Here is a 57671-nt window from a genome sequence, read left to right as displayed (position 1 = left end):
TACGCCAGCCTCATTGAATACGTCCTGTATGTTTTGATGCAGGTCGGAATAGATATCCCCGAGTTTATCGGCGTCCTTTATATAAGCGTTGATTTGATAACAGGGATAGTAATCGCTTAGTTCGGTCTCCAATACGAAAGGCTTCGGCTCTGGCAATACCCCGGTGGTTTGGCGGGCGGCATTGATCAATAATTGATGAACTTGCCGCCAAGGTACGTCGTAGCCGATCGTAACCGTGCTGTGGATGATTAATCCGTATTGCCGTGCGGATACGCTATAATTTGTTGTATGGGAGGACATGATAAAGGAGTTCGGGATGGTCACTACCTCATTCTTAGGGGTACGTAAACGGGTGACAAACGGAGTCTTCTCGATAACGTTGCCAGTCGTCTCGTTTAGTTGGATACGGTCACCCAATTTAAAGGGCCTCATATAAGTAATGACCAGCCCGGCGATGATATTTCCGATCACCGTACTGGAACCCAACGATATGATCAAACCGACAAATACGGATATGCCTTGAAATACCCCCGAGTCCGATCCCGGCAGATAAGGATAGATCATGGCGATCATAAAGGCGTATAGCAGGAAACGGATGATATTAAACGTCGGTTGCGCCCAATCCGGGTAAAAACCTGATATTTTCAGGTTCTCGCTCTCTATCTCGTTGGCTATGTATTGGATTCCTTTTACGATGTATTTGATACAGTAATAGATCACCAAGATGATAAACAAGTTCGGAATATAGGAGGCTACCGATTTAAAGATCATCTTTACCGGCTCCAACAAATAGGAGAATATCTTCAAGGCTAGATCTTCTGTTTGCGGGAAGATAGCGAAAAGGATCGGTACACTGATGGTTAACTGGATTAGTAACACGATCCATCGTATTACGTTGGTGAAAAACATCAATACACGTCCTTGGCGATGTGTGTTGAGAAATTCATAATCCCGGATGGTAATAGATCTGAGTCGGTTCTGCTTTAACCAGATAATTTTCCTGCGTAGTTTCTTAAACAGATAGTTGGTCAGCTTAAACAGGAAATATTGGATGATAATTACGAGGATGAACAATAATACCCGTTTCGCTATCTGCAAGATACTATGTTGCTCCCTTAACTCTTGTATCTTGTTTTGGATAATCGGTTGATATTGTTCTGCGAGGGCTATACGACTGAGATTTTGCCATAGGGCATCTTGGTCGGTGATACTTAGGATAACCTTATCTCCGTACATGATATCCGTTACGTATTCGCTGTCATAGATATAGATGGAATCCTTCTTCAAGGAATGCGAGGTCCCGATCTTTACCATGATATTGAGGATGTCCTCAGCCCGGTCAACCGGGGTGCGGCCTCCGCGCTTGGCGTATAGGTGAAATAAGGTATCCCCCTCCACGACTACAGGTACGCCGGGAGTCAGTGCCCGAAGGGAATCGATACGGTTTCGTTGCTCGGCCATTTTTAGGGAGTCGGCGGTAGCATTGCTGTTCTTCGTGCTTTCCAGCTCGTCTTTGAGCAAAATCTCGTTTAGTTTCATCTCTTGCAGCTGGAGGGCTAGCTCCTGCATTTTGATGGAATCCTTCCGGTGCTGCTCGTCGAGCGAAAACGTATCGGTCGAGGTAACTGGCTCCTTCGGCTCATTGCCTAATGTCGTAGACAATAGTTCTTCGGCCTTTTCCCTTAATTGGGCGTTGGATACCGTTGGCAGGAAACTGATTCCTGCCAAGATCACTAATCGCAATAAAAATTGTTTCATCGAATCGTGGATTAACTATTTACCACCGGCCGGAAGATGCTCCAGCCAGTATTTAGCCATTGTCTTACGTAGGTGAAGAGTCGTTCCTTCCCTTTCGTTGATGCTATGGCTACGCATCGGGTAACTGATTTGCGTAAACATCTTTCCGTTCTTGATCAACTTGTTCACCAGCATCTCGCAATTCTGGTAATGCACGTTGTCATCTCCCGTACCGTGGATAAGCAGCAGATTACCTTCCAGTCCCTCGGCATAGGTAATCGGGGAACCTTTGCGGTAGCCTTCCGGATTGTTCTGCGGAGTATTCATGTAACGTTCTTGGTAGATCGTGTCGTATAGGCGCTGGTCAGCGACAAAAGCGATCGCTATACCGGTATGGAATACTTTCGGATAACGGAACATGCAGTTCAAGGTTTGACTGCCGCCGCCGCTCCATCCGGTAATGCCGATCCGGCTGGCATCGATAAACGGATATTGACGGGCCATATCTAAAATACCTCTGCTTTGATCCTCGGAGGAGAAAGTGCCCACTTCCCCGTAAATACATTTACGCCATTCACGCCCACGAGGAGTATTCGCGCCCCGGTTCTCTATACTCACCACGATATAGCCTTGGTTCGCCATATATTGTTGCCATAAATCTCCGTTACCCCATACATCTTGTACGGTGGCGCTCGCCGGCTCGCCGTATACCTCTATGATAACCGGGTATTTCTTGGATGCGTCGAAATCGACAGGTTTTATCATCCATGCGTCCAAGGTTAGATTGCCGGACTTGACCTTGATAAATTCTTTCGGGTTTAATCCTAAGGCAGCGTATTGGTCCTTGGCTTGAGCATTATCCTCAAGCATGCGTGCGGATTGATGTTTCGGGAAAGAAACCATGTCGATAACGGATGGGGTAGAGGCGTTACTATACGTATGTATGGCCCATTTGCCGGTGGGTGACATGTTGTAGCGGTGCTGTCCGGATTGTTCCATGGGGCTTACACGCTCCACTTCTCCATTGCCGAATGCTTTAGCCCGGTACAAGTAGCGTTGGGTGAAATTGTCCGGGGAGGCGATGAAATAGACCCAGCCCTTTTGTAGATCGGTCCCGACCGGTGAGATATAATCAAAATCACCTTTGGTGATGGGTTGTATCTCTTTTCCGTCACGGCTTATCCGGTATAAATGCCGCCAGCCACTACGCTCGCTTTCCCATGTGAAATAGCGGTTGTCCTTTAACCATTGTATGTTATCATTCGAGTCCAACCATGCGGCATCCGTATCGGTGAAGATATTATTCAGCGAGTTATCGGATATCTTGGCAATCCATACCTTATTTGTATTCTGCGGGCGGTTTAGTTGCTGTATGAACAACTCGTCGCTTTCGGGGATGAATTCCATACGGGGCAGGTAGTTGTTCCGGGGATCTCCGGGTATGGCGATCCAAGTGGTGTTTCCGCCGGTAGAGGAAACGTAGCCTACTTTTACGGCTGAATTGGTGGTTCCTGCCTTGGGGTATGGGAAATGGATTACCTTTGCGTAGATGGAGTCTACATTATTAATAATGTCAAACACTCCCGTTCCTTTCGTATCGCTTTGCCAATAGGCGATATGCTTTCCGTCCGGGCTCCAGCGGAAACCATCCCGGCAACTGAACTCCTCCTCATATACCCAATCGAAGGTTCCGTTGACAATCGTATCGCTTCCGTCTTTTGTTAGCTGCGTGATTTTCCCGGAGTCTATATCTTCTACATATATATTATTGTTGGAAACGTAGGCTACACGTGTGCCATCCGGAGAGAATTTAGCGAACATCATGGAGGATTCCGGCATTCCTTTTCCCAATTGACGTAAAGTGCCGTCCTTTAGGCTTAATACCCAATAGTCACCCCGCGTATCATAACGCCATACCCGTTGGGTATTGTTATAAATCAAGACTTTCTCATTATCCGCACTCCAAAAGATACTACGTACGGGAATAGGCTTTCCGGTAGATTTGTCCGTCAATAGGGATGAGGGGATAATGACTTCACGGGAGTTATCTTTCGCTCGATAGGCGACGATATCCGTGCCTCCGGTTTGCTTATTATTTTCCAAGCAGCTATAACGTTCACCGTCTTTTAGCCAAGTCATGCTTCCGATGCCTTTCGTTTGTATGACGTTACCGGCAACGATATCCTTAAGATTCAACGCTTTTTGTGCCATGCTTATACCTCCCGACAGAAGGCTGATCGTGGCGATCGCTATTAATTTATTTAGTTTCATGTTGTATTAGTTGGTTACTACTATAATTTATGCAAAGAACGGAAAGTTAGTTGATATAACAAAATGGATTTGTATATTCGCGCCTCGGAAATCAAGAATAATCATAATTTAATTTTATATAGAAATCGGAATGAAAGCACTTTCAATGTATGTATGGTCACTTTTAGTGATCATGATGATGGGATTTACTTCTTGTGGGGATGATGAGCTTCAATTCTCGGAAGAGCAATTGGCTTATATCAACAAAAACAAGGAATACATCTGGGAAAAGAAAGCGGAGAAAGACGAGAATGGTGAGTTGAAATATAAGCAAGTTGTTCTAGGGGGTGATACCGCCTTATATCGGATCATTCAGAAAGAAAATGAGTGGACAACGACACCTACGATGACTTCCGTGGTCTATTTGCTAGGTCTGGAAGGGAAGTTTATAGATGGACAGGTCTTTCAAAACAAGTTGGAGGAATCTTATTATCCTATGAACAATATTATCCCGGGCTTAAGTGGTATCTTATTGAATATCCATCTGGATGAGACTGTGGAGGCTATTATCCCGGCTTCGCTAGGTTATGGATATAGAGATGATCGAGGTATCCCCGGAGGTTCTACTTTAATCTTTACTTTTACCTTGGATAAGGTCGAATGAATATTATCAGACTAAAGGCACATTCGGTTTGATCTGATTTTTATCTTTATAAGATTTAGCACGGTTACTTAATTCCGCCAACGGGTTAATAGTATAAGCAGGTGTGGTGCAATTACTTTATTTTTAGTGTACATACGATTTATTCGTAAATATTCGATAGTTTCGTTGCTTATCTCCTTTTTTCTTTTTAATTTGGCGGATTATAAACATAATCTTGATATTATGAAGACTGCCATTGTTCCTTTCTTGTTGCTTCTGAATGTTCTTGTCGCTGTAAATGCACAGACTAAGGATTCTGTTATCTTGGTGAAAGATAGTATTACGGTAAAATTGCCGGATGTCTACGTTACTTCCGAGCGTCCTTTGGTTACGGTTACGGACGATGCCTTATCTTTCGACGTGCCTAACTTGATCATGGCCAAACCGGTGAATACTGCATTTGATATTTTAGGAGAGATTCCCGGATTGGTGAAAGAAGGGGACAACGTTAGTATCATCGGCGTCCCTACTACGAACATTATTATTAACGGACGTAGAAGCTCAATGTCATTGTCCCAGATTGTAGAGCTTCTGAAATCTACCTCGGCCAGCAAAGTAAAGAGTATAGAGCTTTTGTATAGCTCTCCTCCAAAATATGGCGTAAAAGGAGGTAGTATAAATATCATTATGGAGAAGAAAGTGAATGAGGATTTAAGTGCCGATATCTCTTTGACCGGAAAGCAAGCTTTCTACTTCTCGCCAACCGGGTTAGTGAATTTATCTTACTCCAAAAAGAAATATAGTCTGGATCTATCTTATTCCGCTAATTATAACCATTCCCGTTCAACCGAGGATATGAACGCCTATCCCATCGTGAAGGATCGTCCTTATGAGATCCTGCAAGAAAATATGGCGGTAGGTCGTTCCATGAACCATACGATTGGGGCAAGTGCCAGTTGGTTTATGGATAAGGGGCGTGAGGTGGATATTTCTTATTATGCCAAGATAACGGATTCTAATTCTAAACGATATTCGAACACTCTATTTGTGGGTATTGAGAATGCGGAAAGTAATAATAAGTTATCGGGCCCGAAGAATCTTCAAAATGTACGGTTGAATTATGCACATTCCAAGAACTTGAACGCAGGGGTGGATTATACCTATTATAAGGATCGCAGGGATCAATATATGATCTCGGATTATCCCGATACGAAACAAGAGGTGGAGGCTACCTCCCGGCAAAATATCCATTTGGCGAATGTATTCGTTAACTACGAACGGGTATTTGGAAAAGGATGGAAAATTAACGCGGGCACGAATGTGCAGTTATCCTTTACGGATAATAGCTCCTTTACCTACCAAGATAAACAGGAGGATCTGTCAGCTACGTTTGCCCAAAAAGAAAAAGAGTATACGGCGGGATTGTATGCCGGTTTCTCTAAGCGTTTTGGCAAGAAACTGGTGTTGAGCGCTTCTCTTTCGGCGGAGTATAATAAGGCGGTGATTGATTCGGCGGGCCGGAAATGGACCTTATGGTCTGGGGTAAATCTCTATCCACAATTGAACTTGAGTTATACGATCGATCCATCGAATATGCTTCAAGTCAATTTCTCCAGCGATAAGAAGTATCCGGCGTATTGGGCCATGAGCTCGAATGTTTCTTATTTGAATGTGTATAGTCAGGTACGGGGAAATCCTTATTTGGAACCGGAACGTATTTATATGGCTAGGGCTAATTATATCTTGAAAAAGAAATATGTTTTTGGACTATTCGCCAATCATCATGTGAATTATATTCGCCAATTGTATTATCAAGATACGAAAGCGTTGAGAGCCTATTACCAATCGGTTAATTTCGATAAGCATAATACTTTCGGGGCGATGGCAGTTATCCCGTTTCGGATCGGTGGGGTGGTTAGCTCACGGTTCGTGGCATCGGGCTTCTTGATTCAAGATGAGGGAGTGTTTATCGATATTTCGTTTGATCGGAAAAAGTTGTTCGGGCAGTTGATGTTGTTCAATACGTTTACTTTATCAAGGAAAAAGAACTTATCGTTAGAAGTTAACGCTCGCTATAGTGCGCCTTCGATACAAGGTATCTATGATGTGGATGGTATTTATAATGTATCGGCAGGGCTTGTCTGGAACCCGATACCGAAAAAATTAAGCGTAATGCTACGAGGTGAGGACTTATTAAAGGGCTTACGTGCGAAAACGCATATTGATTATCCCAGCCAGAAGAGTGATATGACGATCTATTCGGATACTCGTTCTGTATCGCTCACCTTAAAGTATACATTGGGCAAGATGAACCGGAAGAATAAGAAAGAGATCGATTCTTCACGGTTTGGTCAATAAAGTTCTTATGGAATCCATTCGATAACGCCTGTGACTGGATGTTGTTTTTTCCAGTCCTCTAATTCCGCATACGTACGCACGCCGTCTTGAATGACTGCTTGGTAATATTCCACGCCCATGATTTTCGCTGTATCCGGTGTCTCATATTTCAGTTTTAAGATGGCCTGCCGGGTCTCGTCAGTCAGTACGGCGGTTATACGTTCGGCCATTTTCTCGAAATAACCGTCATAACGGGAACCTTTTACGATATGGATCATATCAATTTGCCAGAGTTCGTTATCCGGGTCTTGGAACCATGCGTGCCACTCTACGCATTGTTCTTCCGTATCGAGCGAATTTCCGTATTCGATCCGTTTAATGAGCGGGTTCTCCGCTAGTCGGGCCATCGCTAGGAAGCTGTCGGATATACGGAAAGGAGAAGTGTAAATATGAAAGTCGATATCCTTATGTTTCATGAGTAGTCCCATATTCAAGGAGCCTACTAGGTTTATTTCCGCCCCGACGGATTTCCATATATTTATAATGTCGGTTTGCCGGATCACTTCCCAAGCTCTATCTTGGTTTCTTTTCGCTAATTCTAATAGATGTTTCATGATTTAAATAATTTGAGGTGTGAAGTTAAGACACGAAGCGGGATAAGGAAATAGCTATTTATAGCTAGGTTGGTTTTAATATATCATACGGGTACACTATTTCCGGTTGTAGGGACGGGGCACGCCCCGTCCCTATAAGTTGGACAATATATATTTATCTTTTGAATAACCGGAATAACTCACCGATCCATAAAACCAGAGAGGAAGATCCGATAATGATCGCCCAATCTTCCAAGGGCAAAGGTATTACGCTGAACATCTCGCCTCCAAAAGTGACGATTAAGTATTGACCAATCAAAATCAGTAAAGCGACCAGCAAGAAGCTTTTACTATCCTTTAAATTGGCAAAAGCGGAACGTCCTTCCATAAATGCCTTTGCGTTAAACATATTCCAGAACTGTAGCATCACGAAGAAGCTGAAGAACCACGATAAATCGTGCGGCGTTAAACCGTCTTGCGCATGGAAATAGAACAACAAGCCCATCAAGATTACGACAAAAGCGAATCCGACGCCGAAAATATTATAGGCCATCGGGCGGGTGATAATGAAATCTCCATCCTTACCGCTCCGGCGAGGTTTATCTTTCATCACTCGCTCATTCGGTGGGAGAGAGGCCAACGCCCCGGCAGCGAATGTATCCATGATCAAGTTTACCCATAACATCTGCGTGATAGTCAAAGGAGATTCCGTACCTAATAAAGAACCCAATAGCACGATCAAACAAGCGGCTACATTGATGGTCAATTGGAATAACAAGAATTTCTGGATATTCCGGTACAAGGAACGTCCCCACATCACCGCACGGGTAATGCTACTGAACGAGTTGTCGATAATCGTAATGTCGCTGGCTTCCTTGGCAACGGAAGTACCGTCTCCCATAGAGAGGCCTACTTGTGCCGCTTTCAAGGCGGGGGCATCGTTTGTTCCGTCGCCGGTAACCGCTACCACGGCGCCTTTCTGCTGTAATAATTGTACCAAACGCTGTTTGTCCGTAGGACGGGCACGGCACATGATCTTCAAGTCTAAGACACGATCCAAGGCCTCTTGATCGCTAAGCGCCTCGAATGCGGGACCCGTGATAATGTTCCGGTCGGTATCATTCGCTTTCCACGTACCGATCTGTCGTCCGATTTCTTTAGCAGTACCCGGTGTATCTCCGGTGACGATCTTCACGTCGATACCTGCGTCCAAGCAACTTTGAACAGCGGGGGGCACATCCGCACGTACCGGATCGGAGATAGCGACGATACCTAGGTACGTTAAATCCGTATCATGTAAACGACCCTCAACGAAGAAGGTCTCATCCATTCCATCCTCAATTATCTGGTAAGCGAAGCCAAGCGTACGCATCGCTTGGTTCTGGTAATCCAATAATTGTTTTTCGATGCCGGCTTTACATTCCGCCACCGGTTTGTAAGTTCCGTCTATCGCCACCCGGTTACTGTTGGCCAGTACGATTTCGGGAGCACCTTTCACGTAAAGTACCTTCTTGCCGAGTAACGGTGATTGTACGATTGTAGCCATATATTTCCGTTCCGTAGAGAAGGTCAATTGATCTAGGATCGTAGCGTTCTCTCTTAATTCCAGATAATTTTGGTGTTGTCCGTTCAACCAGAGTAAAAGGGCGGCCTCCGTCGGGTTTCCAAGGGTTTTTACCTTTTCTTCCGAGAAATCGAGGAATGCCGTGGAGTTCGTGGAGATACCTTCTTTGATCAGGTTACTTAATTCATCCTCCCCAAGCTTTTGGTCTTTCAGGTTGTAGAAATTCGTTTGGTAGACTTGCATTTGGTTCTGCGTCAACGTTCCGGTCTTGTCCGTACAAATTACGGTAGTCGCTCCCATGGTCTCACAGGCGTGCATTTTGCGGACAAGATTATTCGTCTTCAACATACGGTTCATGCTGAGGGCCAAACTTAACGTGACACTCATCGGTAATCCTTCCGGAACGGATACCACGATCAACGTAACCGCTACCATAAAGTAGTTGAGGATATGGGCGATGATGTCCATCGCCGGCATCCCGGGGAAACTATCTGATAAAAGGAATTTTACGGTCAAGGCGATGAACGTCACTCCGGCGATCGTGTATCCGGCTTTACTGATCACGCTAGCCAAGCCTTTCAACTGTATTTGTAAAGGAGTCTCTACATCGCTCTCGATTTGCGAGCCTTCGTAGACCTTACCGTATCCGGTAGCGTCACCCACCTTTTCTACTTGCATTACGCCATGTCCGTCCACGACCGTCGTTCCTCGCATGACTACATTGGACGGATAAGTCGCTTCCGTATCGAAATCCGCCTCGTTTGTTGTCTTGCTGATAATCGGTTCACCGGTTAGTGTGGATTCGTTGATCTGTAGGGAGATGGCTTCAAGCAAATGTCCATCCGCAGGAATTTCCTCACCTGTCTCCAAAACAACGATATCGCCTACGACGACCTCTTTTTTCGGTATTTGGCAGATATTCCCGTCACGGATTACCTTCACTAAAATATCATCATTGACTGTATTCAAGATATCGAATGCCTTGTTCGCTTTCACCTCGAAGAAAAAGCCCACGCAACTGGCAAGCATGATCGCGAAGAAAATGCCGATCGGCTCCAAGAAGGCCGTAAAACCTTTCGCCTCAGGCCCCCAGCAATGTACACCGGCAATAATCATGGACAAGAGCCATGCCACTAATAATATACGAATAATAGGATCTTCGAATTTCTCCAAGAATTGGCTCCATAACGAAGCTTTCTCGGGCGGGGTAAGTACATTCTCGCCGTGAAGGCGTCTGCTCTCTTCTACTTCTTGTTTGGTTAATCCTCGGTACTGATGTTTTTTCTCCATAAATTTATTAATCTGATTAAGAAAATAGGATAGCAAATTACGTAAAGTTATACGACATATACAAGGGTTTAACCTTTTTGCATATATTTGTGTTGTATAACGAATTAATTTTTAATTAAAAGATGAAGAAAGTACTATTCATGTTATTGGTTATGTTCGCTTTGAGCGCCTGCCAATCAAAGGATTCATATGTGAAGGAGTTTAGTGATTTTGTAGATAAGGTGGAAATGGAGGCCGCTGATTATACCGATAAGGACTGGAAGAAGGCGGATCTGAAATTCTCGGATCTATCCACGGATCTTTACGCCAAGTTCGAGGAAGAGTTAAACGCTGATGAGAAAGCGGAGATCATTAAATTGCAAGCGACATACGCCGGATTGAAAATGAAAGCGGGCGTGAAAGACGCTGCCAAAAAAGTGGATAAGTTCTTGGATGGTTTGAAGGAAGGAACAAAATAACCTCTAATACGAAAATAAGATGAACAGAAATTGGGTGTATTCGCTATTTGCTTTATGGATCGTCTGTTCGTTCGCCTGTACGCAGCCTAAACCTGTGGCGAATGTGGATGTTCAAAAAGAGAATTTCGTATTCTCTATAAAAGGGACAGATACATTGTCCTTGGACAAGTATGAGTTGCCTTCTATATCGCCCGCCTCAAAAAAGCCTGTGATGATTTTTGCTTTTGGCGGTGGGTTTAAAGGGGGAGATAAGGCGGATAAAGGATATATTCCCTATTTCGAGTTCCTCGCCCGAAACGGATTTGTGGTCGTTTCTACGGATTATCGTACCACCTTGAAGAATCTGGATCCTTCTAAAGTCTCTTCTCCGATGGACTTTATCGCAGCCTTGCAGCATGCGATCGATACGGCGGTAGAGGATTTTTATGATGCTACCGGTTTCGTGATCAACCAAAGCTCGGATTGGAACATCGATGTGGAGCGGATCGTAGCGAGCGGTTCGAGTGCCGGGGCGATTACGGTATTGCAGGCAGAGTATGATTTATGTAACGGACATGAGTTGGCGAAAAGGCTACCGGCTGGTTTCAACTATGCCGGTGTGATCTCATATGCCGGCGCGGTCTCTGGTGTGCTTCCTCCACATTGGGAAAAGATGCCTTGTCCGATTATGCTATTCCATGGCGATGCGGATAAAACCGTTCCTTTTGAACAAGCCGCTATGGAGAACCTCGGCGGTTTATGGGGATCATCCGCTGTAGCGAAAAGTCTGGAAAATCTTCAAGCTTCCTATTATTTTTATAAGGTAGAGAATGCGGGGCATGAGATCTCTGGGCTTCCTATGTCCCGGAACCAATACGATATCATGAGCTTCTTGAGCCGTCAAGTCTTAGGCGATGAGAATTTAGCGATCACGACAGACGAACGTGTTCCCGGTGATACGATCGTACGGAAAGATTTTACCGTACAGGATTATATCTTGGATAATTTGCGTTAATATGATAATGAAATATAAACAGCCTTAATTTGACCTTTTTAGATTAAACTATTCACCCGAAGGATTGTCTTTACTATATAGAGTGATTAATAGTGTGTTTAGTTTATTAAGGTTATGAGATTAACAAGGTTAGTTGGATTTTTAGGGATTGTCCTTTTTTGTGCGGGGCAATCCCTTTTTGCTCAAAGTAAGCAAGAGCGGAAGGAGCAAAAAGAGAGAGTAGTGAGGGAGATCGTGGATAGCGGTCGTATTAAGATCGATGTGGATCGTGCCGTACCGATGGCCGGGAAATCCGTCAATCTTACTTCCCCCTACTCATTGGAAATACATGGTGACTCTATCCTGTCTTATCTTCCTTACTTTGGACGTGCTTACTCTGCTCCTTATGGTGGTGGAGAGGGCTTGACGTTTAAAGAAGTGGCGACAGAGAAGGAGCAAACCTCTAAAAAGAAAGGCAGTTACGAAATCAAGTTCCGTGTAAAGACCAAAGAGGATGTATACATGTTTCGGGTGGAAGTCTATCCGAATGGCTCGGTAACAATCAATGTGACACCCGTGAATAAACAGGCTATTACCTTTTATGGTGATGTCGCCTTAGACTTGAAATAGTCGTCCTTGCCGTGTATCTCTTTCCTCGATCCGCTTATTTACCTTAGCGGTAAATTCGAAATTCTTTAAACCCCAATCCGGTGCGATCAGTAGCTCTTTGGGGGATTGTGATACGAACCTCTCTACTACGATAGAGGGGTTCAGTCGTTCTATGAAGTCAATCACTAATTCGATATATTCATCAGCCGTATATAAATGGAAATCAGAAGGATCTTCCTTGAACTCTTTCGCCATGCGGGTATTCTTGATTAGCTGCAATTGGTGCAGTTTAAGTGTCGTGATCGGGAGGCGTGATAAGACATCCGCATGGTGTAATATTTCATCCCTACTTTCTCCCGGTAGTCCGAGTATCAGGTGTGCCCCGGTGTAAATACCTTTTGCCGCCGTACGACGGATAGCGGATTCCGATTCTTCATGGGTATGCCCTCTGTTTATGCGGACTAAGGTCTTATCAAGCGTACTTTCCAATCCATATTCAATCATGACGAATTTTCGCTGGGAAAGCTCCGCGAAATAATCCAATAAACCTTCCGGCATACAGTCCGGACGAGTGCCGACAATCAATCCTTCCACTCCGGGATAGGCAAGCGCTTCCTCATATTTGCGAATAAGAGAGTCTAATCGGTCGTATGTATTCGTGTAGGCTTGGAAGTAGGCCAGATACCGCATATCTGGATATTTGCGGGAAAAAAAACGTACGCCTTCCTCTAATTGCTCGGTAACGCTTTTCTCCGTATGACAGTATTCCGGACTGAATGTTTGGTTATTACAATAGGTGCAACCGCCCCATCCTTTAGACCCGTCTCGGTTCGGGCAGGTGAAGCCTGCGTTTATGGAAATCTTCTGAACCTTGAATTTGAATAGATCCCGTAGAAAATCCCCAAATTCATAATATCGTTTAGTTTTTTTCATAAGACAAAGATACGATTTCTCGCAATTTGAATCACTTTTTTATGCTAACTTCGCGTTTCAATCTGAAATAAAGAGTATAAATGAAACGATTAGGTTTTAGTTTATTGCTTTCGTTGGCCGTATTCGGAAGTGTGGCCGCACAAACCGGAAGCAAGCATGTTGACTTAAAAGAAATAACCGATGGGAAATTTCGTCAAGTGACGGCTATCGGAGAGATGCGATCCCTGCCGGATGGAGAACACTACACAGCCATGAACGCCGATAAGAGTATGATCATTAAATATTCCTATCGTACGGGAAATCCTGTGGATACATTGTTTAATGCCCGTAAAGCTCGTGAATGTACCTTTACGGATTTTGATGGATATACAATCAGCAGTACCGGGCATCATATCTTGGTTTGGAGGGATACGGAGTCTATTTATCGTCGCTCTACTAAGGCGGTGGTTTATGATTATGACGTGCGTCGTAATTATGTGAAGCCTATTTCCGATGCCAAGGGTAAGCAAATGATCCCGACTTTCTCGCCGGATGGTCGTATGTGCGCTTATGTACGGGATAATAATATTTGGATACGTAAGTTTGATTTCGACACGGAGGTACAAGTCACCAAGGACGGTGAGTTGAATAAGATATTGAATGGCATCACGGATTGGGTGTATGAGGAAGAATTTGCGGTGACAAATCTAATGGCGTGGTCTCCCGATAGCGAGTATCTGGCCTTTGTCCGTTTTGACGAGTCCGAGGTGCCCGAATATTCTATGCAGATGTATGGTGAGGGACTTTATCCGGGGTATTACGAATATAAATATCCGAAGGCCGGGCAGAAGAATTCAAAGGTTTCCGTACATTCTTATAGCGTAGTCACCAAAGACACGAAAGAGATGAAGGTCCCGGTAGAAGGCGACTTCTATATTCCCCGCATTACTTTCACGCAGAATCCGGATCAGTTGGCTATCATGACATTGAACCGCCAGCAGAATGTATTCAATATGTATTATGCAAATCCGAAGAGCGGTGTGTTCCGTTTGATCTTGCGTGAGGAAAATAAATGCTACGTGGATTCTGATTGGTTGACTTCCATCCAGTTCTTGAACAATGGGTTTACCTATGTGAGTGAACAAGATGGCTATTCCCATATTTATTTGTATTCCCCGACAGGTGTTATGCAACGTCAGGTAACTCAAGGGAACTGGGATGTCACGAAGTTCTTGGGCGTGGATGAGAATACGAAGACTTTCTATTACGAGTCTGCCGAAGAAAGCCCGATCCGCCGTTCTATCTATAAGATCGACGCTAAAGGCGTGAAGACAAAACTCTCTACGGAAGAGGGTATGAATAAGGCGGTCTTTAGTGACAATTTCGCTTATTTCGTGAATACCTATTCCAATGCGAATACCCCGGCGAAGATTACGGTGAATGAGACGAAGACCAAAAAGGAACTACGTGTTCTGCAAGATAACGCCGCGTTGAAGAGTAAGCTGAAGGAATATGTTTTTGCTAAGAAGGAATTTATGAAGGTACATACGGCTTCGGATTATGAGTTCAACGCTTGGATCGTAAAACCCGCTGATTTTGACCCGTCGAAGAAATATCCGGTGATGATGACGCAATATAGTGGTCCTAACTCCCAGCAAGTATTGGATCAATACGGTTTCGATTGGGAGCAATATCTGGCCTCAAATGGTATTATCGTGGTATGTGTGGATGGTCGTGGAACCGGTGCCCGTGGTGAGGCATTCCGTAAATGTACTTATTTGAGAATGGGCGAGCTGGAATCCAGAGACCAAGTGGAGGCTGCGCAAGCGTTGGGCAAGTTACCTTATATCGATAAGGATCGTATCGCGATCTGGGGTTGGAGTTTCGGAGGTTATAACACGTTGATGGCCTTGAGTACCGGAAACGGAACGTTTAAGGTGGGTATCGCCGTGGCTCCTCCGACGGACTGGAAATATTATGACTCCGTTTATACGGAGCGTTTCATGCGTACCCCGCAAGAGAATTTCGAGGGCTATGCGGCTACCTCCCCGTTACGCCGGGTGAAAGACTTACAAGGCAAGTTATTGCTGGTTCATGGAACCGCCGATGATAATGTTCATTTTATGCAAACAATGGAATATGCCGAGGCTTTGGTTCAAGCGGGTAAGCAGTTCGATATGCATGTTTATAAAGATCGGAATCATAGCATATACGGTGGTAATACCCGTTACCATTTGTATACGAAGATGGCTAATTATTTATTCAATAATTTGTAAGACATGGCGCAGCATTTAAGAAAGCCGGATTGGTTGAAGATCCGGCTTGGCGGAAATGAGCAATTCACGAAGACAAAAAGCATTGTTGAATCTCATTGCCTTCACACAATATGCACAAGTGGTAAATGCCCGAATATGGGTGAATGTTGGAGCCGGGGAACAGCTACATTCATGATCGGTGGTGAGATATGTACTCGCTCTTGTCGTTTTTGTAATACGCTAACGGGTAAACCTCTTCCGTTGGACCCGAAAGAGCCTGCGAATGTAGCGGAAAGCATCCGTTTAATGAATCTCAAGCATGCGGTGATCACGTCCGTTGATCGTGATGACTTACCAGACTTAGGCGCTTCTCATTGGGTAAATACGATCCGTACGATCAAAGAGGTGAATCCTCAAACGACCGTGGAAGTCTTAATCCCGGATTTTCAAGGACGATTGGATCTGGTTGATCAGGTCGTGGATGCGGCGCCTGAGATTATCTCCCATAATATGGAGACTGTACGCCGTATCAGTCCGCAAGTGCGTAGCGCCGCAAAGTATGACGTGAGCTTATCCGTTTTACGACGAATCGCTGAGCGGGGTGTGGTAGCCAAGACTGGTATCATGGTCGGACTGGGCGAGACCGAGGATGAGGTGCTTGAATTAATGGATGATGTTTTGCTGGCGGGTGTTTCTGTTTTAACAATCGGGCAGTATTTACAGCCCTCTCGCAAGAATATTCCCGTCTCTGAATATGTGACTCCTGAATGTTTTGAATATTATAGACAGCAAGCCGTTGGCAAAGGTTTTAAGAAAGTAGAGAGCGCTCCGCTGGTACGCTCGTCGTACCATGCGGAAAAGCATATATGATTCATGAACTTTTGACAATCTTTGTTGTTATTAATATAAAAGTGGACTAAAGGGGGGGAAGGAATGAACAGAGTAAAGAAAGGTCTAGATAATCAGGCGATAGGTTTATTGCCATTGTTGTTATTCATGTTTTTGGATAACTATTTTTCTTATTTATTATCTTTTATAATTGGGGTTACTTTCTGTTTTGTTTGTATTTTTTTGTTTCAGGTGTTGAGCAAGGATAAGGTATACCAATTTATGCTTCTGCCATCGGCGGGCACATTGGTCTTATATTCCGTATTTCTTTGTCTCAAGCTTGAACCTGTGTTGTTTATATACTCTCCTCTTATCACGGAAGTATTACTGGTCGTGGCGTTAGCGATCGTGGGGTTCACGAGGAGAACGATCATACAACGTATACGCGATTCGAAACGTCCCTCTTTTAAACGTACTTTGCTTCGTACTACCTTGAACGAATTTTATTTCCTCGCTCAGTTGGTACAGAACCTGTACACGTTGCATCTTTTCATCATCTTGTTATATAGTATCTTGCCGGAAACGATGCAGAATATGCGTACCGAACGTTTCTTATATCGGGAGTTGGGATTGGTAATCGGTGTTTTGGTCATTGTTTATGAGCAAATACGTTTGTCCTTGATGCAAGGTAGCTTGAAAAAGGAAATGTGGCTTCCCGTATTGAATGACAATGGGAAGGTGATCGGTTGTATCGCACGTTCGGTCAGCCGTTCTTTACCGAAGAAATATTATCATCCGATCGTGCGTATCGCCGTTGTTTATAATGGTATGTTATATCTGGTGAGACGAAGTAAGGATGAGTTTGTCTCTCCGGATACGATGGATTATCCGTTCCATAATTACGTGCTCTTCCGACATAGTATAGATAGTACGGTCAAAGAGACTCTCGGAAGTTTGGCGCAAGATAAATCAATTGCTCCACGCTTCCTGATCCGTTATACATTTGAGAACGAGAAGGTGAAACATTTGGTATCTCTCTATGTTATTTGTTTACGTACGGAAGAGCAATTAAATCAATGTAAGCGCCGTAGCGGAAAGCTTTGGACAGCGAAACAAATCGAGGAGAACTTGAACTCCGGGGTGTTTAGCGAATATTTTGAGAAAGAGTTCGCTTATTTGCAAAATACGATTCTTTTCGCCGAGAGTTTCTGTTGCGGTAACTAATCATTTATAATGCCCGGTTCCCTAGCTCTATAACTTCCAAATCTTTGATATCCTTTCCCTCAATAACGAAACGTAATAAGGTACGTACTTGATGAAAGCCACTTTTCCCAGCCGCTCCCGGATTCATATGCAGACACTTCAAGCTTCGATCGAATACTACTTTCAGGATATGCGAATGTCCGGAGATGAATAGATTTGGCCGTGTATCGTATAATTCTTTGCGGATCTCGGGATTGTAGCGGCCCGGATAACCTCCGATATGAGTCATCATAACGTTCACGTCTTCTACCTTGAAATGAGCTACTTTAGGATATTGCAGGCGAATGGCTTGTCCGTCTATATTTCCGTATACGGCCCTGAAAGGTTTCAATGCCTCGAATTTCGCGGCCAAAAGGTCGGAGCCTATATCGCCCGCATGCCAGATTTCATCGCAATCTTTAAAATATTCGGCGTACTTATCATCCCAGTACGCATGGGTGTCTGAAAGCAATCCAACTTTAATCATAACAATTTCTTTTATTGCTCGAAAGTATCTATATTTACACGCCTAAGATAAGAATATTATGGAGAATTCATATCAATATTTTAAACGGGACTTAAGCTGGTTGTCGTTTAACTACCGTGTCTTGCTGGAAGCGGAAGATGATACGCTGCCTATTTATGAGCGTATTAAGTTCCTTTCTATCTATTCCTCGAATCTGGAAGAATTTTATGAGATCCGGGTTGCGGAACACCGGGGGGTAATCATGAAAAAGAATTATTCGGAGGAGAGCGCAGCTGAGGCGGAAGAGACCTTGGCGGCTATCACCCGGGAGGTTAACCGCCAGCAACGGGACTATTACCGTATTTTCTCGGAGAAGATATTGCCGGAATTGAATCGCCAGAATGTTTACTTATACCAGAATGAGAAGCCGGAACCTTTCCATGAAGAGTTTGTCCATAATTTCTTTAATGAGGAGGTTTTCCCATTCCTGTCGCCGGTCATGATTCAAGCCGGTGATATACGTACGTTCATCCGGGATCGTCGGCTTTACCTTGTGATCCGTATGATTAAGCGGAGCAAGCGGATGAATGAGCCGGGCTTCGTACCCGAGTATCATTATGCGTTGATGAAGATTCCTTATGCGAAAGTTCCCCGTTTTATAGAGTTGCCTCCGCATGACGGGAAATATTATATCATGTTTATCGACGACATTATCCGTGCGAATTTACAGAATGTTTTTCCCGGTTATATTATTGATGGCTGTTACAGCATCAAGATTTCCCGGGATGCGGATATTTTTTTGGATGATGAGAGCCGGGCGAATATCGTGGAGAATATCCGTAAGAAGGTGAAGAAGCGCAAGATCGGAGCCTTGAGCCGTTTTATGTATGATCAAGCGATGCCGGATGATTTTCTGGCTTTTGTTTGCGATGCCTTTGGTATTACGTCGGAGGACTTGGTGTTAGGTGGACGATATAATAATTTGCAGGACTTGATGAAATTGCCGAATCCGGCGGGAAAACATTTGGAGCAGCAGCCACCGGTGCCTATGCGTGTGCCTTTCCTCGATGAGATGGGGTCGGTATTCAAGGCCGTGAAGAAGCGGGATATCTTATTGCATTTCCCTTATGAGTCGTTCGATTATTTGATCCGCTTCTTGATGGAGGCGGCCTTTGATCCGAAGGTGGATGAGATCAAGATTACCCAGTATCGAGTGGCAGAGAATTCGGCCGTGATTAATACGCTGGTCAGCGCTGCCCAGAATGGTAAGAAAGTGACGGTATTCGTGGAATTGAAAGCCCGTTTCGACGAGGAGAATAATATGAGTACGGCAGAGCGTATGGAGCAGGCCGGTATTCGTATCATTTATAGTATTCCGGGCTTGAAAGTACATGCGAAGGTTGCGGTCATTCTTCGGAAGGATACGTCCGAGGGACTTAAACGGCGTGATTTCGCCTATTTGAGTACCGGTAATTTCAATGAGAAGACGGCCAAGATCTATTCGGATATGGCGTTATTGACTTCGAATACGGAGATTATTACGGATATCAATAAAGTATTTGCTGTTTTGGAAGGGCGTATGAAAGAACCTACTTTCCGCCATTTGTTGGTGGCCCGTTTCAATATGGTCTCGGAATTGACTGGTAGGATTCGGAGGGAGATCGAGCATGTGTGGGAAGGCCGAAAAGGACGGATCATATTAAAGATGAACGGACTGCATGACCAACATATGATCGAGGAACTCTATCATGCGAGTGAGGCGGGGGTAGAGATCGATCTGATTGTCCGGGGGATTTGTTGCTTGGTACCGAACCAACCTTATAGCGCTAACATCCGGGTTACTCGTATCGTGGATATGTTTTTGGAGCATTCCCGGGTTTGGTATTTTCTGAATGATGGTCAGGAGGATCTTTTCCTTACCTCGGCTGATTGGATGCGTCGGAATTTGAACCGACGGATCGAGACGGCTTTCCCGATCCTTGATCCGGATCTGAAGAGGGAGATAATCGATATCTTGAATATCCAGCTAAGTGACAACGTGAAAGCTTGTTATTTGGATGGCGAGTTACGTAATAATTTTAAGTGTGATGATAATCCGGTAAAAGTGCGTTCGCAATTGGCTATCTATGATTATCTGAGAAATAAATCCATGCGGTAACCGGGATGGGGGAGTTTTGGGGATTTGTTGATTGGGGGGCTGGTTGCTTAGCCTTGATCGTGGCGGTGGTATTTAGCTTTTTGTTGGGAGTACGTACGGGACGTATCCGGGAGAGAAATGAATCTGTCCGTTCTCGCATTCGGCAGAATAAAGCGAATATGTATCGCTATAAACAACAATTAGCCTCCTATCAAGAGCAAGTCGTACGCTTGGAGCGGGAACGGGATTCTCTGGTCATCCGCTCGGAGGCTTATGACCGGATCGAGACGGAGCTGACGGCCTATCGCCAGAAGATGGAGCAGTTGGAAAGAGAGATCCTTGTTCTTTCCGGCGATAATAACTTATTGGACAATGCTACCGGAAAAGTAGATGTGGATGTACCTAAGCTTTTATGTGCCCTTAAAGATGATCCTCTCCATGTGAATCCAAGTAAAGAGGAATGGGCTGAGATTATTGGTATGACCGATCTTCTGTTTAATAACTTCTTAACCGATCTGAGAAATAAATACAGTATTACCCGCCATGAGCAGGAAATATGTTGCTTGATCAAATGGAATTTCTCCCGAAAGGAGCAACTAGCCGTGTTTAATAATACTCCGGATGCGTTAACCAAATCGAAAGGCCGTTTAAAAAAACGTCTAGGCTTGGATGAAAAGACGGATTTGGATGCCTATGTCCGTTTATTATAAAGCTTAAAGTTATTTTGATTGTCGTGATTGTCCGGCAATATTATCCGTTTATCTCCCATTGTGTGGTTTATATGTGTGATTATTAGTTGTTTGATGTTCGCTTGTTTTGTCCGGTACCATTTCTTTCCTCTTTACGATCCTTCCTGTACTTTTGCGGTGTGTGATTTAATTTTTAAGAACGAATAATCAGGAATGCTATGAGAACACAAACTGTACTACTATGGATCTGCCTTAGCCTAATGGTGGGGCTTTCCGCTTGTGATTGGACTTCGTCCTCTCCGGTGGCCTCGCTACGGCGGGCTACCGGATGGCCTTTCGAGGTGGTGGTTGTAATGGATCGAGACGCATGGAATGGTGAGGTGGGGGAGTTGCTGCAAGAACAATTGCGAGCGCCGATTCCTGCTTTGCCTCAAGCGGAAGCATCTATGCGTGTCACCTATTCGGAGCCATCGGGCTTTTCCGGTTTATTACGATACGTACGAAATATCTTGATCGTATCTGTAGATCCTAACCGGTATACGAAAGCTGGAACAAGAGAGAGTCCCGATGAATGGGCCAGCGGTCAGAATGTTGTGACTCTGTATGCTCCGACTACCGCTGCTTTAACCGAGTTCCTTTTATTAAATGAAGGACGGTTGGTCAACCATTTCAATCGAGTGGAAAGGGAACGTTGGATAGTTGGACTTTCTAAGAGCCATAGCAGTTGGATCAATGAGAAGTTGAAGTCCCGTTTCGGTATCTCGCTGTTCGTGCCGGAAGATATGTCGGCCTATAAGGAAGAGACCGATTTCTTTTGGGGTTCGAATAACGCAAATCGGGGACGGACTGATATCTTGGTATATAGTTTTCCCTATACGGCTCAAGAGGCATTTACCGAAGATTATCTGGTCGCTATGCGTGATTCTGTAGTGAGGCGGAACGTACCGGGCTCTTTCCCGAATTCTTATATGAAGACTGAGAGGCGCTTCGAGCTTTCTTACGAGCCGATCACCTACCGTGGCGAATACCGCGGCGTATTGCGTGGTCTTTGGCGTATGGAAGGAGATAAGATGGGCGGCCCGTTCGTCAGCCATGCCCTGCTCGACAAGAAAAAAGGGCGGGTTATCGTAGCGGAAAGCTTTGTCTATGCCCCGGAATCAAAAAAGGCGAACTTGATCCGCCGGATGGAGGCCGCCTTGTTTACGTTGCGATTCGTGGATTAGGATTGATTCTCTCACGTATATAGGCGTAACCTCATGCGTATATACGCATCGGCCTACACGTACGTAAGTGTGGTCTTATACGTATATACGTGTGGCTTTATGCCTATATAGTGGTCTTATCGTCCTAAAAATAGTTTGATTTCCTCCGGAATATATCCCGTCCGTATACGCCACTCTTGCGGATACAGGTTATTGGCCCGGTTGCCAAGGTTCTTTACAAAACCTAGCGGAAGTCTTTGGTAGCGTACCAACACATATCCTTTATCTATGCCGGAGGGTAAGACGAGCGCCTCTTTCTTTAAGAATTTAATAGCGTCTTCCCATTCCAGTTCCACGGATGGAAATGCGTTGGGAGTTAAGGCAGTACTTAAAGCCAGCTCTTGAGATGGGATAAAGTCTTTCCCTTTCGCTTCTCCTAGGCAAATACCGGCGGAAAGTACCCGTAAAGGCTTGGCATTGATGAGTGAAAATAGATCCGAATGGGCTTTGGGATACGCTCGAAGGAAACTGCCGTTCCATTCGAGAGAAAACGAAGTTTCATCCGAAAGGAACAGACGGGCCTCCTGTGGGATGGACGGAGCGGCTTTTCCTCGCTCTTTTTTCCCTTTGGACTTGACACGAATCTCCTCAATCTCGCCTTCCGCTTTCCGGAGGGCGGCGAGGAAAAAGCCTTCGCCCCGTGTCTTATGCGGGAAGAAGCGGTAAACCGGATGTTCAAACCGGAGGGCGCCGGTGATCTGCCATTCCTCTTGGGTAGGGATAGGCAATGCCTCGGCTCCCAGCTCCTCTATTATATAATGTATGTTCTCCTCATCCTCTTCCGTATTATAGGTACATGTACTGTAGATCAAGATACCTCCGGGTTTCAAGGCGTTCCAGATATCATGGATGATGCGCCGCCCACGGGAGGCGCAAAGCCGTACGTTATCTACGCTCCATTCGCCTGTGCTATCCGTATCTTTCCGGAACATGCCTTCACCGGAACAAGGTACGTCGGTGACGATCACATCGAACAGATGAGGCAATGCCTCGCCGATCTCCTCCGGGTCATTATTGATAACGATCGTGTCCGGGCGGCCCCATTTAGCGATATTCTCGGCCAATACATAACTCCGGCTGCGGATCACCTCGTTACTGACTAACAGACTACCTTTCGGCAATAAGCTCGCCAGATGCGTGGACTTGCCACCCGGGGCAGCGCATAAATCCAAGCAACGTACCGGCTCTTTCACATATGCCTTGATCGCTTGTTCCAGAAACATGGAAGACGCTTCCTGCACGTAATAGGCCCCCGCATGGAATAGAGGATCGAAGGTGAAAGACAACCGTTCCGGCAAATAAAAACCGCTCTCGCACCAAGCGACCGGAGCACCTGCTTTGGGAGCGGGAGTCCCTTTCATCGGGTTGATACGGATACTTACGGGAACATCAGCGCTTAACGCTGCCTCTAAACGATCGAACTCCTCGCCAAGTAAAGCCCGTGTACGGGTAATAAAATCAATAGGAAGTGCCATGATTATTCTGTTAGTTTGCGGCAAAAGTACTACTTTCGCGGAAAACAAACAGTATGCGAGCATCTCTTTTCCTTATACCAGTTACCTTGGGCGATACGGAACATCGCCGTGTTTTACCAGAGTACAACCGTGACGTGATCTTATCTATCCGGCATTTTATCGTGGAAAACGTGCGTACGGCACGCCGTTTCTTGAAAAAGGTGGAGCCGGGGATCGTGATCGATGACTTGACATTTTATGAGCTGAATAAACATACCTCACCGGAACAAGTAGCTGGTTATCTGGCTCCTTTGGCGAAAGGCGAGAGCGTTGGCGTGATCTCGGAGGCGGGTTGTCCGGCGATCGCTGATCCGGGTGCTGACGTAGTAGCTATCGCCCAACGGAAGGATTATCCGGTGGTACCGTTGGTGGGGCCTTCGTCTATCTTGATGTCGGTGATGGGATCGGGCTTTAACGGACAGAGTTTCGCTTTTCACGGTTATCTGCCGATCGATGCTTCCGAGCGAACGAACACGATCAAGAAATTGGAGGGAAGGATCTATTCCGAGCATCAGACGCAATTGTTTATCGAGACTCCTTACCGGAATAATAAACTGGCCGAGGAGTTGATCCGTACGTGCCGTCCGTCTACGAAACTGTGTATCGCCTCGAATATAACGTGTGAGGATGAGTATATCCACACTCGCCCGGTCAAGGAATGGGCGGGTAAAGTTCCCGATCTGAGTAAGAAGCCTACTATTTTCCTAATCTATAAATAAGAGGATTGATATGAGTTATCAAGCGCACGAGACAGCGGTAATCGATGCCGGTTGTGAGATCGGGGAAGGAACCCATATCTGGCATTTTTCCCATATCATGACGGGATGCGTGATTGGCAGGGCGTGTAATATCGGCCAGAATGTAGTCGTATCGCCGGGCGTGGTCTTAGGGAATAACGTGAAGGTACAGAACAATGTGTCTATTTATACGGGGGTGATTTGCGAGGATGATGTGTTCTTGGGGCCTAGTTGCGTGTTTACAAATGTAACCAATCCGCGTAGCGCTATCTCTCGGAAAGACCAGTATAAGGAGACGGTGATTGGCAAGGGGGCCTCGATCGGAGCTAACGCTACGATTATTTGTGGACATACGGTCGGGCGGTATGCCATGATCGGTGCCGGGGCGGTGGTAACGAAGGATGTTCCGGCTTATGCGCTGGTCGTAGGAAATCCATCCCGCCAGATCGGTTGGATAAGCGAGTACGGCCATCGCCTTGTATTTGACTCCGAGGGATTCGCCACCTGTCCGGAAAGCGGCCAACGTTACCGCCTACACAATCACCAAGTTGTAGAGACGGGGCGTGCCCCGTCTTCCACAGACTGATAGTATCTTAAATTACTATTTTGCAGGGATGAGACGGGGCACGCCCCGTCTCTACAATACAGACAATATTAATATTCTATACAAACATGAAAACATCTTTTTTCAAGCAAGGGTTTTTAGCGATAGGGATAGCCTGTTGCATGCAGCTTTCCGCCGTGGAGAATCCTGTGGACTACGTGAATACGTTAGTCGGTACCCAATCCAAGTACGAATTATCTACCGGAAATACCTATCCGTCCACGGCCATGCCTTGGGGTATGAACTTTTGGACTCCCCAGACCGGCGAGATGGGCAACGGCTGGACCTATCGTTACGATGCGGATAAGATCCGGGGATTCAAGCAAACCCATCAACCGAGCCCGTGGATGAACGATTACGGGCAGTTCTCCATTATGCCTACTACCGAAGGCTTGGTCTTCGACGAGGAGAAACGGGCTAGCTGGTTCTCTCACAAAGGGGAAGTGGCTACACCTTATTATTATAAGGTCTATCTAGCCGATCATGACGTGACTACCGAGTTGGTTCCGACGGAACGTGCGGCTAAGTTCCGCTTTACATTCCCGGAAACCAAGAAAGCGTATATCGTCATCGACGCTTTCGATAAAGGCTCTTATATAAAGGTATTGCCTGCGGAACGTAAGATCATCGGTTATTCCACGAAGAACACGGGCGGTGTTCCCCGTAACTTCAAGAATTATTTCGTGATCCAATTCGATAAGCCATTCACGTTCTCCTCTACGGTTAAGAACGGGGCGATCCAGTTGGATGAGTCGGAGGTGAAGACAAACCATGCCGGCGCTATCATCGGTTTTGAGACAAAGGCCGGCGAGGTGGTGCATGCCAACGTGGCTTCTTCTTTCATCAGCACCGAGCAGGCCGAGTTAAACTTGCGTGAGGTGGGAGATACTGGTTTCGATCAGCTAGTGACCAAAGGTAAGGAAATCTGGAACCGGGAATTAGGTAAGATCGAGGTAGAGGATACGAACATCGATAACTTGCGTACTTTCTATTCTTGCTTGTATCGTTCCTTGCTTTTCCCCCGTAGCTTCTATGAGATCGATGCCAAAGGGCAAGTCATGCATTATAGCCCTTATAACGGTGAGGTCTTGCCGGGCTATATGTTTACCGATACCGGTTTCTGGGATACGTTCCGTTGTCTTTTCCCCTTCTTGAACCTGATGTATCCGGAGATGAACCAAAAGATGCAGGAAGGTTTGGTGAACGCTTATAAAGAGAGCGGTTTCTTGCCGGAATGGGCAAGTCCGGGCCACCGGGATTGCATGGTCGGCAATAACTCCGCTTCCGTGGTAGCCGACGCTTATATCAAAGGCTTGAGAGGATACGATATCGAGACGCTTTGGGAAGCTTTGAAGCATGACGCGAATAGCCAACTGCCGAGAACGGCTTCCGGTCGTGTCGCTTACGAGGAGTATAATAAACTGGGTTATGTACCGAATAATATCGGTATCGGACAAAATGTGGCTCGTACCTTGGAATATGCTTATAATGACTGGACGATTTATACCTTGGGCAAGAAACTTGGCAAGCCGGCAAGCGAGATCGATATCTTCAAGCAACGGGCTAACAACTATAAGAATGTGTACGACCCAAAATATAAGTTGATGGTCGGACGCTCTGATAAGGGCGAGTTCAACCCTTCTTTTAAAGGTACGGACTGGAGCCGTGATTTCTGTGAGGGAAACAGCTGGCATTGGAGTTTCTGTGTTTTCCACGACCCGCAAGGTCTTATCGACTTAATGGGAGGAAAGAAGGAATTCAATCATATGATGGATTCCGTCTTTAAGATGCCTAGCCGTTTGGGTATGGATAGCCGCGGTATGATCCATGAGATGCGTGAGATGCAAGTAATGAACATGGGACAATACGCCCATGGCAACCAACCCATCCAGCATATGGTATATCTATACAACTATTCCGGCGAGCCTTGGAAAGCCCAATACTGGGTACGCGAGATCATGCATAAGCTCTATACCGCTGAGGCGGATGGTTATTGCGGCGATGAGGATAACGGACAGACTTCCGCATGGTATGTGTTCTCTGCCTTAGGCTTCTATACCGTATGTCCGGGTACCGACCAATATGTATTAGGTACCCCTTTGTTCAAATCCGTAAAACTCCATCTGGATAACGGAAAGCAGGTTTTGATCCAAGCGGACAAGGCTGATCGGGAGAATCGTTACATCAAGGGTATGAAAGTAAACGGCAAGACATACACCCGCAATTTCTTGACACACGAGCAGTTGCTAGCTGGTGCGAAAATTCAATACCAAATGAGCGATACCCCTAATAAACAGCGAGGTACGCAGGATAGTGATCGCCCCTATTCATTCTCTTTGGAATAAGAAAGCTAGGATGCCCATTGTAAGCATCTTACAATGCCTGTTCTAAACATCTTACGATGCCCATTGTAAAGACCTTACGATGGGCATCGTTGTTTCTTGTAAATTACCGCTTAAAATAATAGCGGGCGGGAATTGTTTTTTATTAGTGATTGATTACCTTTGTAACGACTTATCCGTCTTTCTTAAATCCTTTTATTTGTTAGATGTATGGCAAACTCAAAAGAGATGACGGGGGGAGCTGTATTCCCTCTTCTATTCAGTTTCACGATGCCATTATTGCTCGGAAACTTACTTCAGCAGACTTATTCCTTGATCGATGCCGCTATCGTAGGTAAATTTCTTGGTATCAATTCGCTGGCTGCCGTGGGGGCCAGTACCTCGGTGATTTTCTTGATTCTGGGATTCTGTAACGGATGTTGCGCCGGTTTTGGCATCCCGGTAGCTCAGAAGTTCGGGGCGAGGGATTATGCGACGATGCGCCGTTACGTGGCGGTGGGGTTGCAATTGGCTACGGTAATGTCCGTGGTGATCGCCGCTGTCTCCGGTTTCTATTGCCGGGATATCTTGCGGGGGATGCAGACACCCGGGAATATCTTCGATGGGGCCTATGATTATTTGTTTGTTACTTTTATCGGTATTCCTTGTACATTCTTCTATAATTTGTTGGCAAGTATCATGCGGGCTTTGGGAGATAGCAAGACTCCGTTCTGGTTCTTGCTGTTCTCTACGGTCTTGAATGTTTTCTTGGATTTATTCTGCATCTTGGTACTAGGATGGGGCGTGATGGGAGCGGCTATCGCTACGGTTTTCTCGCAAGGGCTTTCCGCCATTTTATGTTATTTATATATGCTTCGGAAATTTCCGATCTTACGGGCTACTTCTTCCGAGGATCGAAGGTTTCATGCCGGGCTGGCCCGTACCTTATTGGCGATGGGGGTTCCGATGGGATTACAATTTTCTATTACCGCTATTGGCAGTATCATGTTGCAGAGCGCCAATAACGCCTTGGGCACGGCCTGTGTCGCTGCCTTTACTTCCGCCGCCCGTATCAAGATGTTCTTCATTTGCGCTTTTGAGAGTTTGGGTATCGCCATGGCTACGTATTGTGGACAGAATTATGGGGCGGGAAAGCCGGAGCGTATTTTGCAGGGAATTAAGGTAAGTGCGTTGATGATGCTTACGTATGCCGCTGCTACATGGATGATCTTGATGCTGGGGTCTCGTTGGCTGGCCTTGTTGTTTGTGGCTCCATCTGAGGTCGAAATACTGGACTATACGGAGCAGTTTTTGCATATTTCTTGCTGGTTCTTCCCGGCTGTCGGGCTACTGTGTATCTTGCGTTACGCGATACAAGGGGTAGGTTTTAGCAACCTTGCGATGCTCTCGGGTGTTTCAGAGATGATCGCACGTATCTTGGTGAGCTTGTATGCGGTTCCCGCTTTTGGGTTCTTAGGCGTTTGTTTCGGTGATCCGTTGGCTTGGGTTGCCGCTGACTTATTCTTGATACCTGCGTTTTTGTATGTTTATAAAAAGATAAAGAAAAGATTAGATGATGAGAAAGTATCGGTGTCCGCAGTGTGATATCCCTTCTATGTATGTAAAGAATGCGGCTGGGGAACGTCTTTTAGTGTATGTTTACGAGAATGGGGAGGTCGTTCCCAAAGACCCTGCCGCGGATCTGTCCGGATTTGACTTGACAGAGGTATTTTGCCTAGGATGCTCATGGCATGGAGCACCTAGGAAATGCCGGTGATTTTTGTATCTCTATCCTCTCGGAAGTGATAGGATGCGTGAATGCTAGATATTCAGCGTGCAGATAGAGCCGTTCCGCCTTTCGTCCGTAAAGCTCGTCGCCAAGGATGGGGCAATGAAGACCTAGGGGATGGGCGGCGTGTACCCGTAGCTGGTGGGTACGTCCGGTTTGGGGATAAAAGGCGATAAGGGTTTTTCCGGAAGTCCGTTCCAATACCCGGTAGCGTGTAAAGGCAGGTTTCCCGAATTCTTCGCTTACGATTTGCCGGGGTCTGTCCAAAGGATCGGGACATAGCGGAAGACGGATCTCACCCTCATCTTGGGGAACTTCACCCTCTAATAAGGCGATATACCTTTTCTGGATGGTTCGGTTCTTGAATTGGGCTTGCAGGTTCTGATGCGCTTCTTTGGTCTTGGCGGCGAGTAGCAAGCCGGATGTCGCCATATCCAAGCGATGTACGATAATTGGGCCGGTGGCATCCGGATAAAGGATACGCAGCCTGTGATAGACGGAGTCTGCGTCTCCCTTGCCGGGGACGGAGAGCATACCCGCCGGTTTATTGACGATCAACAAATAGTCGTCCTCATAAAGGATATCCAGCTTCGTCTCCCGGTGAGAGTCCGCCAATAACGGATTCTCATCTACCTGTAATCCCTGTAGCATATGGTTGAGGATCGGCTCGCATTTTCCTTTGCAAGCCGGATAATAATATCCATGGTGCCGGATCTCCGTCTTGGGAGAATCGCCCCACCAGAACTCTGCCATGGCGATCGGCTCCAACTGATGCTGGTAGGCGTATTGCAAGAGTTTAGGGGCGGCGCACTCACCCGCTCCGGCAGGCGGCGCACCTTGGTAGGTAGGGGCGAACAGTTCGCATAAGTCCTTCACTTCGCTCCGGGCGTTCAGGATTCGGAATTGTTCGAACAACTTGCGTTGCAAGGCCGCCGACCGTCGCTTGCGTTCTTGCTTCAGTTGCTCGATCTCCTGCTCAAGCCGATCCACCTTGGCTTGATCCTCCTCCAGTATAGACCGCAATGATTTCTTGGTTAGCTTGTGAGCGGCTTTCATGTGTTGGCTCTCTTTAATAAGAAGTGCGGTCTCTTCTTCCGTGAGAGGGAACTGCCGAAGTCGGTCGCGCTCCTCTTTCCTCTTTTTCATCAAGTCTTTTGCGGCCTGTAATACGAAATCGCAGTATTCGATCGTGCTTTGTAACCTCGACCGTGCGTCTTCGAGAGCTGGAGAGGCTTGCAGGGTTCGGATACGGGCATTGACCTCATTGATCCGCTCCTCCTCTTGCCGGAAGAAACCATCCGGTTGTAATAGGTCATAGATCGGGGGGACGAAGAATGGATGTACATTCTTCCCTGCTAGGTTACCGGAGAACGCGGCCAGATAGCCGGCCTCTCCGGCGGGAGTACGAACCACCAATACGCCGAACATTTTTCCGGCTTGTAACTCTTCCCGCCATTCGGTTCGTTCTTTCAGGTATGCCTGTGTTTCCTCAGCCGCTATTACGCATAGAGGATGCGGTGTATAGTGAAAAGGATACGTGAATCGTTCCGGTAAGGGGATCGATTGTATCGGTTGGGCAAACGTGTGAAACTTAGATTCCATCATTCATTTTTTAATAGACAATAAGCGTAAACGGCCGGTGCCGTAGGATCTCCCTCTTGATACAATCCCGGACGGGAGATACGATCCCATTGGATCAACGACCGGGTCTCTTTCGCGGAGAGAGCTTCGCTGACGATCTCGTTCCATGCTTGTCCGTCCTTACTCCAGTAGAACGTGCTATGCGTACCGTCGGTCACTTTCATCCGTAGATATAAAGGCGAGGCGGGAAGAGGAAGATCGGCCAATGGATGTTCTTTCCCCTCTAGGATATATTTCAATATCAAACGGTCTCCAGCGCATCCGCAGGTGATTAGGTTATTTGCGTCTCCGTACATCGTGATTCCTTTCCAACTGTCATTCCGGTTTACGATCGCTGTTTCCAACGTGTAATCCGGGGAGGTTGGGCGTAAACAAAGTGCCGCTCCGGTCTTTACGCCGGGTTTCGGTGTTCCGGATAGAGATAGTTTACCGTTCTTGATCTCGGTCTTGACATCCGTGTAAGGATAGTTCCAACTCCATTCGGGACGCAAGGTAGCACCGGTGAAATCATCCGAGAAATCGAATACCGGCACTTGTGCGGACTCGGCAAATGGCATGGGTTGCGTGCGGCTCGCGTATTCCTCGGTTACGAAGTGAGGCCAATGATCCTCACCCATTCTCACCTCTTGCAGGTAAGGTTGGCGACCTTGGTAGAAGCCGCTTCCCGGCTGGTAAGCGTGGCATAGGTAATACATGCGTCCGTCCGGTGTAGTCGTAATCGTTCCGTGACCGATGGAGAGAACCTCCTTGCTTCCGTGCAAGATCGGGTTTCCTTGGTATTTCTCGTAAGGACCTTCCAGCTTTTTCGAGCGAGCCACGGATACGGCGTAATCGCTCTGCGGGCCGCAACAGCCTCTCACGGAGTAGATGATATAGTAATATCCGTCTTTCTTGAACCAATGCTGACCTTCCATACCTTGACGCTCATCGTCACGCAGCAGGCTGAAAGGCTTTCCGTCTAGGCGAAGCCCATCGTCCGTCAACTTACAGGCCAATAACTCTATGGGTTGGTTATCCAATCCATAAGCCTTCCAACTGATGTAAAGTTTGCCTTTGTCCTCCAAGATAAATGCGTCTATCGCTTCCTTCCCAAACTCTACCACCGGGCCGTAATCCTTGAACTTGCCCGTAGGTGAATCCGCCACGGCGACACCGATGCACGAGATGTTATCCGATTGCTTCCGGGCCGTATAATAGACATATACCTTCCCTTTATGCTGATACCATTCCGGAGCCCAGAATGAGGATTTAGTCCATTCCGGCTTCTCGTCGAATACATGTCCGGTTTGCTGCCAGTTCACCAAATCGGTAGAGGTGAAAACCGGATAATAGGGGGCCCATTCCGAGGAGGTGCCAGTGATATAGTAAGTCTGGTCGATCCGGATAATGGAAGGATCGGCTACGTCACCGTGGATCACGGGATTGGTAAAATAGGATTCTTGTTGCGCTAGTCCTGTGGCCAAGGAGGCGGCACAGAAGAATAGTGTGAAAATCTTTCTCATGTTTTATCGTATTTTTTTTAAGATGTTCTTACGTACGGTTCGCAAAGAGATTTGTAGTAAATCGGGTTCCGCCAGATCGAGTAGTGTCTTATATTCCTGTAGCAACTCGGGTATGGGACGGCATAACTCATATCCCAGTTTCATGCAAAGCGTTTGCACACCGGGTAATTCCTTCGCTGAAAGCATCCGGTCCAGGCAGAAGTTCAGGAAATCTACCCGTGGGGGATTCGCCTGGGGCTGTCGTACAAGCAAGTTCAAGAGAATGCGTCGTTTACCGGAGTGCTCACAGTTAAGCACCTCATTTATCAGCTCATCCTGTTTATCATATAGCCATTCGTTTTCCTTGGTCGAGAAATGGCTACAGACCCATAACGCTTGATAACTAACGGCATCATCCGGATCGAATATCAGATCGTATAGCTCTGCTTTCCGTTCTTGGTTTCCTTGTACATAAAATAATATCTCATGGATATCCTCTATATGACAGCGGCTTGATAGTCTCTCTTTTAGGTCCATTCTCAATCTTTGTTGTTGTCTCTTTATCTTTTCTGCCGTAAAGTTATAGTCTTTTTAGCAAAGTTTCCCTAGTTCGCTTACTTTTGTGCCCCATTGATAAAAGAATGGATAGATATGCGATATATGAATTTATTAAATGACTTAACAATTGATTGTAAAAATAACGGAGGGTGTTACCGAGTAAAGGATCAGTTGAAGAAGGTTAAGTATTTATTAAAATAGTATCTTTGCTCCACAAGAAACAGTCTTGGGGCGAATGGTGACGGTTGGCTTGTGTTGTGATTTGTTTTTAAATTAGTATCTTTGATCTATTGGAAACATCTATATTTGGTAAATGGTCTATCAATAAGGTGTTGTGATTTGCTTTCGAATTAGTATCTTTGATCCATTGGAAACATCGGTTTGAAATAGTGTCATATCCTTGACGTGTTGTGATTTGCTTTCAAATTAGTATCTTTGATCCATTGGAAACATCGACGCAAGTGGGAGGATGAGCGTAGACAACGTTGTGATTTGCTTTCAAATTAGTATCTTTGATCCATTGGAAACATCGTTCAACGAAATACGGTGTCTCGATGAAGCGTTGTGATTTGCTTTCAAATTAGTATCTTTGATCCATTGGAAACATCATAGGCTTGTAGCTGATAACCTGTCAGATGGTTGTGATTTGCTTTCAAATTAGTATCTTTGATCCATTGGAAACATCCAACACATCCGACCTTATCCGCCCGTTATCGTTGTGATTTGCTTTCAAATTAGTATATTTGTTGTAATCTGAAGTATCTTATTTGATTATCAACGCTTTGTAGAAAACTCGCATGAGAACGGGCAACGGATAAGAAAATTCCAAGCTGTTTAGAATCACTATATTCCTCATGCTTTCAAATAACTCTTTTTTCTTGATGCAAAGGTAGCATTTTTTCGTGATTGCCGGTAATTTTCGGGCATAAAATATCACGGTCATTTCAAGAAACATATACAGCGGACATGACAGCCATACCGTAGCCGAATCCCCGTAACTCACAGGCAAAGGTAACCCGTGTCCTGCTCGTACAAGCAAGGTCAAGCCCTCCGGGTGTCGTGGAAAAATCATCCTCGCCCGGAGGGCTTGCGGTATTTTTCCCGCCAACCTTGCATGTACGGGACACGACCTTTTATGGCCTGTAGTTACGGGAACTCCGGCCCCGAAAAGCCGGATCACTAAAAATAAATTGTTATGTCACAGCAGGTAACAAAAGAAAAGTACAGTATCGAAACACTCAGAGAGCGGAATGTTTCATACGACCACCAGCATTGGCTGACACAGAAAGATGTGGATATGGCCAACAATTATGTTGAACTCATTGAGCGGACACGCTCCGAAATTACACCTCAAATCGGCGACAGGCTGGTATATGTAACCGAACACGGGGATTATTACGGAAACGCCCTTATTGACAGCAGGAGTGCAAAAGAAGGATATCTTTCCGTATGCGAACAGCCGTATGTGCCTTTCGTGTGGGAAGAGGACGGCAATATCCGTCTGAGTGTCAGCGGAGGCGCATTCCATTCCGTGAATCCGGAGGAACTGAAATTCCTGAAATGGACGGAAGGGGTGTTCAAGGACTGGGGGCATTGCGGTGCTTGCGCCAACGGTTCGGTGTCATTTCTGGCTAAGGTACCGTTATGGTTTTATGCCGAACCCAATCCCAGGTATGGAGATTTCACGACCGAGACCTACCGGAAGTTCTACCTACACAAAAGGGAGGAATCGGAAAACGGCAATCTCTATCAAGGCTTTGACATCGCTTTTCGGGACGAAGCCGAGTTCCGGCAGTTCCTGAAGGACTACGAAGGAACGGTGTTCAAGGGAAATTGGGATAATCAAATCGTGTTATGGTGTTTCCGTCGGGAATATGTGTTCTTACCTTCCGCCGAATGGGAAACGTTTAATGCCCCGATCGAAACGAGGAGGCTCAACTTCCATCCCGAGCAGGTCAAGATAGTCAAGGACATGGAAAAGCACATCACTTATTTCTACCGGATTAAACCGGATAATTTTTAACATTTAACCCTAACAGATATGCAAACGACAACAGCACCCAAGGCCGGCAACGCTCCCGACCTGCTTCAAGGCATTCTGAGCGTACAAGTGAGAAACGAGGACAAGATTACGGAACAGGACCGTGTCTATTGCCAGACGCAGCAAAACCTGCTTTACAAGACACTCGACCAGATTGACCGCTGGTACGCCGTCTTCAAGGAAGAAGCCGAACAATACCAAGCCGAACGTAAGTTCCATTACGAAGAAAACGGCAAGGTTTCCATGCGTGATTTCTACACTTACCATAACGACAGGGAAGACTATTCACACAACGAGTTCAAACCGTTTGATCTGATTAACGATCTGGTGGATAAGAACCGAAACGCCAACGCGAATTTTGCGAACCGCATCATTTCTTATTTCAACAGGACTTACAAAGTGTCGGTTCCTGAGTATAAAATAGACGAAAAAAAACTTCCGATGGGCTTCCGTCCTGTTTATGACACATATGTAGATGTAGTCATCGAACACTTGGGCGGCAAGAGTTTCCGGGAAACGGCCGTGGAAGAACTGCTCGCACGCCTGAGCAAAGTTGTCAGACCGGCATACTGGAGCAAAGTCAAGACGGAGTTGAAGAAGGACAAGATAATCTTTCCCGAAATCATCCGTTTCGACGATTTTTCCATGCAATACAACCAAAGGAACAGAATCTCCTACAACTACGGCGGAGAACTGGAAACCCTGTGTGCCGGCATTGCCTACGGTGCGGATGACATACTGAATGGAAATTCAAAGATGATTATCCGTTTTGATGACAACGACATTTCTGTCACAGACTGGTACGACCTTACGACCACCAATGCCGAGCAAATCCGATTCTACAAGAACGGACGTATCGATGTCCGGTTCAAGGACAGTGCGGCAGCCGAAAGTTGTTTCAAGCGTCTGCATCTGGATGAAATCACCCTAAGAGAAAACTGACCATGATAAGATTTACACAGCACCCCGTAAGGCAATCCTTGCGGGGTGTTTTCATTTTTAACGATAAACAGATAAAGTCATGTATGCCATCATCCCCCAACAGATACCGCAAGGTATGCGTGCCGAAGTCAACGAGAAGATACTTTTCGCCATAGACTCCGGCAAGGACCTCATTCCGGCGGAGAGCATCTACAACTGCTATACCGGTATCGGAGGGCTGCACAACCTCAAACAGTCCGACTTTGCCAGCTACCACGAGTATGCCGAAGCGAAGAAGGAGTTCGAGATGGGACAGTTCTTCACCCCGCATGAAATATGCCGGGACATGGTGGATATGCTGTGTCCTGTCTCATCCGAAATGGTTCTTGACATGTGTTGCGGTATGGGCAATTTCTTCAACCATCTGCCCAACCCGCATAATGCCTACGGCTTCGACATAGACGGCAAGGCCGTGTCTGTCGCACGATACCTCTACCCGGAAGCCCATATCGAGAAATGCGATATCCGGCAATACTATCCGGAACAACGTTTCGATGTTATCATCGGCAATCCTCCTTTTAACTTGAAGTTCGACTACAAACTGTCGCAGGAATACTATATGGACAAGGCTTACGATGTGCTCAATCCGGCAGGAATCCTGATGGTCATCGTGCCCTGTTCCTTCATGCAGAGCGGGTTCTGGGAGAAGACACGGATAGCCGGTATAAACGGCAGATTCTCATTTGTCGGTCAGACGAAGTTGGGCCCGTCAGCCTTTGCCGCAGTCGGAGTCCATGACTTCAATACGAAAATCATGGTATTTCTCCGTAAATCGGGCCACATCAAGATGCAGGCTTACAACGCGGAAGAATTCATAACGGCGGACGAGCTGAAAAAGCGCATCGGCGAGGCCAGGGCGATGAAACACCGGTTGCGTTTCGACCTGATGCGCGAAACCAACCGGATCGACAAGGAAGAACTTGAGCTGTTCGAGTACAAACTTGCCAAGTACATGTACGAGCTGAAGGCGCACGCCAAGTTGAACAAACATATAGACAAGGCGGAAGCGTTGGTCACGAAGTTCCGTAACCAGAAACCGCCTGAGAACGCCACGCGGGAGCAGGTGGAGCAATGGGAGAAGAACAAACTGACCCCGAAGAAAGTGCTTGCCGTCATCCGCAGGTACATCACCTCGCAAAATACCGTACCTCGCAAGGAAGTGGCATTGGTGAAGACCTCATACGGCTTCAAACTGAAACAATATGCTCCGCGACTCCTTGACAAAGTTCCGCACAAGGCGGCAAGTATCAACGACCTCGTGCTGGAACGTACTGAACTGCCCATACCGGAAGTGCCGACAGAAAAGAACATGCGTCAAATCCGTGCGGCGGAGAAACTGATCCGACGCAAGCGGAGAGAGTACGAAATGCAGAACCGGCTGTTCCCGGAAATGGAAGAAGATGACAGGCTGAAAGAATACCTGGACCGGTGTGCATTCATCAACAAGGACGGCGAGACCTGCGAGTTTACCACGCTCCAGAAACACGACCTGAACCTTGTCTTGCAGAAACGCCACGCGCTGCTGAACTAGCAGCAAGGCTCTGGCAAGACTGCCGCCGTGTACCATCGTGCCAAATACCTGCTCAAATTCCGCAAAGTACGGAATGTCATCATACTGGCTCCTGCCATCGCCACCAATATGACATGGATACCCTTCCTCTCGATAAACAGGGAACAGTTCCGGGTGGCAAGGAACAATGCCGACCTGGAAACTGTGCCGGAAGGCGTGTTCATCGTCCTATCCACCTCCATGCTCGGCAAGCTGAAACGGGGCATGGCAAGGTTCGTCAAACGCAGTTCAAGAAAACTGTGCCTTGTTTTCGACGAGTCGGACGAGATAACCAACCCGTCGTCACAACGTACAAGGCATATCCTCGGTCTCTTCCGCCGCCTCAAATACAAGATACTCGACACCGGTACGACCACACGCAACAACATCGCCGAACTGTACAGCCAGTTTGAGCTGTTGTATAACAATTCCATAAACATGGTCTGTTGGAGCAGTCGGGTGTACCACGAGAACAGGGACAAGGAGATAGAGGAAGATAACAATCCGCACTATGGTGAGCCGTTCCCCGCTTTCAGGGGGCATGTGCTTTTCCGTGCCTGCCACTGTCCGGGGAAATCCACCGTGTTCGGCATTGAGAAGCAGAACCAGGATGTCTATAACAAGGAGGAGCTGGCCGGCCTTATCGGGAAGACCGTCATTACACGCAAGTTCAGGGACTTTGCAGGAGAAAAATACAAGATACGGACACATACCGTCAGCCCGTCCGACGGCGAGCGTGAGGTTTACCGTGTCATCATCGAGGAGTTCTGCCGCATCTGCGAACTGTATTACAACAGCACGGGGGATGCAAAGAAGGATGCCGGACTCCGGCTTATGCGCCAGATCAAGCTGCTCATCAAGGCCTGCTCCGTCCCACACCTGATAGAGGGCTATTCCGGAGACGGGATTCCGAACAAGACAAGGTACATCGAAAGGCTGGTACGGAAGATACCCGGCAAAGTGGCTGTCGGCTGCACGTCCATAGCCGCATTCGACCTTTACGAGAGCCGTCTCCGCGAATGTTTTCCTGACCGTCCCGTATTTGTGGTCAAGGGCGACGTGGCGTTCAAGAAACGGCAAAGCATCGTGACGGAGTTCGATTCCACCATCAACGGCATACTGGTATGCACGCAGCAGAGCCTGAGCAGTTCGGTGAACATACCCACCTGCAACGACGTGATACTTGAATCCCTGCAATGGAACATCCCGAAGATGGAGCAGTTCTACTTCCGTTTCATCCGTCTCGACTCCAAAGAGCTGAAGGACGTGCATTATGTCACCTACAAGGACTCCGTGGAGCAGAACCTGATGGCGCTGGTGCTTACCAAAGAGCGGCTGAACGAGTTCATCAAGACGGGCGAAGTAAAGGAACAGTCGGAAATCTTCGAGGAGTTCGACGTCACCATGTCCGTCATCGAGAGCCTGCTGGTCAGGGAGCGTGACAGCGAAGGGAAAATACATATCAGCTGGGGAAGCCAGCGCATCATGAACTGAAAAATGGAAAAACAAATGAGAAACCGCAGATTCCATTCCACAGGCAAAGGTAGCCCGCCCCCTTACCGGCAGGGCAAGGTCATGCCGCAAGCGGTTTTCGGGAAAATCATCCTCGCCGGAGGCTCCGGTATTTTCCCGAAAAACCCTGCACTGCCGGGGTGCGGACCTTTTGGAGCCTGTGGAATGAAATCCCCGGTTCCGAATCATAAACTATAATGAAGAATATCATGGACTTGAATCAGGCAGAAGTGGCAGTGACCACGCAGCATCTCATAGACATGGGGCAGGAAAAAGACAACCTGCTGCAAATGTCCGACTTCGGCGACATGGGGGAATTCCTGTGCACCTGCTCCGAACTGTTCCCCGAAGAGGAAACTCCGGAATACAGGTACACGAAATGGGAGGAAATCCCGGACCTGCTCATCAACCGGGAATGGCTGTGTCCCAACTTCTTCGAGATAAGGGAGGCGATGGAACAGCTGGAGGAACCCGACAAGGATTGCTTCTTCGACTGGTGTGACCGTTACGGGCATGACATCAGTACGGAAGACCCGCACCTGCTGGTGGCGCACTATATCGAACTTTATGGAAATGCGGCCTATATCGACGATGAGCCTTGCCCGGACAGCGGGGATGACAGCCTGCTGTACTGTCCGGGCATATCAAGCAACTATTTCGACACGGGTATTCCCCGTTTCGAGGTATTCGATGACAATTACGATTAAAGCATATAAACATATACAAGATGGAAATCAACTTCAAAGGACCGGTAATGCCGGTTGACCCCTATTCGCAAATGGCGTTTGTGGAGATACTGAACATTCTCCTGACGGCAGGGCACATCGTGGATGTGAACAGGTTCCTGATAAACAGGAATGCCAATCCGCTATTCGGCTCGTTGTCAGGATATTTCAGATGGTCATTCTCCGACAACCACTTTACCCTGTGGCAACGGGTGGAATACAACTCGCCGCTCTGCTTCAGCCGGCGCATATTCAGCATCCATTTCGGGATGCTGGCAAGCCGTGACAGGAAAAGAGACAATACGGTAATGAACTAAAAACATATCAATATGAGTCACCAGGTAATTACAAGAATGGCATACAATGCCAAAACCAAGCAGATAGAAACTTGGCAGCATTCCAACAACGTGTGGCCGACAACAGACCATTTTTATGCATTGGATGTGAAAACAGACGAACAGATGTTTGAATTCATAACATTGATAGCAAACGGATTGTGGCAAGGGCGCAAATGGCGTAAAGCATTCAAGACACTTTTTGAAGAATATCCGGAATTGGTCAGGTCCTCATACGAGCACGAGCTTAGAGGCCAACCTTGGAAGGCATACTGTGCCATTTGCAAAAAATATGAGGAACTTGCCCAAAGCAAATGCAATGAAATAGTTGCGCGATTCAGGCAACTTACCGGGATTGTCTGACCCAAACAGATGCAAAATATATGGAAGAGATAAAGATTTCAAACAGACAAATCGCGCTGATGGCTTTCGACCGGTTGCGCAAGGAAGACAAGACAGATTCCGCATTGAAACTCGCACGGTGTATGCTGCATGGCACAAGCATATCTCTTGGCATAGGTGATATCGACTGGGAGATAGACAGGGCAATACAGCAGTGCGGAGGAGTGCCAAGAACAGGATACAGATACACGGCTTATTTCCACTTCAACCGGAATACGGAAATGGCAAAGGAAATATATGACAAGATCGTGAAGGAACTGTATGGTTAGGAAACAACACGGAGGCGGCTTGAAGGCCGCTTCCGTCATTTATAACGGTATGTACGGGAAAAGGAATCCTGCCGTACACAGGTAACAGAAATGGATGAACAGAAAACATTGACATTGGATTTCATCAAATCCCTGATGGAACCGGCCTATACACTAATATGGACGGACTACAATGACAACCTTGACAATCATTGCGGACTGATTCAAAAATGCCTTGACAGCAAGAGCCGCGAACATTTGTGGGAAAAGGCAGACGAGTGGTACAGCGATGCCGAATGGGAAGCTGTCCGTGAGATTATTGCGAAACTGAAAGAGGAATGTGCCGTATTCCATGACTTTGACGGGGAAGCGGTCGATGACTTCTTCGATGAATACGAAGATGAAATCCGTGACGAGATTTACAGCCGCAACGATTCGGACGTGGTGAAGGAATTGGTAAGGCATACGGATGACATCCCCATCCGTGTGGAAATGCTTTCCAACTATGACTGCATCAATTCCAACCGGTTTGAATCGCAAGGCGGTTACAGGTACGAGGAATCCTACTTCGGGGACATGGTGGACAGCCTTAACCTCAATCCGGCGAGGGTAAAGAAAATTCTGACAGAACACGGCTACAGGGCTTACGGGCGTTTCCCGAACCGTAAGAACCGGAACGGCAAGGAGCAGGTTTCCTACGAACAATTCTACGAGGAACTTATCAATTCCTGCTGCGGGGCGAACCTGCTGACTTACATCGGCAGGGTAAGCCTGAAAGAGCTGTATGAAGCCGACTTTTCATTGAAAGAGGTCATTATCCCCAAAGGCAACTGTTGCGGACTTTTCAGTTCGACGTATGGTGGTGGAAGCCTGCTTGAAATGGAACTGAAACGGGACGTAAAGCTGAAATTGGAAGTCAAGGACTATCATGGTTTCCGCTTCCGGCTGGATGACGAACGTTCCAAATATGACTGTTCGGTCCGGCATGTATATGGGGTGGACGACTCCTTTTTCGGGGATGCGGTTCGCATTGTATCCTGATAAAATCAACTGATCAACAATCAAATCATAGAAGATTATGGGAAAATATGATGTAAAAGTAAGGTACATCTTCGAGGGTACTTACACAGTGGTGGCGGAAGACCGTGAAGAAGCGGAAAGCATGGTGGCGGAAGACTGCGGTCTGGTATTGGGCGGCAACATCCACACAACGCGGGATGACGATGAAGTGACGGACTGGAAGTTCGGTTGTCATCCGGACTTGCAGGTTCTCTCCGTAAGGCAGCGAGGCGGGAAATCCCCCATGTCGGTGTTCGGAGACAGGATCGAAGAACTGCGAAAAGACATCATCGAAGCGATACGGCAGTTGCTCCATGACCATGCCATGAACGCGATACGGTTTCCGGAAGAGGATTATGACCCGGTCTGGGTGATATGGTTTGGCAAGAACGGAGACCCCTACGAATGCAGGGTGACAGGACTCCGGGTAACGGACAGCAGCCTGACCGTCCTTGCCGAAGAGAAAGAAAGCGGTGATGAAGTGGAATGTTACAGCCCGTTCGAACTCGGAGCCAGCAACATCGACTGGCTTTCCGGAATGTATGAGGCTGTATGGCAGCAACTGGAAGAGAGCAAAAAAGTAGAACCACAAGCTGAAGAACAATGAAATATCAAGCGGAAAATGCTGTCTCCAGCTTCTTCTACTATATGTGGAACGCCTGGAGCAAGGAAGAATGCAAGGTCGTATTTGGAGATATGTACCGGCACTTCTGGGATAAATGGTCCGCATTGGCGGACAAGTCCATATTCGGCGCGGCGGAACGGTTCTTTGCCGAGTTATCGGAAAACAACCAGAAACTACTCGTGGAACGTGCCGTTACACTCTATGACGGCAGGGCTTTCAGAAAAGAGCCGGACGATTCCGACATCCTTGTCTGTAAAGAATGCGGTTCACGGCAGTTGGAAATCCAAGCATGGATAAACGCCAATACGGATGAACGTATCAGCTATGTGCATGATGACAATAACGGGCTGTGGTGCGATGGGAAATGGTGCGAAGAATGTGGCGTTCAGGTCTTTTTCTGTACTAAGGCGGAGTTCACACAAAAGATGCAGGGCTGGTGGGAGTCGTGCGGTTTTGAAACAAAGGAACAAATCACAGGGTTGAAAGTCTGTGACTCTCCGCCTTCCGAAAACACGCAGACATTCATTGATGCGGCAGACCAATGGTGGAACAGCCGGGACTACGAACATAAACGGGAAATTTACAACAGGTATAATTCTAAAAACGAATAATATGCAGATTAACATCATTGAACAGATTAGCAACTCATGCAGTTGCAGCCATATGGAAGCGCAGGAATACTTGGATTCTGAAATCCGGTACCTGCGCGAGTTGCAGGAGGCGGACGACCTGAGGGAAGATGACATCGAAATGGCGTGCAGCAACCTCGGACTTGACCTTGACAACCAGGAATATTTTATCAACCGCCTCGCAGGGGCATAAATACCTATAGCTATGGCTTATTTTCATAACATACATTCATTGGCGGACCTGAAGAAGGAATACCGCCGTCTGGCATTGCAGCACCACCCGGACAAGGGTGGTGACACTGCCATCATGCAACAGGTGAACACCGAGTTTGAAAGGCTCTTTGAAGTCTGGAAAGACAAACCGGATGTCTCTGCCGCATCAACCGGGTATGAACATGACTATCCGGGTGCCACGGCAAAGGAATATACCGAGTACGTGTATAATGAATACCGTTGGAAAGGTCGCAACTACAAAGGGCAACATGCCCCTGAAATCGTAGAACTTGTGAGAATCTGGCTAAAGGAAACCTATCCGAGATATAAGTTCTCCGTCAGACGGGAGAACTACAATTCCATTTACATCAAACTGATGAGTGCGGACTTTGAGGCGTTCACCAGGGAATCCGGCAAAGTACAGGATCATATCAACCACTACAACATAGAGCGGAACCCCGATCTTACAGACCGTGCCAAGGAGGTGATGCTGAATGTCTGTGACTTTGTCATGTCATACAACTTCGATGACAGCGATGCGATGACGGATTATTTCCATACCAATTTCTACCTGACATTGGCTATAGGGAGTTACCGGAAGCCTTACAAGGTGGAACTGCCGAAACTTGACTGCAAGGGGAAGGACAAGCCGGAAGTGTTCAAGCATCCCGAAGGTCCGGCACATAAGGCCATCAGGCAGGCGTTGGGCACAGCCCGCTTTGATTTCATCGAACACAGGAGGCATTCCGGCGAAATGATACTCGGAGAAGACCATTACGGCTCACACGGAGAGCATTATTTCTGGCCGAAGGATTATTCAAGCGCGAAACTGGCTCAGAAACGGATCGACAAATTGGAGAAAGCCGGTATTCGGTGCAAGCTTACCGGATATAACGGCGGTTACATTCGTTTTATCGGCTACACTCCCGAAGCAGAAGCGTTACTGGAGAAGGAACGCCAGGAATACATCACCGCCCATCGGCAATGGCAAACCAAACAGACAGTAATCAATTAAACTTATCAATATGGAACCGAACAATTTGAACGAATGGTGGGGCGGACAGCCCGACGGACTGAAACAGGCATTCTCTCTTTTTCCCGATGGACGGTGGAAAGAGGCGGACCTGTATTTGCGAATCAATATCCGTAACTACTGCCTCCTGAAAAAAGGAGGGCTGCTTCCCGAAGACAAGGACCGCTCGATGCTCAGCGAGATTGTCTGTGAGCTGGCCGATACGGAGCTGTGCCGTGCAAATGGAAAGACACTCGAAGACATGTGCGATACGGACGGGGCTTTTCTGGAAGAGTACCAGGAACTGTTCAACCGGATATACGATGAACTGGAAATGAGAATTACGGATTATATGAACGGACAATCAAAAAAAATGTAACAATGAAAGCAAAAGTGTTCAAGTACAAGTCTGACGGGAATACCGTCGTGGCTTCTTATATGGAACTGGAGCCGTATGCGAAGAATGTATATCTCTCCCTGTCAAGAAAGAACGAAGACGGGAATGAAGACGATGACTGTTTCCATGTGGTCTGCCGGATTGAAAACGTTTATTTTTCCAGCGGGCAGTATTCACGCCGGTTTCTCAAGGGAGAAGGTTGCAGAGAGGAAGCCGCCACCTATTGCAGGAACTGGATTGCGGATACGCTTCAAAGTGCGGAAAGAGGAGCCTTCGTCAATTTGATCTCCGTCCGCGTGTTCGAGGCTCTCGGACTTGACACCACTTCCCTGGTGCAAGCCCGTGAGGAGTATAAAAGAATACAGGAGCAGAAACGCAGGGAGCAGAAGGAGAAAGAGGCGGAAGAGCGCAGAGTGCAGGAAGAGCAACATCAGTGGCTACTCAATGAACAGAAACGGAAATTCCTGGACGGGGAACGGATTACGGGAGAAATGTTCCTTGAAATCACCGGAAGGGACGGTTTTGACATCCATATCAGAACCAAAGGGACATTCAACAGGCATGTGAGGGGCATTGACAGGAACGGCACCGTCAGTTTCCGGAAAATCAAGGGCTGCCGGACTCCGGACTTTACCGGATGCCATAAGGCCGTGTCCGCCTATCTGGCGTTCATTACAGAAAAAGAGGGCAAATAATTAAATCCGGGGCGGTAAAGGTCTGCTCCATGCAGCTGTTACCGCTACCGGCTTCCGGCCTCACAATTCACGGTTCAGCGCCATTGCCAGCGGAAACATCAACCGGTTATAGGCTTTAAGCTTTTGCAAATTCAGCACATATCCGGCATAGGGATTGGTCAGATCGGTATAGAAGAATACATCGGTAAATCCTGCGTGTTCCTCCACGACTTCACCCTCCAACGGAATCTCCTCCACATTGAACCGCTCCAGAGGCAGTTCTTCCAGACGGGTCTGTTCCGCATTTCCCAACACATTGAGGTTACGGTTAAACAGCACGAATCCTTTCTTCCTGTAATCCACACGCATACCGTACGGACGCTCCACAAGGAAAGCATCCGCCGCTTTCTTTATATAGTTTTCCATAAAACTGAAATTAGAATTGCAAAAATACATCTTTTGTCCGGCAATGGCGAACAAATCAGGAAGAGAATCGCCACAGACCATGCAAAGCACACTACCGTGTATTTTATTTCCCACCCTGCAAAGGTAGTCCCGTGTCCGGTGTACCCTGTCAAGGTCAGGCCCCTTGCGGGGTTGGCTGAAAGAAAATCATCCTCGCCTGACGGCTGCGGTATTTTCTTTCGCCAAACCTTGCGGGTACTGCCACGGGACAGTCAGGCAGGTGAGAAATAAAAATACCGGCTCCCGGAGCCGGACGTGTTTAACAGATAAAATACAATGAATCATGAAAATCCTGAATGAAGAACATTTCGAGAATGTTAAGCGTTATGCCGAATCCATCGGTGACACCTCACTCCGGAAATGCCTGGAACGGTTGAAGAGCTGGGAGGAAAATCCTGACTGTCCCAGCGAAATTTCACTCTACTATGACCATGCCCCATACTCGTTCGGCTTCACCCAACACTATCCCGACGGAAGGACAGGCATCGTGGGCGGTCTGCTCTATCACGGAATACCGGACCGTTCTTTCGCCGTGACACTACAGCCGTTCCATGGATGGCAGATACACACCTGATGAGAGGCAAACGACAGTATTAACTTTATAAAATTCAATTCAATATGGAAACGACATTGACAGTAATGGAAAGACAACAGCAGTTTGACTTCCAGAAAAACGGAATTGAAGTGATGAACTTCGAGACACTTCAACGCACCTATAAAGAAAATGACATCTACAACAATCCGGTGCAGGGCATCTACCATTACCAGGTCATCCGGCGCATGATGGACATCTGCGAGAAATACAATCTCGATTATGAGGTGGAAGAAATCTTCGCTGCCCAGAACAGAAACAAGACACAGCCGGGAGTGAGCATCCTCCCGCAGGTGGAACAGACACATGGCGAAAAAGCCGTGGAAGCCCATATCCTGCGCCGTATTTTCGCTACTATCCGGATCAGGGATTGGGAGACGGACGAGCTGACAACCACACTGGTCGTCGCCTACCACCAGGACGGCATACAGGCAGCCATAGGCCCCTGCGTGAAGATATGCCATAACCAGTGCATCCTCTCACCGCAGCGGAGCATCAGCAATTACGGGAAAAAGAAGGTGACAACCGATGAGCTCTTCGAAACCGTGGACGGCTGGCTGGCCAATTTCGAGGTGAACATGAACGAGGACATTGCAAGGATTCAGCGGTTGAAACGCCGGATTATCCCGATGGAGGAAATCTACCTGTACATCGGCTTGCTGACAGCCTTGCGCGTTTCCCATGACAGTTCGGACAGAAACCTGTCATCCACTGTAGAAACCTACCCGTTGAACCAGAGCCAGATTTCCATCTTCACGGAAGAGGTGCTGAAACTGGCCATGAGCAAGGGACAGATTACCGCATGGGATTTGTACAACGTGGCCACTGAAATATATAAGCCTGGAAAGACAGACTTCCCGGCCCTTATTCCACAGAACGGAGCCATGGCGGAACTCCTGCTTTCCCGTCTCTCTGAAGAGGTGGAAGTACAGGATGCCGTTCCGATAAACTGACATGCAAGCTTCTCAAGCCAAAGAAATAAGGGAGAACCTGACAGTGATAACAACTGAAAGATTCTCCCTTTTTCATTTACTCTTCAAAAAGCAGCATGAATTCCACCTTCCTTCTCCGTTCGATGCTCGGAACCACTTTTCCTTTATAGCACCTGAAAGAGACATATTCCTTGTAAATATTGCGGTCTCCCGACTCCAGCTTCTTTAACAGACGGCTTTTCGGTCTTTTTCCATATCCTTTTAATCTGTAGGGTCCCACATTATATGAAAGGACTGCTGCCAATAAAGAATCACGCCCCAGATAACTGAACATGCGGCACAGCTTACGGAGGTCTTCCCTCAGAATGGAGTCTCCCTGCGCTTTGGAGATGCTGTTGGTAAACCTCTCCCCGGGAAGAACCTTGTGACCCCACCCGACATAAGGCCAATGCTTTTTCTCTCCATGCCAGCCCTCGAATCGCTTGACACACTCGACCGCAAGACTGAACCTGTCCGGACTTGCCTTTACCGGATTCTCCGCCCTTGAAGGCATACCCGGAAAAAAGACCGTGGCGGAAAGTACCGCAAACCATATTGCTTTTAACTTCATCATAGGCAGGACCGGCTTAGTGTCCGACAATTGTGACCGGCAATTCCTTACTATCCGCAGTCACGACGGAATCCTCGTCCTCCGTCTCGTTGTTGAAGTCAAAAGTCAATTGGTAAAGCTGTGCCGGTTCGCTGTTGTCCTCAAAATAGATGTCAATTGTCTGCTGATCTTCGCATTCAGAAGTGTAGTATAACCTGAACACCTCCCTGTCAAGGGGATAGCGGTCATTGGGCAGCAGCACCATCCCGTCATCCATGCGGAGCGTACCCTTGCCGTCCGGCTGGAAATAGCGGATGGTGTAGCGGGCATCGGAAAAATGTCCTTCACGTTTGAGTTCACAGCGTATTTCCACCGTCTCGCCTTTTATTATACGTGTGGGAACAGGCATGTTCTCCACCTTGAACGGATAAGACTGCTGTACTTCCATTTCATCAGAACAGGCGGACAACAGCAAAACCGCCAGACCCAGGAACAGGACTGCCACCATTCCGGCCAATCCTCTTTTTTTATTCATTGCATTCATATTCTATCAGATTTTAATACGTTATACTTTATTCGACACTTACAGGAACTTATGTTGCAGGTATTCATTCAGGTCCTTGTAGCCTTTATACAAAGAGGAACAATCCACCAGTTTATCCGCATAGCGTTTGCGGAGTGCCTCCAGCGTGCGCCGTCCGGCTTCATCCCGATCCAGATAACAGTTGACCCTCTCGTACCTGTCAAGAATAGGGAACGAGCGTTCCAGCAATGACACCGAGTTCAACACAAGATAGTCGTCTCCATATCCCAGACCGAGTTCCAGCCACGAAAGGCAGTCGATAAACCCCTCGAAGAGGTTGCATGTGTCCGAACCGTTATCCATCAGTGAAATGTCCTTAGGTGACAGGCTGGCCTTGAAAAACCGGTTGCGCAACTCGTATCCATCGCTGACATTCCTGAATCCGATGGCGAAATACCGTTTCCCGTGCAAGGTATATCTGACTTCCCGACAGTTCGGTACAGCCACATCGCTGCTAATGCCGCGTTCCGCCAGATATCGGAGCAGGACTCTGTTGTATAGAGGCCCGAAGCGTACATCCGTGAAACTCTCCTTCTTGAGGAGATCCTCCCTGTTATTCCCATCAGTGCGGGAAACGGTCTTGTGCTCGGGGGCGAGGCCGCCCCATGTCTCTGTGATGAACCTGGCCTGCGCCTTGAAATCCCCGCTGCCGATAAACTCCCCGGCAAGATTGAATATGTCACCTCCCTGCCCGGTGCCGAAGTCATGCCAGATTTCCTTTCGTACATTCACCTGGAACGAGGCGGTGCGTTCCTCCCGGTACGGGGCCAGATACCAGTATTCGTCACCCCGTCTTCTTGCCGGTTCATATCCCATCCTTGCCAGAAAAGCGGCGATAGGGATAGCTTTTATCTCTTCTATAGTCATAGATGTACAGTTTTAATGGATAATGAATTTGATTCCCAATCCGAATTGGGTTGTAAACAGATCCAGGGAACTTCCCCACAAGGCACGTTCCCGGATATTGGCAAGCAGGACAATGCGGTCTGTCAGGTAAGTCTCAAGTTCCAGGGTTATCGCACCGCCATAGACAAACGCATCCTTGGCGAGCAGCGTTGAGCCGTCATACAGCATCCTGTCTCCCCAATTCACGGTTTCATAGCCGGCCAGTGCGGAACCGCCGATGGAGAGAAAGACCGTCCTGGTCGGGTCCGACAGGAATTTCAGGTAATAGCCGCCTTCTGCCGTGAACTGTGCGCAGGGCACATTCACGTTCCGGTACCCGTAATTCTTCATCAGATACTCGGTACCTATGACCCAACGGTCGGCTCTTTTGGTATATCCTGAAACGGCAAATCCGGCATAATGATTCAAGGGGGATTTCGAGCCGTTCGCAAATCCTCCGCGCAGTTCCACGCCCTTCATCCCGGGCAGGTACCGCTGGGCATGTGCCCGCCCCGGGAACAGGGCAAGCGACACGGCTGTAACGAATAGGAACAGATACTTCTTCATGACTACTTTACTTTAAGTCCGTTTATAACTCTGGCTCTCACGATATCTTCACTTTCCACGGTGAAGGTCTGGTGCCTTCCACCGCTTTTCTCATGCATTTCCACCACCAGCACCTTGTCCGAGGGAATGGTGAATTTGTCCAGGACGAAGACGGTGCGCCCGTCCTTTTTCCCTGCGACAGTTGTTACATAGTCGTAAGCACGCAAAGGAAATATCACCTGTTCCTGGATGGCGGTACGTTTCATCACCTTCTTGTCCACAATCTTGAATGTCACGAAATCCACTTCATAAGGTACGTTGGACCGGTTCCTGATTTGTGTATGAAAGTACAGCAGCCCGTTATGGGTGTAAAGACCGCGCAGCAGGTACTGGATGCCGAACGCCTTGCTCCCGATATGCTTGATGTGCCTTTTGTTGTTCTTGTGGACGGACTTCGAGATGAGATATACCAGTTTCGGAGACTCGCTGCCGAGTTCCTTCAGGTAAATGTCAAGGGCGTTGTTGGGACGGTTCACTTCGCTTCCGTCATGGATGAAATCCTTCATCTCGATGTTCAGCAACAACGGTTCTTCCGCATACTTTACATTGAATGTATAGAAACTTCCGCTTTCGGTTATCACGGACATGTTGGTCTCCTCACGGAAATTCTTTACGGTAGCCTTTACACGAATGACATTTTCCGCACCGTCCGCCTTGCCTGCAATGAGGTTCAGCGATCCGAGGTCCACATAACGCACCGAAGACGGGAAGATGATATGCGTGGTCTTGTCGTAAGTCACTTCCAGACCGTACGGCGGTATCATCCGGTCGAAAGTGAGTTTTCGGGTCAGCCCGTGATAGAGGTCCCCGTCTTCCTCTTTTTGGGGATACACTTCCTTGACCGGTGTGATTCCTTTGTTTACTACCGCTGCGCTGTCGGTTTCAGTCTGGGCAAAGGCGCCCATGGTGCCCCATGCAAGGGCAAGCATTACAAATAACTTTTTCATGTTGATTGAATTTTAATGGGTTGTCATTGATTGTCATTCTGATAAAGCATCAGGGTGTAACCGGATTTGAGATGCACCTTCTCTTCACGCATCTTCCGGGAGATGTACTGTGAAACACCCTGTATGGCACCCTTCCCGAGTTCGGAAAGTAGCTGGTCGCCTGCCGACTGGTTGGTGATGGAGATGCTCGTGCCGAGATTCTGCCCCAGATTGGCGGCAACCTCCTTGACAGCGTTTGCTTCCATGGATCCCGGAATGAAGATGCCTTCCTGTCCGTCATTGTCATACACGGCAAGTTTCACGGGGATGATGGTACCGCCATATTCCACCTGAAGGATGTTGACGTGAAGCCTTTCTCCCTGTATGCGCCCTTCTCCGATGAGCAAGGAGTTTTTGGGAAGGACATGCTTTCCTACACGCATCGCTTCCAGCAGTCTCATCCTCACACCCTGACCGCTGATTACAGTCTGGTTCCCGTGGATGCAGGCACATATGGTATTCCTCACGTCTTTTTCATTCCTGTGACCAATCGGGGTATGGAATCTTTCCGCCAATGTCCTTCCCGTTAATGACACGGAATCCCGGACCGGTTGCGGCAACGATGAAACCACGGGAGTGGAGACCAGCCCGACGGGAACGGCCTTCATGTTTCCATCCCGTCCGGCTTCTTCATCCTCCGGGCGGCTGTCCATCCTTTTGCCGCCATTACCCGGCATGTATTTGGCTGCGAGCTCGTAGGACTTTTCCAAAAGTGCCACCTGTTCCTCATAACCCGGCTGTGCATTCTGTGCGGCAACCGTCTGCTTCAGTTGTTCCACCTCGGCTTTCAAGGCCTCCTTTTCCGGGTCTTCCTGCGGTGACTCGTAAAAGTTGCCGAGAGTCCTGTTGATGTCATTGTAGGTGGAGACGGATGAAGAGCGGGCTTCATTCCTACTGTCACTTGCACGTGGACTGCCATCCTTGGTATCCGCATCCGATGACAATGCCACGACAGCTCCGGAGTTTTCATCCGCAACACCTGAGAAGTCTCCCAGTGTACGCATTTTTTCCGCCTGTTTGCGCTTTATGTCAGCCTGCTCGTAGGCGGCAATCTTGTCTTCCTCTATGTCGGCTCCTCTCGGGTCAGGCAGTTCGGTGTTGAAGCCCGCATTTTTCTCCTCCTTTTGTTTGTCCTCTTCGGACGGTGCGAAAATGAACCACATCGCACCGAGGAAGAGAAGGAACATCCCGGCAAAAACCAGGTATTTCCTGATTTCCAGCCTCTGTTTTAATTTATTAATATCATTACTCATTTTCTTTCTGATTGAATCGGTTAAAAAACTCTTCCATCTCCTGCACCCTTTTATCCGGGAGTGTATCGGCAGGAACGATATCCGGAATGTCCAACGGGGCTATCTCAATGATGTCCCGCTGTACATCTTCCCGCCCGATGTCATAGATGGCGCGGAAAATCAGATAGAAATTTCCGAGAGCAAACAGGACAGCCAGCACGATGACTGTCAACATTCTCTTTTCCGGAGAAAGCCCGGCACACAAACCCCGAAGCTTTTCTGCAACGGTTTCCTTGATTCTTACAAACATTTGTTTCATACATTCAAAATTTTAACGGTCATACACTTTGATATCCCTGTTCTCCACCACACGGAAGGCTTCAAGGATGAAACCGTGCGGATTATTGTCGCTGCGGGTGGAGTTCAGCAGCCTGCCACGTGTGACAAGGCTGCGTTCGGTCACACTCTTCTCCCTGATAATGGAGAGTTTCGCATAGGTCACGACCTCATACGGATAGGTATTGAAATCGCACCTGACACTGTCAATCCCAATCCGCTGGCTCATGTTTCCCGAAATGATCCGGTTGTAATATCCCTGCTCTGCCAAATCCACATAATGGGCATAGGCAGAACGGTCACTGAGGAACATGGCCCGTTGGATATTACCCTCAATCGCACTCTTGTCAGGGGATAACGTAAAGAACAGTTCATGGAACCTCCTGACATGCTCCCTTGCCTCCACCGGACGGTTCTGCTCCAAGTCCTGTGAAAGGGCCAGCATCAACGACTTTCCTTCATCCAGAACATAGATCTTCTCCCGTTGCGCTTCCGCAAAAGTGTAAGCCTTCCATACGGAAAAAAACACAAGTAGCGTGCATACACACAGATAGACAATCCCGAACAGACGCAGCTGTCGGAAGCTGGTCTCGATATTCTTCAATGATTTGAATTCCATTCTGTAAATGTTTTATACTGTTATTATTTGATAAGCCTTCCGGCAATGTTTCCCACCGCTGCTCCTGCCGTACCAGCCACCAGGGAACCGGCCTGGGATGCCCTTTGGTTCACATTCTTGAGGTAGTTGCCTGCACCGCCTCCGGCCTGCACAATCCAGTTTGATACGGTCGGTATGGTGAAATACCCGATGATGCCGATAATGAGGAAAGTGATGTAAACCGCGTTTGAACTGTCGGGGATGAAATCCGGATCGGAAAGCCGCTCGATATCCCTCTGTAGCATCAGCACCTGGATTCTCGCCAGCACACTGCTGAACAGGTCGCTGACAGGAAGCCAAAGGTAGATGCTGATATAGCGGACGAACCACTGGCTGAGAGAAGCTTGGAAACCGTCCCAGCAGGAGATGGCGAAAGAAACCGGACCGAGTATCGAAAGGACTATCAGGAAGAATGTCCTCAGCGTGTCGATGACCAGCGCCGCCGCATTGAACAGAAGTTCCAGCAGTTCCCGGAAGAAATTCTGTACGGCCCTTTTCATGTTGTACATCGCGCGGTCCACATACATCCCGCAGGCTTCTATAGCGTCAAACGCACCCAGCTCGTCCAGCCTGTTGTCAAAAGTCTCCTTGTCGACCAGATAGGCTGTCTCGGGATTCCGTTTCATCGCCTCAATCTCCAGCTTGTCCTTCTGTGCCCGGTACTCGTTCATGTCAAAGGTCTGCGACTCCAATATGGTATGGGTCCCTTTCACGACGGGCGAGAGGATGCTGTTCAGCGTACCCAGAACGAGTGTCGGAAAGAACATGATACAAAGCCCCAAAGCGAACGGACGCAAAAGCGGAAAGACATCCACAGGCTCGGCACGTGCCAGAGCCTGCCATACACGATACGCCACATAGAAAAGCGCTCCCAGACCGGCAAGGCCTCTTGCCACACCGGTCATCTTTGAGCAGAGCGGCATCATTTCCACATACAGATTCTGTAAAATCTGATGCAGGTTGTCAAAATCTATAGCCAACAATAACATAATGAAAGCGGATTAGGAATTACCAATAACGTTCGTTCGGTGAGCCGTAGAGTGCCATCACGCGGTCTAGGTCGTTCTGTTTCTTGGCGCGCAGGTAGGACACCCCGATGTTCTTGTTGGTGTAATACTGTACCAGACTGCGGTTTTGCAACATGTCGTTGTAGCAGCGGTCGATGATATCCATCCTTTCCTTGTCGTTCATGGAAAGCCCGTTCTCGTTGACCACCGTCTTCAAATCGTTCAGCAAATGGGCACTTTCTTCCAGCAGTTTGGTGTATCCCAAAGCAATCGCGCTCAGTTCTTCCGGCGTAAAATACGGGTCGCTGAGCATACGCTCGAAGCTGGTGACATAGATGTCCGTGATATCGCCCACCATCAGGATGGTCTGCTGGACTTTGCGGGCATCACGGACAAGGTTCTTGACCTTGCGAAGCCCGTCGTAATACTCCTTGCCCTGCTGGTAGATTTTCACGGTTTCCTGAAAACTATTCGCCATATTGGTGGCAGTGGAGGATGTGTGAACGATGTTCTTGGCAGCATTGATGATTCCCTGCGCCAGATTGCCCGGGTCGCTCACTACCCATTGGGCTTTCGCTGTGAGGCTGACAAGGAAGCAGCCCATGCACAGCATAAGAATTTTCTTTTTCATGATGTTTCTATTTTTAATTGTGAATAATTCTGTTAAAAGTCAGATTCCCATTTTCCGCCCTTTGGACGGCGGGTTCCGGAGGATGGTCCGTTGCGCCTGTCTCGGTCGGTTCTCTATTCCGGAATTCTCCCTCTTGCGTCTGATGGAGGCGAAGAGTTCGTCTGCATACGGCCTGCGTCCGGTCATTCTGACGAAACGGGCATCCAGCTCCCGGTAGGCTTTCTCTGCCTGACACGAGCGTTCCGTCGCGGAAACGTTCTTGTCTATGCCGTACTTGGCGAGAAAATCAGGACTGATTTGCAGGATGTCGTGAACCACATCCGGTGAGGCCGCAATCCGTCCCAAAATCTCCAGTTCTCCATCCAGTCTTTCCAAATAGAAATCCGGCAGACGGACATCCTTGATGCTTTCCGCAGCCTTTTCCGCATTCCTGCACAGACGGCTTTCCAATATCACCCCCTCATCATATGCTGGTTCCGGCCCGGAACGGTTCAGCCTGTCAAGCCTGTCATAATCATCCGCAAGCCCGTACCTGAGTGCCACATACCGTGAAGGTGGCATAAGATGCACGGCCAGGTTGCAGAGTTCCCACATGTCGCTCTCTTTCCGATGGAAGTCCAGAATCCGGACAGATGACCGCACTTCTTGCGGTGACGGACGTTCCTGCTTGCTTTCCGGATTTTCCTTCGAGTAAACATCCTGCATGAATGTGTACATGGCAAGCATTCGGTGGACAGGGACGGCTTCTTCAGGTCTGATATCCATAAGCCGGGAACCGTTCTTCTCCATGAAATAAGTATCTTTCAATGCCTCCATCAGTTCCGACCTGTCCGTTTCCGCCGTTTTTTCCGGTGTCGGGAACAGGTACGAGGCTGACAACAGGCAGGAGACTTGGGTAATCACATCCTCCGACTTCCTGTACCGCCTGACCAGTTCCGACAGCTTCCGGTACTCCTTTTTCCGGACAAGTACCCTTGTCTGTTTCATCACTTCCGTCAACTCCTTGAGGCGCGGCTCGTCCAGATAGCGGCGCTGCTGTTCTTTTATCCATTCTTTCATTTCCATGATTCGTGATTGTTTTTCGGTTTTCATGTGATTCCAATCCCTTTCACCTGGCTTCGCTTGCTATCGGCCAACTGCCTGATGGCAAGCTCTATATTGCCTCCGAGTTTCTCCGTAAGCCGCATCAGCTCAAGTTTTTCGGTCTCTTCTGTGGTGTAGCAGACGTACTCCTCAAGTGAAACCTCCGTAGCATAGACTGCTGACTGTGAGCCTCCGAGACCAATCCACACTTCCTTGTACTTTCGGGAAGGATTGTTTGCCATGTTGATGGAAAGTATCTGCGCCCGCTCCTTGTCGGTCAGACCGAGCAAGGTCTGGATCTCATCGAACTTGTTCATATACTTGCGCTGGTCAAGGAGAATCTTACAGTCACTATTATTAATGATGGTGCCCTTGACAATCGGAGAAGAAATGATGTCCTCTACTTCCTGGGTCACGACCACGGCCTCGCCGAAAAACTTTCGGACGGTCTTGAAAAGGTAGCGGATATAGTTGCTCATATTGGCGGATGCCAATGCCTTGCCGGGTAGGTCAGGGGCATTACTGCCCCTTTCCCCCCTCAGAACCGTACGTGAAAGTTTCCAATCATACGGCTCAAGCGGTGTTAAATTTCTATTCAATAGAAACCAGCTCATAGTTACATCTTTTTAGTTTGAATGACTTTTCTTCTACAACTGTCATGCAGCAGGAAATTTACTTTCTTGCCGTTGACTATTTGTTGGGAAGTTCCCCAAGGATGTTTCTTGTCTATGGGTTTACCACATACGGGACATAAATGGTTCTGTCTTTCCCACATGTACAGCAACGATTTTCTACCGTTGAGTGACTGTAGCATCTTGTAAGTCTTGCGCTTTTCAAAATACTCTGTCCATTCGGGGTCAAAGGGATTTGCTTCACCTTTTACCTTGACATATCGGGTAATCTTTGTGTCATACAGCCTTTTCAATGCAATCCTGTCATCAGTCTTGCCTTTCTTGAAGTTTGCCACGAAGCACCAGTTACGGTTTTTTACCCGTGTGAAGTATCGGTCGGCAATCCAATATTTGCCTTTCTTGGGGTGTCGTCTCTTGGCCCATTGCCATAACTTTTCAAATATCAGGTAGTCAGCTTTTCTGAATGTGTCAGAAGCCACACAATTCTTATAGTAGTTTACCCAGCCTGTTATCACAGGATTCAAGAGCCTTATAAGTGATTCCTGCTTGCTTCCTTTATTGGAATCAATGATTCCCCGGATTTTCTGCATGAATTTCTTCAGGCTCTTTTTGGATGGTTTAATTAGAAGTACTCCTTTGTATTTTCGGATATTGTACCCAAGAAAGTCAAATCCGTCATCAATGTGTGTAATCTTTGTTTTCTCTTCCGACAGGGTTAATCCCCTTTCTTTGAGAAAGTCCACTACTAACGGTTTGATTTCTTCCAAAGCTTCCTTGCTTCTACCCGTGATGATAAAATCATCCGCATAGCGTACAAGATGTACTTTGGGATAGTAGATCGTTTTCCTGTTTACAAATTTCTTGTGATACTTCTCTGCAAGCATAGTTTGCAGTCCGTCCAGTGTTATATTCGCAAGAGTTGGTGAAATGATACCGCCCTGTGGAGTACCCTCTTCCGTGGGGAATAGCTCCTTGTTGAAGACGAAACCGCATTTGAGCCATTTCCGCAGCATCACTTTATCCATAGGGATATTGTTCAGTAGCCATTCATGGCTGATGTGGTCGAAACAACCTTTGATGTCACCCTCCATAATCCATTCGGGAGAAGCTTTCTTTGCAAGGACACAAAAACATTGTTCCCTTGCATCTCCAGTACTTCTCT

Annotated in this window: 56 protein-coding genes, 1 pseudogene and 1 CRISPR repeat array (2 of these 58 running past the window's edge); of the genes and pseudogenes, 33 read left to right on the top strand and 24 right to left on the bottom strand. The window is 47.4% G+C overall.

The window, feature by feature from the left end; all coding sequences use genetic code 11:
- Nucleotides 1–1758, bottom strand: the 5' portion of a protein-coding gene (locus ACESPU_RS10125) for a mechanosensitive ion channel family protein (protein ID WP_158532235.1). 102 nt of this gene lie to the left of the window's left edge; 1758 of the gene's 1860 nt are visible here — the first part of the coding sequence; the start codon lies at nt 1756–1758; its stop codon lies beyond the left edge, outside the window.
- A 15-nt stretch (nt 1759–1773) separates the two neighbouring features.
- Nucleotides 1774–4008: a S9 family peptidase gene (locus ACESPU_RS10120; RefSeq protein ID WP_373133344.1), complete on the bottom strand. Its 2235-nt coding sequence runs from the start codon at nt 4006–4008 to the stop codon at nt 1774–1776.
- Nucleotides 4009–4138: 130 nt separating this feature from the next.
- On the opposite strand from ACESPU_RS10120, the gene ACESPU_RS10115 reads away from it, so the two are divergent.
- A complete protein-coding gene (locus ACESPU_RS10115) occupies nt 4139–4651 on the top strand; it encodes an FKBP-type peptidyl-prolyl cis-trans isomerase (RefSeq protein WP_373133343.1) in 513 nt (170 codons plus the stop codon).
- 222 nt (nt 4652–4873) lie between these two features.
- Nucleotides 4874–6988, top strand: a complete 2115-nt coding sequence (locus ACESPU_RS10110; RefSeq protein ID WP_373133342.1) for an outer membrane beta-barrel protein — start codon at nt 4874–4876, stop codon at nt 6986–6988.
- A 5-nt stretch (nt 6989–6993) separates the two neighbouring features.
- On the opposite strand, the gene ACESPU_RS10105 is transcribed toward ACESPU_RS10110, so the two are convergent.
- Together ACESPU_RS10105 and ACESPU_RS10100 are read right to left on the bottom strand one after the other, a co-directional pair.
- On the bottom strand, nt 6994–7581 hold the full coding sequence (locus ACESPU_RS10105) for a hypothetical protein (RefSeq protein ID WP_009275619.1): 588 nt from the start codon (nt 7579–7581) through the stop codon (nt 6994–6996).
- Between the two features lie 154 nt (nt 7582–7735).
- A complete protein-coding gene (locus tag ACESPU_RS10100; RefSeq protein WP_195473691.1) occupies nt 7736–10414 on the bottom strand; it encodes a calcium-translocating P-type ATPase, PMCA-type in 2679 nt (892 codons plus the stop codon).
- A 122-nt stretch (nt 10415–10536) separates the two neighbouring features.
- Between ACESPU_RS10100 and ACESPU_RS10095 the strand changes: the two genes are divergently transcribed.
- The 3 genes from ACESPU_RS10095 (at nt 10537) to ACESPU_RS10085 (ending at nt 12475) form a co-directional block, all read left to right on the top strand.
- The gene (locus tag ACESPU_RS10095) at nt 10537–10872 is read left to right on the top strand and encodes a DUF6565 domain-containing protein (RefSeq protein WP_008773659.1); all 336 of its coding nucleotides are present in this window, start codon (nt 10537–10539) and stop codon (nt 10870–10872) included.
- Nucleotides 10873–10891: 19 nt separating this feature from the next.
- The gene (locus ACESPU_RS10090) at nt 10892–11866 is read left to right on the top strand and encodes an alpha/beta hydrolase family protein (protein ID WP_373133341.1); all 975 of its coding nucleotides are present in this window, start codon (nt 10892–10894) and stop codon (nt 11864–11866) included.
- A gap of 114 nt (nt 11867–11980) precedes the next feature.
- A complete protein-coding gene (locus ACESPU_RS10085) occupies nt 11981–12475 on the top strand; it encodes a DUF4251 domain-containing protein (RefSeq protein WP_373133340.1) in 495 nt (164 codons plus the stop codon).
- On the opposite strand, the gene ACESPU_RS10080 is transcribed toward ACESPU_RS10085, so the two are convergent.
- A complete protein-coding gene (locus tag ACESPU_RS10080; protein ID WP_009275623.1) occupies nt 12461–13387 on the bottom strand; it encodes a TIGR01212 family radical SAM protein in 927 nt (308 codons plus the stop codon). The two genes, ACESPU_RS10085 and ACESPU_RS10080, sit on opposite strands and share 15 nt — an antisense overlap.
- An 80-nt stretch (nt 13388–13467) precedes the next feature.
- Between ACESPU_RS10080 and ACESPU_RS10075 the strand changes: the two genes are divergently transcribed.
- From ACESPU_RS10075 to ACESPU_RS10065, 3 genes are all read left to right on the top strand, one after another.
- On the top strand, nt 13468–15642 hold the full coding sequence (locus ACESPU_RS10075) for a S9 family peptidase (RefSeq protein ID WP_009275624.1): 2175 nt from the start codon (nt 13468–13470) through the stop codon (nt 15640–15642).
- Between the two features lie 3 nt (nt 15643–15645).
- Entirely contained in the window at nt 15646–16491 is an 846-nt protein-coding gene (lipA, locus tag ACESPU_RS10070) for a lipoyl synthase (protein WP_005864229.1), read from the top strand.
- Between the two features lie 63 nt (nt 16492–16554).
- Entirely contained in the window at nt 16555–17673 is a 1119-nt protein-coding gene (locus tag ACESPU_RS10065; RefSeq protein WP_373133339.1) for a hypothetical protein, read from the top strand.
- Nucleotides 17674–17677: 4 nt separating this feature from the next.
- On the opposite strand, the gene ACESPU_RS10060 is transcribed toward ACESPU_RS10065, so the two are convergent.
- Nucleotides 17678–18178, bottom strand: coding sequence for a metallophosphoesterase (locus tag ACESPU_RS10060; protein ID WP_009018034.1), 501 nt, complete (start codon nt 18176–18178; stop codon nt 17678–17680).
- Nucleotides 18179–18236: 58 nt separating this feature from the next.
- On the opposite strand from ACESPU_RS10060, the gene ACESPU_RS10055 reads away from it, so the two are divergent.
- From ACESPU_RS10055 to ACESPU_RS10045, 3 genes are all read left to right on the top strand, one after another.
- Nucleotides 18237–20315, top strand: a complete 2079-nt coding sequence (locus tag ACESPU_RS10055) for an RNA degradosome polyphosphate kinase (protein ID WP_373133338.1) — start codon at nt 18237–18239, stop codon at nt 20313–20315.
- 5 nt (nt 20316–20320) lie between these two features.
- Nucleotides 20321–21004: a hypothetical protein gene (locus ACESPU_RS10050; RefSeq protein WP_005864237.1), complete on the top strand. Its 684-nt coding sequence runs from the start codon at nt 20321–20323 to the stop codon at nt 21002–21004.
- A 197-nt stretch (nt 21005–21201) separates the two neighbouring features.
- Nucleotides 21202–22206 (top strand): DUF4837 family protein, encoded by a 1005-nt coding sequence (locus ACESPU_RS10045; protein ID WP_373133337.1) that lies wholly within the window; start codon nt 21202–21204, stop codon nt 22204–22206.
- Nucleotides 22207–22322: 116 nt separating this feature from the next.
- Here ACESPU_RS10045 and ACESPU_RS10040 read toward each other — a convergent pair whose 3' ends face one another.
- Entirely contained in the window at nt 22323–23720 is a 1398-nt protein-coding gene (locus ACESPU_RS10040; protein ID WP_373133336.1) for an rRNA cytosine-C5-methyltransferase, read from the bottom strand.
- Nucleotides 23721–23773: 53 nt separating this feature from the next.
- On the opposite strand from ACESPU_RS10040, the gene ACESPU_RS10035 reads away from it, so the two are divergent.
- From ACESPU_RS10035 to ACESPU_RS10015, 5 genes are all read left to right on the top strand, one after another.
- On the top strand, nt 23774–24478 hold the full coding sequence (locus ACESPU_RS10035; protein ID WP_005854278.1) for an SAM-dependent methyltransferase: 705 nt from the start codon (nt 23774–23776) through the stop codon (nt 24476–24478).
- Between the two features lie 10 nt (nt 24479–24488).
- Nucleotides 24489–25082: an acyltransferase gene (locus ACESPU_RS10030; RefSeq protein ID WP_373133335.1), complete on the top strand. Its 594-nt coding sequence runs from the start codon at nt 24489–24491 to the stop codon at nt 25080–25082.
- 86 nt (nt 25083–25168) lie between these two features.
- Nucleotides 25169–27445, top strand: a complete 2277-nt coding sequence (locus ACESPU_RS10025; RefSeq protein WP_373133333.1) for a GH92 family glycosyl hydrolase — start codon at nt 25169–25171, stop codon at nt 27443–27445.
- 207 nt (nt 27446–27652) lie between these two features.
- Complete coding sequence (locus ACESPU_RS10020) at nt 27653–29026, top strand: MATE family efflux transporter (protein ID WP_029257212.1); 1374 nt, start codon at nt 27653–27655, stop codon at nt 29024–29026.
- Entirely contained in the window at nt 28995–29198 is a 204-nt protein-coding gene (locus tag ACESPU_RS10015) for a hypothetical protein (protein ID WP_009018039.1), read from the top strand. Before ACESPU_RS10020 ends, ACESPU_RS10015 begins: the two co-directional genes overlap by 32 nt.
- On the opposite strand, the gene ACESPU_RS10010 is transcribed toward ACESPU_RS10015, so the two are convergent.
- The 3 genes from ACESPU_RS10010 to ACESPU_RS10000 are packed head-to-tail and all read right to left on the bottom strand — an operon-like array spanning nt 29166 to nt 32869.
- On the bottom strand, nt 29166–30812 hold the full coding sequence (locus tag ACESPU_RS10010; protein WP_009275633.1) for an RluA family pseudouridine synthase: 1647 nt from the start codon (nt 30810–30812) through the stop codon (nt 29166–29168). The two genes, ACESPU_RS10015 and ACESPU_RS10010, sit on opposite strands and share 33 nt — an antisense overlap.
- Nucleotides 30812–32353, bottom strand: coding sequence for a family 43 glycosylhydrolase (locus ACESPU_RS10005; RefSeq protein ID WP_009275634.1), 1542 nt, complete (start codon nt 32351–32353; stop codon nt 30812–30814). The genes ACESPU_RS10010 and ACESPU_RS10005 overlap by 1 nt, the downstream gene beginning before the upstream one ends.
- Before the next feature lie 3 nt (nt 32354–32356).
- Nucleotides 32357–32869, bottom strand: a complete 513-nt coding sequence (locus ACESPU_RS10000; RefSeq protein WP_039848880.1) for a hypothetical protein — start codon at nt 32867–32869, stop codon at nt 32357–32359.
- Nucleotides 32870–33068: 199 nt separating this feature from the next.
- Nucleotides 33069–33639: a CRISPR direct-repeat array (repeat unit 47 nt; unit sequence GTTGTGATTTGCTTTCAAATTAGTATCTTTGATCCATTGGAAACATC).
- 446 nt (nt 33640–34085) lie between these two features.
- Between ACESPU_RS10000 and ACESPU_RS09995 the strand changes: the two genes are divergently transcribed.
- From ACESPU_RS09995 to ACESPU_RS09925, 15 genes and pseudogenes are all read left to right on the top strand, one after another.
- Nucleotides 34086–34913 carry a DUF4121 family protein gene (locus ACESPU_RS09995; protein ID WP_005647149.1) on the top strand — a complete coding sequence of 276 codons (828 nt, stop codon included), beginning with the start codon at nt 34086–34088 and terminating at the stop codon, nt 34911–34913.
- An 18-nt stretch (nt 34914–34931) separates the two neighbouring features.
- Nucleotides 34932–35873, top strand: coding sequence for a hypothetical protein (locus ACESPU_RS09990; RefSeq protein ID WP_008777842.1), 942 nt, complete (start codon nt 34932–34934; stop codon nt 35871–35873).
- A gap of 79 nt (nt 35874–35952) precedes the next feature.
- Nucleotides 35953–38955, top strand: a pseudogene (locus ACESPU_RS09985) (N-6 DNA methylase).
- Between the two features lie 15 nt (nt 38956–38970).
- On the top strand, nt 38971–39171 hold the full coding sequence (locus ACESPU_RS09980; RefSeq protein ID WP_034530148.1) for a hypothetical protein: 201 nt from the start codon (nt 38971–38973) through the stop codon (nt 39169–39171).
- A gap of 11 nt (nt 39172–39182) precedes the next feature.
- A complete protein-coding gene (locus ACESPU_RS09975) occupies nt 39183–39680 on the top strand; it encodes a hypothetical protein (protein WP_005647144.1) in 498 nt (165 codons plus the stop codon).
- Nucleotides 39681–39700: 20 nt separating this feature from the next.
- The gene (locus tag ACESPU_RS09970) at nt 39701–40015 is read left to right on the top strand and encodes a hypothetical protein (protein ID WP_005647143.1); all 315 of its coding nucleotides are present in this window, start codon (nt 39701–39703) and stop codon (nt 40013–40015) included.
- Between the two features lie 12 nt (nt 40016–40027).
- Nucleotides 40028–40396 (top strand): hypothetical protein, encoded by a 369-nt coding sequence (locus ACESPU_RS09965; protein WP_005647142.1) that lies wholly within the window; start codon nt 40028–40030, stop codon nt 40394–40396.
- A 20-nt stretch (nt 40397–40416) separates the two neighbouring features.
- Nucleotides 40417–40704, top strand: coding sequence for a hypothetical protein (locus tag ACESPU_RS09960; RefSeq protein WP_005647140.1), 288 nt, complete (start codon nt 40417–40419; stop codon nt 40702–40704).
- Between the two features lie 90 nt (nt 40705–40794).
- The gene (locus ACESPU_RS09955; protein WP_005647139.1) at nt 40795–41724 is read left to right on the top strand and encodes a hypothetical protein; all 930 of its coding nucleotides are present in this window, start codon (nt 40795–40797) and stop codon (nt 41722–41724) included.
- A gap of 37 nt (nt 41725–41761) precedes the next feature.
- A complete protein-coding gene (locus ACESPU_RS09950) occupies nt 41762–42349 on the top strand; it encodes a hypothetical protein (RefSeq protein WP_005647137.1) in 588 nt (195 codons plus the stop codon).
- On the top strand, nt 42346–42978 hold the full coding sequence (locus ACESPU_RS09945; protein WP_005647136.1) for a hypothetical protein: 633 nt from the start codon (nt 42346–42348) through the stop codon (nt 42976–42978). The genes ACESPU_RS09950 and ACESPU_RS09945 overlap by 4 nt, the downstream gene beginning before the upstream one ends.
- 1 nt (nt 42979) lies before the next feature.
- Complete coding sequence (locus ACESPU_RS09940; protein WP_005647134.1) at nt 42980–43189, top strand: hypothetical protein; 210 nt, start codon at nt 42980–42982, stop codon at nt 43187–43189.
- A gap of 12 nt (nt 43190–43201) precedes the next feature.
- A complete protein-coding gene (locus ACESPU_RS09935; RefSeq protein ID WP_005647133.1) occupies nt 43202–44224 on the top strand; it encodes an LPD29 domain-containing protein in 1023 nt (340 codons plus the stop codon).
- 10 nt (nt 44225–44234) lie between these two features.
- Nucleotides 44235–44600, top strand: a complete 366-nt coding sequence (locus tag ACESPU_RS09930; RefSeq protein ID WP_005647131.1) for a hypothetical protein — start codon at nt 44235–44237, stop codon at nt 44598–44600.
- A 2-nt stretch (nt 44601–44602) separates the two neighbouring features.
- Entirely contained in the window at nt 44603–45313 is a 711-nt protein-coding gene (locus tag ACESPU_RS09925; protein WP_005647129.1) for a hypothetical protein, read from the top strand.
- Nucleotides 45314–45373: 60 nt separating this feature from the next.
- Here ACESPU_RS09925 and ACESPU_RS09920 read toward each other — a convergent pair whose 3' ends face one another.
- Nucleotides 45374–45718, bottom strand: a complete 345-nt coding sequence (locus ACESPU_RS09920; protein WP_005647127.1) for a hypothetical protein — start codon at nt 45716–45718, stop codon at nt 45374–45376.
- 322 nt (nt 45719–46040) lie between these two features.
- On the opposite strand from ACESPU_RS09920, the gene ACESPU_RS09915 reads away from it, so the two are divergent.
- Nucleotides 46041–46331: a DUF4120 family protein gene (locus ACESPU_RS09915; protein ID WP_005647125.1), complete on the top strand. Its 291-nt coding sequence runs from the start codon at nt 46041–46043 to the stop codon at nt 46329–46331.
- Nucleotides 46332–46375: 44 nt separating this feature from the next.
- On the top strand, nt 46376–47302 hold the full coding sequence (locus ACESPU_RS09910; RefSeq protein ID WP_008777839.1) for a hypothetical protein: 927 nt from the start codon (nt 46376–46378) through the stop codon (nt 47300–47302).
- 76 nt (nt 47303–47378) lie between these two features.
- Here ACESPU_RS09910 and ACESPU_RS09905 read toward each other — a convergent pair whose 3' ends face one another.
- The 13 genes in view from ACESPU_RS09905 to ltrA are tightly spaced (at most 39 nt apart) and all read right to left on the bottom strand, a layout consistent with a single transcriptional unit that may run on beyond the window.
- A complete protein-coding gene (locus ACESPU_RS09905) occupies nt 47379–47894 on the bottom strand; it encodes a glycoside hydrolase family protein (RefSeq protein WP_008779475.1) in 516 nt (171 codons plus the stop codon).
- Nucleotides 47895–47907: 13 nt separating this feature from the next.
- Nucleotides 47908–48414, bottom strand: a complete 507-nt coding sequence (locus ACESPU_RS09900; RefSeq protein ID WP_005644341.1) for a DUF3872 domain-containing protein — start codon at nt 48412–48414, stop codon at nt 47908–47910.
- A gap of 39 nt (nt 48415–48453) precedes the next feature.
- A complete protein-coding gene (locus ACESPU_RS09895) occupies nt 48454–49320 on the bottom strand; it encodes a toprim domain-containing protein (protein WP_005644340.1) in 867 nt (288 codons plus the stop codon).
- A 12-nt stretch (nt 49321–49332) separates the two neighbouring features.
- On the bottom strand, nt 49333–49905 hold the full coding sequence (locus tag ACESPU_RS09890; RefSeq protein WP_005644336.1) for a conjugal transfer protein TraO: 573 nt from the start codon (nt 49903–49905) through the stop codon (nt 49333–49335).
- A gap of 2 nt (nt 49906–49907) precedes the next feature.
- On the bottom strand, nt 49908–50891 hold the full coding sequence (traN, locus tag ACESPU_RS09885) for a conjugative transposon protein TraN (RefSeq protein ID WP_008777836.1): 984 nt from the start codon (nt 50889–50891) through the stop codon (nt 49908–49910).
- 23 nt (nt 50892–50914) lie between these two features.
- The gene (traM, locus tag ACESPU_RS09880) at nt 50915–52183 is read right to left on the bottom strand and encodes a conjugative transposon protein TraM (RefSeq protein WP_008777835.1); all 1269 of its coding nucleotides are present in this window, start codon (nt 52181–52183) and stop codon (nt 50915–50917) included.
- On the bottom strand, nt 52176–52481 hold the full coding sequence (locus tag ACESPU_RS09875; protein ID WP_005644331.1) for a TraL conjugative transposon family protein: 306 nt from the start codon (nt 52479–52481) through the stop codon (nt 52176–52178). Before ACESPU_RS09875 ends, traM begins: the two co-directional genes overlap by 8 nt.
- 12 nt (nt 52482–52493) lie before the next feature.
- Nucleotides 52494–53117 carry a conjugative transposon protein TraK gene (gene traK, locus ACESPU_RS09870; RefSeq protein ID WP_008777834.1) on the bottom strand — a complete coding sequence of 208 codons (624 nt, stop codon included), beginning with the start codon at nt 53115–53117 and terminating at the stop codon, nt 52494–52496.
- Between the two features lie 23 nt (nt 53118–53140).
- On the bottom strand, nt 53141–54145 hold the full coding sequence (traJ, locus tag ACESPU_RS09865) for a conjugative transposon protein TraJ (RefSeq protein ID WP_008777833.1): 1005 nt from the start codon (nt 54143–54145) through the stop codon (nt 53141–53143).
- Between the two features lie 19 nt (nt 54146–54164).
- Nucleotides 54165–54794 (bottom strand): DUF4141 domain-containing protein, encoded by a 630-nt coding sequence (locus ACESPU_RS09860; protein WP_008777832.1) that lies wholly within the window; start codon nt 54792–54794, stop codon nt 54165–54167.
- 39 nt (nt 54795–54833) lie between these two features.
- Nucleotides 54834–55859: a hypothetical protein gene (locus tag ACESPU_RS09855; protein ID WP_034530145.1), complete on the bottom strand. Its 1026-nt coding sequence runs from the start codon at nt 55857–55859 to the stop codon at nt 54834–54836.
- Nucleotides 55860–55882: 23 nt separating this feature from the next.
- Nucleotides 55883–56491, bottom strand: a complete 609-nt coding sequence (locus ACESPU_RS09850) for a TraG family conjugative transposon ATPase (RefSeq protein WP_034530143.1) — start codon at nt 56489–56491, stop codon at nt 55883–55885.
- 2 nt (nt 56492–56493) lie between these two features.
- Nucleotides 56494–57671, bottom strand: partial view of a group II intron reverse transcriptase/maturase gene (ltrA, locus tag ACESPU_RS09845; RefSeq protein ID WP_008777829.1) — the 3' portion only. It continues 478 nt past the right edge of the window; 1178 of the gene's 1656 nt are visible here — the last part of the coding sequence; its start codon lies beyond the right edge, outside the window; the stop codon is at nt 56494–56496.

This window comes from Parabacteroides sp. 20_3, from assembly GCF_964238835.1.
Classification (GTDB): Bacteria; Bacteroidota; Bacteroidia; order Bacteroidales; family Tannerellaceae; genus Parabacteroides; species Parabacteroides distasonis.
Note: the sequence above shows the minus strand (reverse complement) of the source record. Positions and strands in the feature narration are given on the sequence as shown.

What these genes read in the sequence shown, in the direction of transcription:
- ACESPU_RS10120 (WP_373133344.1), bottom strand. Translation starts at nt 4,008, where the DNA reads ATGAAACTAAATAAATTAATAGCGATCGCCACGATCAGCCTTCTGTCG.
- ACESPU_RS10115 (WP_373133343.1), top strand. Translation starts at nt 4,139, where the DNA reads ATGAAAGCACTTTCAATGTATGTATGGTCACTTTTAGTGATCATGATG.
- ACESPU_RS10110 (WP_373133342.1), top strand. Translation starts at nt 4,874, where the DNA reads ATGAAGACTGCCATTGTTCCTTTCTTGTTGCTTCTGAATGTTCTTGTC.
- ACESPU_RS10105 (WP_009275619.1), bottom strand. Translation starts at nt 7,581, where the DNA reads ATGAAACATCTATTAGAATTAGCGAAAAGAAACCAAGATAGAGCTTGG.
- ACESPU_RS10100 (WP_195473691.1), bottom strand. Translation starts at nt 10,414, where the DNA reads ATGGAGAAAAAACATCAGTACCGAGGATTAACCAAACAAGAAGTAGAA.
- ACESPU_RS10095 (WP_008773659.1), top strand. Translation starts at nt 10,537, where the DNA reads ATGAAGAAAGTACTATTCATGTTATTGGTTATGTTCGCTTTGAGCGCC.
- ACESPU_RS10090 (WP_373133341.1), top strand. Translation starts at nt 10,892, where the DNA reads ATGAACAGAAATTGGGTGTATTCGCTATTTGCTTTATGGATCGTCTGT.
- ACESPU_RS10085 (WP_373133340.1), top strand. Translation starts at nt 11,981, where the DNA reads ATGAGATTAACAAGGTTAGTTGGATTTTTAGGGATTGTCCTTTTTTGT.
- ACESPU_RS10080 (WP_009275623.1), bottom strand. Translation starts at nt 13,387, where the DNA reads ATGAAAAAAACTAAACGATATTATGAATTTGGGGATTTTCTACGGGAT.
- ACESPU_RS10075 (WP_009275624.1), top strand. Translation starts at nt 13,468, where the DNA reads ATGAAACGATTAGGTTTTAGTTTATTGCTTTCGTTGGCCGTATTCGGA.
- lipA (WP_005864229.1), top strand. Translation starts at nt 15,646, where the DNA reads ATGGCGCAGCATTTAAGAAAGCCGGATTGGTTGAAGATCCGGCTTGGC.
- ACESPU_RS10065 (WP_373133339.1), top strand. Translation starts at nt 16,555, where the DNA reads ATGAACAGAGTAAAGAAAGGTCTAGATAATCAGGCGATAGGTTTATTG.
- ACESPU_RS10060 (WP_009018034.1), bottom strand. Translation starts at nt 18,178, where the DNA reads ATGATTAAAGTTGGATTGCTTTCAGACACCCATGCGTACTGGGATGAT.
- ACESPU_RS10055 (WP_373133338.1), top strand. Translation starts at nt 18,237, where the DNA reads ATGGAGAATTCATATCAATATTTTAAACGGGACTTAAGCTGGTTGTCG.
- ACESPU_RS10050 (WP_005864237.1), top strand. Translation starts at nt 20,321, where the DNA reads ATGGGGGAGTTTTGGGGATTTGTTGATTGGGGGGCTGGTTGCTTAGCC.
- ACESPU_RS10045 (WP_373133337.1), top strand. Translation starts at nt 21,202, where the DNA reads ATGAGAACACAAACTGTACTACTATGGATCTGCCTTAGCCTAATGGTG.
- ACESPU_RS10040 (WP_373133336.1), bottom strand. Translation starts at nt 23,720, where the DNA reads ATGGCACTTCCTATTGATTTTATTACCCGTACACGGGCTTTACTTGGC.
- ACESPU_RS10035 (WP_005854278.1), top strand. Translation starts at nt 23,774, where the DNA reads ATGCGAGCATCTCTTTTCCTTATACCAGTTACCTTGGGCGATACGGAA.
- ACESPU_RS10030 (WP_373133335.1), top strand. Translation starts at nt 24,489, where the DNA reads ATGAGTTATCAAGCGCACGAGACAGCGGTAATCGATGCCGGTTGTGAG.
- ACESPU_RS10025 (WP_373133333.1), top strand. Translation starts at nt 25,169, where the DNA reads ATGAAAACATCTTTTTTCAAGCAAGGGTTTTTAGCGATAGGGATAGCC.
- ACESPU_RS10020 (WP_029257212.1), top strand. Translation starts at nt 27,653, where the DNA reads ATGGCAAACTCAAAAGAGATGACGGGGGGAGCTGTATTCCCTCTTCTA.
- ACESPU_RS10015 (WP_009018039.1), top strand. Translation starts at nt 28,995, where the DNA reads ATGATGAGAAAGTATCGGTGTCCGCAGTGTGATATCCCTTCTATGTAT.
- ACESPU_RS10010 (WP_009275633.1), bottom strand. Translation starts at nt 30,812, where the DNA reads ATGGAATCTAAGTTTCACACGTTTGCCCAACCGATACAATCGATCCCC.
- ACESPU_RS10005 (WP_009275634.1), bottom strand. Translation starts at nt 32,353, where the DNA reads ATGAGAAAGATTTTCACACTATTCTTCTGTGCCGCCTCCTTGGCCACA.
- ACESPU_RS10000 (WP_039848880.1), bottom strand. Translation starts at nt 32,869, where the DNA reads ATGGACCTAAAAGAGAGACTATCAAGCCGCTGTCATATAGAGGATATC.
- ACESPU_RS09995 (WP_005647149.1), top strand. Translation starts at nt 34,086, where the DNA reads ATGTCACAGCAGGTAACAAAAGAAAAGTACAGTATCGAAACACTCAGA.
- ACESPU_RS09990 (WP_008777842.1), top strand. Translation starts at nt 34,932, where the DNA reads ATGCAAACGACAACAGCACCCAAGGCCGGCAACGCTCCCGACCTGCTT.
- ACESPU_RS09980 (WP_034530148.1), top strand. Translation starts at nt 38,971, where the DNA reads ATGAGAAACCGCAGATTCCATTCCACAGGCAAAGGTAGCCCGCCCCCT.
- ACESPU_RS09975 (WP_005647144.1), top strand. Translation starts at nt 39,183, where the DNA reads ATGGACTTGAATCAGGCAGAAGTGGCAGTGACCACGCAGCATCTCATA.
- ACESPU_RS09970 (WP_005647143.1), top strand. Translation starts at nt 39,701, where the DNA reads ATGGAAATCAACTTCAAAGGACCGGTAATGCCGGTTGACCCCTATTCG.
- ACESPU_RS09965 (WP_005647142.1), top strand. Translation starts at nt 40,028, where the DNA reads ATGAGTCACCAGGTAATTACAAGAATGGCATACAATGCCAAAACCAAG.
- ACESPU_RS09960 (WP_005647140.1), top strand. Translation starts at nt 40,417, where the DNA reads ATGGAAGAGATAAAGATTTCAAACAGACAAATCGCGCTGATGGCTTTC.
- ACESPU_RS09955 (WP_005647139.1), top strand. Translation starts at nt 40,795, where the DNA reads ATGGATGAACAGAAAACATTGACATTGGATTTCATCAAATCCCTGATG.
- ACESPU_RS09950 (WP_005647137.1), top strand. Translation starts at nt 41,762, where the DNA reads ATGGGAAAATATGATGTAAAAGTAAGGTACATCTTCGAGGGTACTTAC.
- ACESPU_RS09945 (WP_005647136.1), top strand. Translation starts at nt 42,346, where the DNA reads ATGAAATATCAAGCGGAAAATGCTGTCTCCAGCTTCTTCTACTATATG.
- ACESPU_RS09940 (WP_005647134.1), top strand. Translation starts at nt 42,980, where the DNA reads ATGCAGATTAACATCATTGAACAGATTAGCAACTCATGCAGTTGCAGC.
- ACESPU_RS09935 (WP_005647133.1), top strand. Translation starts at nt 43,202, where the DNA reads ATGGCTTATTTTCATAACATACATTCATTGGCGGACCTGAAGAAGGAA.
- ACESPU_RS09930 (WP_005647131.1), top strand. Translation starts at nt 44,235, where the DNA reads ATGGAACCGAACAATTTGAACGAATGGTGGGGCGGACAGCCCGACGGA.
- ACESPU_RS09925 (WP_005647129.1), top strand. Translation starts at nt 44,603, where the DNA reads ATGAAAGCAAAAGTGTTCAAGTACAAGTCTGACGGGAATACCGTCGTG.
- ACESPU_RS09920 (WP_005647127.1), bottom strand. Translation starts at nt 45,718, where the DNA reads ATGGAAAACTATATAAAGAAAGCGGCGGATGCTTTCCTTGTGGAGCGT.
- ACESPU_RS09915 (WP_005647125.1), top strand. Translation starts at nt 46,041, where the DNA reads ATGAAAATCCTGAATGAAGAACATTTCGAGAATGTTAAGCGTTATGCC.
- ACESPU_RS09910 (WP_008777839.1), top strand. Translation starts at nt 46,376, where the DNA reads ATGGAAACGACATTGACAGTAATGGAAAGACAACAGCAGTTTGACTTC.
- ACESPU_RS09905 (WP_008779475.1), bottom strand. Translation starts at nt 47,894, where the DNA reads ATGATGAAGTTAAAAGCAATATGGTTTGCGGTACTTTCCGCCACGGTC.
- ACESPU_RS09900 (WP_005644341.1), bottom strand. Translation starts at nt 48,414, where the DNA reads ATGAATGCAATGAATAAAAAAAGAGGATTGGCCGGAATGGTGGCAGTC.
- ACESPU_RS09895 (WP_005644340.1), bottom strand. Translation starts at nt 49,320, where the DNA reads ATGACTATAGAAGAGATAAAAGCTATCCCTATCGCCGCTTTTCTGGCA.
- ACESPU_RS09890 (WP_005644336.1), bottom strand. Translation starts at nt 49,905, where the DNA reads ATGAAGAAGTATCTGTTCCTATTCGTTACAGCCGTGTCGCTTGCCCTG.
- traN (WP_008777836.1), bottom strand. Translation starts at nt 50,891, where the DNA reads ATGAAAAAGTTATTTGTAATGCTTGCCCTTGCATGGGGCACCATGGGC.
- traM (WP_008777835.1), bottom strand. Translation starts at nt 52,183, where the DNA reads ATGAGTAATGATATTAATAAATTAAAACAGAGGCTGGAAATCAGGAAA.
- ACESPU_RS09875 (WP_005644331.1), bottom strand. Translation starts at nt 52,481, where the DNA reads ATGAAACAAATGTTTGTAAGAATCAAGGAAACCGTTGCAGAAAAGCTT.
- traK (WP_008777834.1), bottom strand. Translation starts at nt 53,117, where the DNA reads ATGGAATTCAAATCATTGAAGAATATCGAGACCAGCTTCCGACAGCTG.
- traJ (WP_008777833.1), bottom strand. Translation starts at nt 54,145, where the DNA reads ATGTTATTGTTGGCTATAGATTTTGACAACCTGCATCAGATTTTACAG.
- ACESPU_RS09860 (WP_008777832.1), bottom strand. Translation starts at nt 54,794, where the DNA reads ATGAAAAAGAAAATTCTTATGCTGTGCATGGGCTGCTTCCTTGTCAGC.
- ACESPU_RS09855 (WP_034530145.1), bottom strand. Translation starts at nt 55,859, where the DNA reads ATGGAAATGAAAGAATGGATAAAAGAACAGCAGCGCCGCTATCTGGAC.
- ACESPU_RS09850 (WP_034530143.1), bottom strand. Translation starts at nt 56,491, where the DNA reads ATGAGCTGGTTTCTATTGAATAGAAATTTAACACCGCTTGAGCCGTAT.